This window comes from Roseobacter sp. GAI101 (assembly GCF_000156335.1).
In the GTDB taxonomy this organism is placed as follows: domain Bacteria; phylum Pseudomonadota; class Alphaproteobacteria; order Rhodobacterales; family Rhodobacteraceae; genus Sulfitobacter.
On sequence record NZ_DS999213.1, the window covers coordinates 94571 to 140230 of the forward strand.

Sequence of the window (45660 nt, forward strand, 5' to 3'; positions counted from 1 at the left end):
TTCGTCACAGTGACACAAGGCCGAAAGCGCGACTTCGGCCCCCATCGAATGGGCGATCAGATGGACAGGGCGGTGCGGTGCGGCCCTGTGCAAGGTCATGACAACCTGCGCCAATTGCCTGCCCACCTGCTGCGCCGTTTCAAACATCCGTGCCAGGGATCCACGCGCGGCCCAGCCAAAGCAGACGCCCAGCCCGGCCCCGGCGGTCATCCCCAAATGCGCAGGCCAGCCCGTATGCGCGTCAAAGATCGACCTGTGCGGGCAATGCCGTACTGAGCCGGGCTGGTACTTGTAGCCATGGATCATCAGGGTGATCGGGCCGCTGCCCCGCGCCGCCGATGCCAGCGCACGCTGGGGGCATTGCGGCGAAAGGAGTACGGCGATGCGGCCCGTTTCAGGGCTGACGTTCAACCGGATCAGGGGCATGAGGGGCCTTTATCTACATATTGTGGGACTTTGTTGGCATAAGGCTATGACCCGCTCATGAAAGCTTTGTTACACCACTGTGACGGTGTTGACGTCGCACGCGCACAGGCGTAGCAGACTGGCGTGGTGATTTGTTACCGGATTGCGGGCCACGGGCAGGGTGACCTGTCGAAATTCCGCTAAAAGGTCAGGATGAAAGCCCCCTTTCGCTTGACCGCGTCTGGGGTTTTTTTATGTCCGCGATCCTGCGGGCCGGAAGGAAGAAAAAGATGAGCAACGATTGGAAACCGCGCACCAAGGCCGTTCATATGGGCAGCCGCCGCAGCCAGTATAACGAAGTGTCTGAGGCGATGTTCCTGACCCAAGGGTTCATCTATGACAGTGCCGAGCAAGCCGAGGCAAGGTTTCAGTCCCTGACCGACGATGAATTCATCTATGCCCGCTACGGCAACCCGACCGTGCGCATGTTCGAAGACCGGATTGCCGGGATGTTGGGGTATGAGGATTGTTTTGCCTGCACGTCCGGCATGGCTGCGGTCAGCGGCGCGTTGACGGCGTTGCTGAAGGCGGGCGATCATGTGGTCGCGGCCCGCGCGCTGTTCGGGTCATGCCTTTACGTGCTCGAAGATATCCTTGGGCGGTTCGGTGTCGAGGTTACCTTGATCGACGGTACGGACAACGCCGCATGGGACGCTGCCATTCGTCCGGACACGCGGATGGTGTTCTTTGAGAGCATCTCGAACCCGACGCTTGAAGTCGTCGACATGCGCCATGTCGTCAATGCGGCCCATGCCGTTGGGGCGCTGGTGCTGGCGGATGACGCGATGGCCACGCCGGTGTTTTCCTATGCCCGCGAATGCGGTGCCGACATCGCGATCATATCCACGACCAAACATGTGGACGGGCAGGGCCGTCTGTTGGGGGGCGCGATCTGCGGGTCCAAGGAACTGGTCCGCGGCCCGATCGAGGCCTATATGAAACACACCGGCGGCGCGATGAACCCGTTTACCGCCTGGACGCACCTGAAGGCGCTGGAAACCATCGACCTGCGCGTGCGTGCACAGGCTGATGCAGCCCTGCAACTGGCCCAGGCCCTTGATGGCCACCCGATGCTAAGCGCCGTGCGCTATCCCACACATCCTTCGCATCCGCAGCATGAGCTTGCCCTGACGCAGGCACCGTCGGCCGGGACCGTGTTGGCAATCGAGGTGAAGGGCGGCAAGGAAGCCTGCTTTAAGTTCCTGAACGCGCTTGAGATTGTGAGCATTTCCAATAACTTCGCCGATGCAAAATCCATCGCAACCCATCCGGCGACCACCACGCATCAGCGTTTGCCGCAGGATCAAAAAGACACCCTAGGCATCTCGCCCGGCCTCGTGCGTCTGTCTGCGGGGCTCGAGGACGTAAGCGATCTGATCGCGGATCTGAAACAGGCGCTGGACCGCGCAGGATAAATTTTTCGGCATTCTGTCCGATATTTCGGACAGAATGTTGGAAACGGTCTGATCGGTGGCCTATATGTGATACAGCTTGCCAAGGGGGGCCTTATCATGAACGTCATCGCACCTGTGACCGTCGCGCCGGACCGCGACGCGGCCGTTGCCGCGCTGGATACGTTGCGCGCCTGGGCGTCCGACGCCAGCCAGACCGAGATTGACGCGCTGGACCCGTCTTTGGCGCGGCTTCTGAAAAACGTCGAGGATTACCCGGATTTCAGCCGGGTCTATCCCGATGATTTCGCGGTCGGTGACAATTACAAGGCGACGTTGCCCGACCTGCAAAACGGCCCCTCCAGCCTGATCAAAGGCGCGAAGCAGCAGATCCAACACGTGGGCATCTCCAATTTCCGCCTGCCTGTTCAGTTTCACACCCGCGACAACGGCGATCTGACGCTTGAGACTTCGGTGACCGGATCGGTCAGCCTTGAAGCGGATAAAAAGGGCATCAACATGTCCCGCATCATGCGCAGCTTCTACAAGCACGGCGATGCGACCTTCAGCTTTGAGGTGATGGAAGCCGCGCTGGACGATTACAAGGCTGATCTGGAAAGCTATGACGCGCGCATCCAAATGCGTTTTTCCTTTCCGATGAAGATCAAAAGCCTGCGGTCTGGGCTGTCCGGTTATCAATATTACGACATTGCGTTGGAATTGGTAGAAAGGGCCGGGGTGCGCAAGAAGATCATGCATCTTGACTATGTCTATTCCTCAACCTGTCCCTGTTCCCTCGAACTGTCCGAACACGCCCGCGCAACGCGGGGGCAGTTGGCGACCCCCCATTCGCAAAGGTCGGTCGCGCGAATTTCGGTCGATGTGAATTACGACGCGGATTGTCTTTGGTTCGAGGACCTGATCGAAGTCGCGCGGCGTGCTGTGCCGACAGAAACGCAAGTGATGGTCAAGCGCGAGGATGAACAGGCCTTTGCGGAATTGAATGCCGCGAACCCGATCTTTGTCGAAGACGCTGCGCGGCTGTTTTGCGAACAGTTGCAAGCCGATCCGCGCATCGGTGATTTCCGCGTGATCGCCAGCCATCAGGAAAGCCTGCACAGCCATGACGCGATCAGTATTCTGACCGAAGGCGATACATTCGCCGCGCAAAGTATCGACCCCAAGTTGTTCAGCACCTTATTTCACGTCGGCTGACCAGACATCCCGTTCGGTACCGGCCTTGGAGTGGAGTTTTAAAGCCGCACATGTTTTGTGCGGCTTTTTGCGTGGGTTGCCTGTTTTTTGAAATCAGTTGTGCTGCGGTGCAGCGCGATCGGGATGCTGCCATGCAGAAACGGCAATTCTCATTCCACCTGAATAGGTTATGTTGGGTGTCAAGGGAGCCACCGGCACCAAGAGCCAACATTATTTGAGGTAACACATGGCCTACATCAACACATACGCGCACAACAGCTTTGACGGCTTCAAATCCGTTCTGACATCCATCGGCGCATTCTTCGTTTCCATCGGCACCACCATCGGGACCGCAAGCACAATGAACGGCCGCGTTGAATATCTGCGCCGTTTGGAAGCAAAAACAGACGAGGAACTGGACGCGATGAACCTGAAGCGCGAAAACCTGGTCCACCACGTCTTTCGTGATCTGTACTACATGTAAGATGCGTCGCATCTACGTGAAACAACGGCCCGACTGATCACAGTCCGGGCCGTTTTTCGTTTCTTACCAGCCTGATCCTTGACAGCGACGCGCTGCCGCGCCAACCCTGCGCCCTATGTTGGACATGCGCCCCGTTGGATATGTAATCGGCCTGTTGGTTGCGGTGCTTGGCATTGCGATGGTTGCACCGATGTTGATGGACATTGCCGAAGGGCGCGGGCACTGGCCCGTCTTTGTCGAAGCAGGGCTGATCACATTCCTCGGCGGCAGTCTGATCGCGCTGGCTTGCGCCAATGGCATCAAAGAAGGGCTGACCATCCAGCAGACCTTTTTGCTGACGACAGGCGTTTGGGTGATGCTGCCCTTGTTCGGCGCGCTGCCCTTTATGCTGGGGGCCACCGAAGCGCGCTTTGTCGATGCGGTGTTCGAGGCCATGTCGGGCCTGACCACGACAGGATCGACGGTTTTTACCGGCCTTGATGACTTACCAAAGGGCCTGCTGCTGTGGCGCGGTATTCTGCAATGGCTTGGCGGGATCGGTATCATCGTTGTTGCGATGGTTTTCCTGCCCGAACTTCGCGTGGGCGGGATGCAGATTTTCAAGTCCGAGGCGTTCGACACCCTGGGTAAGATCCTGCCACGTGCGGGCCAGATTGCGACCCAGATTTCGGGGATCTACCTTTGGCTGACCTTCACCTGCGTGTTGACCTATCTGGCGTTGGGGATGAATTTGTTCGATGCGACGGTTCATGCCCTGACCACGGTGTCGACGGGCGGGTTTTCCAACTATGATGCTTCTTTCGGGCAGTTTTCCGGGAACGCCGAATATGCGGCGTCCTTTTTCATGTGCCTCGCCGCGTTGCCCTTTGTACGCTACGTGCAACTGCTGAACGGGCAACCGCTGGCGCTGCACCGCGACCCGCAGGTGCGTGGGTTCCTTTTGACGATCATCGTGCTTGTGGGCGTGGTCTTTGTGGCGATCCAAGGGGTTTTCCCGCATCATTGGGAACAATCCTTGCGCGAATCCCTGTTCAACATCACCTCGATCATTTCGGGCACGGGGTACGCGTCGGTCGATTACATGACCTGGGGGTCGTTCCCGGTGGCGCTGTTCTTCTTTACAGGTCTGATCGGCGGCTGCGCGGGGTCGACCGCCTGTTCGATCAAGATCTTCCGCTATCAGCTTTTGTTTGCATCGGTCCGCGCCCAGCTACAGCGGATCCGTTCGCCCCACGGTGTCTTTACGCCACGCTATGACGGCCGACCGATCAGCGGCGATGTCATGATCTCGGTCATGTCGTTCTTCATGTTCTTTACGCTTACATTCGGGCTGGTGGCCGTGGCGTTAAGCATGACGGGGCTGGATTTCGTCACATCGGTGTCAGGGGCAGGGGCGGCGCTGGCCAATATCGGGCCCGGTCTGGGGGATATCATCGGGCCTTCGGGAAACTTCAGCACACTCAACGATACAGCCAAATGGATTCTGACCGCAGCGATGCTGATCGGGCGGTTGGAACTTATGGCAGTTTACGTGATTTTCACTTTCAAGTTCTGGAGAGCTTAAATGTCAGATGCTCAAACCCGCCCCTTGGGCGCGCAGATTTCGCATATGTTGAAGGATCGCGGGGTCGAGGTGATTTTCGGCATTCCGGGGGTGCATAATCAAGAAATGTACCGCGGCATCGAAGAAGCCGGCCTGACCCATGTGCTGGCGCGCCACGAACAGGGGGCCGGCTTTATGGCGGATGGCTATGCGCGCGCGACGGGCAAGCCCGGCATGGCCTATGTGATCACGGGGCCGGGCCTGTGCAATATCATGACCCCGATGGGGCAGGCCTACAGCGATTCGGTGCCGGTTCTGGTGATCTCGAGCTGTCTGGACGAAACGGCGGCGCGCAAGGGCCAGCTGCATCAGATGAAAGACCAGCGCGCGGCAGCAGAAACAGTTTGCGACTGGTCTTTTGAAGCGCGCACGGCGGATGCGGCCTATCAGCTGATCGACCGCGCCCTGGTGGAATTCGACACGTCGCGCGCGCGGTCCAAGCATATTCAGGTGCCGATCGCCGTGCTGGGATCAGATGCCGCCGCAGCACCTGAAAAGGGAACGCTTGATCACACGCCCCAAGCCGCGCAGTTCGGCCAGATGGACAGGATCGAAGCTCTTTTGAACGCCGCAGAAAGACCCGTCTTCGTGCTGGGCGGTGGTGCAGGTCCGAACGCTGCTATTCCGGGGATTTTGCGGAAGGCCGGTGCGCTTGTCGTCACGACCTATGCCGGGAGAGGAGCCGTCGACGCTGCGGACGAACACTGTCTTGGCGCGTGCCTCGCGCGGCCCGGCAGCGCGCAGGTTTTCGCGCAGGCCGATCTGGTGCTGGCCATCGGCACGGAATTGGCCGAGGTGGACCTGTGGCGGCCCGAACTGGGGCACGACTGCCCCATGGTCCGCGTCGACATCGACGCAAGCGTGCTGGCGGAAACCCGCGCTGGCGATGTAGCCGTCCACGCCCGGGCGCAGATGTTTTTCGATGATCTGTCCCGCCGTCTTGAGGCGTGGCCACAGGACAAGCCGTTCCTTTGGGACACCGATACAGTCGCTGCGCAGGTAGCGTCGTTTCGGGGGCAGGTGCAGGCCGAACGGCCCGGACTGGTCGAGGTGTGCGATGCCCTGCGTGCAGCGGTTCCGGCAGATACGATGATTTATTCCGACATGACCCAGATTGCCTATGTCGCCCAAGAGGTGTGGGACATGGATCGGCCGGGCCATTGGCATCACCCGACCGGCTTTGGCACTTTGGGCTATGCGACGCCTGCAGCGATTGGCGGGGCGATCGGCAGGCCGGGTTTGCCGACGATGGCAATCATCGGCGACTACGGGTTCCACTACACAATGCAGGAACTGGGCGTCGCGGTCGAACTGGGTCTGCCGCTGCCGATCATCCTGTGGGACAACGGCAAATTGGGCGAGATCGAAGACAGCATGACCCGTGCGCAAATCGCGCCGAATGCGGTCATCGCGCATAACCCTGATTTTTGCAAACTGGCCGAAGCGTTCGGGGCGCTGTCCGCCGCACCCCAAAGTCTGGAGAGCCTGCGCGGGGCATTGGACAAAGCGTTCAAAGCGGATCGCCCCACGCTGATCTATCTGACGCCGAAGATCACGGGCTAATCGATTTTCTCGAATGTATCGGGGCCGGAGTTTTTGTAAGTTCCGGTCCCGATATCAAGCTTCACTCCCAGCAATTAACTAGGACGGTCATACCTTTCGCCTTTTCGCGCAGGTCCTGGGGCTTCAGTGACCCTGTCGTCGCCGCTGTCTGAACCGCGATGCCTGCCGATTGCGCGACAGCCGCAATTGCTGTTGATTCGACGGCAAAGTTGACGTCATCGGGCAATTGCTGCGCGCCACCGGCACGGGGCAGCAACATTCCCAGCACCCGGCCGTCGCTGTCGAACACCGGCCCACCTGCGTCGCCGGCCTGCGTTGCCAGTTCCAGCCGTGCAATGTTCTCTTCGCCTTGCAAGCCGCGTACATCCGCCAGGGCCCCGAAGGTGACTGTCGCCGCCCCAAGCACGCCTGCGTAGGGAAAACCGCCCACGGCGATTTCGGATTGCAGCCGCGGCGGGACGGTATTGAAGTTGGCCACTTCGATCGGTGCCAATGGGCTGCGCGGTTTGAGAAGCGCGATGCCGCTGGCCGTATCATTCACGATCATGTCCAGCTCTGTGTCGTCATCCAATGTGACCCGACTACAGCTTTGCAGCGCCTCAATGGTGGTGGCGACGGTGCCGTTGCCGTCGACGAAGAAACCGGAGCGCGAAATTTTCGGCAGCCGGATTTGCAGCCCTGACACAAGGTCAATCGCCTGATCGTCGCCCCCGCCCGCGGCTGCGTCAAGAACGCCCGGCAGCCGGGTAAAGCTTTTGGTCATTTCGGCAAACACGCGGCGGCGGCGGTCTTCGTCGCCCGCGGGCCAGATCAGCGTAAAGCCCTTGATCTGACCATCCTCAAGATAGGCTTGGGTCTGGCTGACGATCCGGCCATCTTCGCCGATCAGTTCGAACCGGTTGGACCTGCGTTCGCGCGGGCCTTCGGGCGGCACGATTGCAAGCGTTTGCATCACGTCATAAAGGCCGAACAGCGTGTCCTGATTGCCTTCCTGGCTGATCAGAAGAACCCGCGCGTTGATATCGCCGGTGGCGTTGTACTGCGCAAAAGGCGGCTCGTAGGTGGCAAAGCTAACCAGCTTTGTCGGCATGGTGATCTCAATACCTGCCCGTGCATCGCGGACAAGCTGCAATCCCAGCCCGTCAAGGACCGCATTGTATTTCTCGAGCAATGCAGCCCGCTGCAGGGTGGTCAAAACGCCCGTCACTTCATAGCCATTGGCGCTTTGCCAATCCGCCATGGACTGACGCGTGCCCCGGCCGAATGCCCCGTCAATGCTGCTGTTGTAGAAACCGGCCCATTGCAGGGCAACTTGCAAGGTTTCACGGTCGTCCTGTGTCAGGTTGCGTTCGTTGCGCCGTGCCTCTGCCTGGGTTTCATCGGCCGATGGTTCAGGCAATTGCGGCTGCTCGGTAATCTCTGCAGTTTGCGCTGGCTCTGCAGGCGCGACGGGGGCTGCAGTCCCGGATGGTTCGACCGGCGCAGTCTGTGGGATGTTCAGCACGTTCACGCCCACCGGCCAGAACTGCTGGCGAAACCGCTGCGACACCTGCACATAACTGTCGCGCGGGATCAGACCGTCACGCAGATAGCCGCGCAGCAATTGTTCCGCATCCGACCGAAGGTAGGGCCCGACGGCGATGGCGTACCAGCCGCCGCCCAGCGAAAATCCGTTCACATCCTCAAGCGTATTCCCGTAGGCACGGGCGCGTTGCGTGGCCGTGGCAAGGTTGGGCTGTGCTTCGATTTGAATCCACACGACGTCGTCTGCGGATTGGGCTTGCGCGATAAAAGGTACAAGGAAAAGGGCGGCAAAAAGGGCCACAAACAGTCGCGTCATAGGGATTGTGCTCTCACGGATTTAAAGTTGCGATAGATAAAACAGGATTGCATGTAAAATGCCATGCTTCTTGCGCGTCAATTCATCACAAAGCTGCCAATTGACCCTTGGCACCGCGCGCCGTAGGAAAGGCGCGCAGCAGCAAAGGCAAATATCCCATGTCCGACCCGGTCCAGCGCCCCCGTTCATTTCAGGAAATCATCCTCGCCCTCCAGACATACTGGGCGCGGCAGGGGTGTGCGATTCTGCAACCCTACGACATGGAAGTGGGCGCAGGCACCTTCCATCCGGCCACCACATTACGCGCGCTTGGCACCAACCCCTGGGCCGCGGCCTATGTGCAACCCTCCCGTCGTCCGACCGATGGGCGCTATGGCGAAAACCCCAACCGCTTGCAGCACTACTACCAATACCAGGTGTTGATCAAACCCAGCCCGTCCAATCTCCAGGAGCTTTACCTCGGCTCCCTTCAGGCCATCGGCATCGACATGGCCCTGCATGACATCCGTTTTGTCGAAGACGATTGGGAAAGCCCGACGCTGGGCGCATGGGGGCTGGGCTGGGAGGTCTGGTGCGACGGCATGGAAGTGTCCCAGTTCACCTATTTCCAGCAGGTCGGCGGCCATGACTGTCACCCGGTTTCGGGCGAACTGACCTATGGCCTTGAACGTCTTGCCATGTATGTCCTTGGCGTGGACCATGTGATGGACATGCCCTTCAACGATCCTGATGCGCCCATCCCGCTGTCCTATGGCGACGTCTTCAAACAGACCGAAGAAGAATACGCGCGCTGGAATTTCGACGTGGCCAACACCGAGGTGTTGCTTGACCACTTCGTCGAGGCGGAAAACGAATGCCAGTCGATCCTGTCGCAGGGCGCGACAGACCCCAAGACCGGCAAGCGCATCATCATGGCGCACCCCGCCTACGACCAATGCATCAAAGCCAGCCACATCTTCAACCTTCTCGACGCGCGCGGCGTGATCTCGGTCACCGAACGCCAGGCCTATATCGGACGCGTGCGCACATTGGCCAAAGCCTGCGCCGACGCCTTCGTCCAGACCCGCGCCGGTGGCTGGTCCGAGGATGCCGCATGAACGGTAAAATCGTAGGAGGCGTCATCTTGGTCGCAGCAGCCATTGCGGGCATCACGCTCTATTATCTTCAGGTCTACGGCTACTATCGCGAGGTTGCCATGCCCGCACAAGGCGTCGAACTGGTGTCACTTTCCACCAACGCGCCCGAGACGATCCCGTCGGAAAACTTCCGCGCCATCGACGCCGACAGCTCGCCGATCCGCTACCGTGCCTGCTTTGAAACGCCTCTCAGCCTTGCGATGCTGACCGAAACCTATGTGGTCAGCGACAAGGTCGACCCGCGCAACGCGCCGGGCTGGTTCGATTGCTTCGACGCAGGGGCCATCGGTGCCGAAATCGAGGCGGGCACGGCCCTCACATTCCTGAGCCAGAAGAACATCCACTTCGGTGTTGACCGGATCGTGGCGATCACGTCTGACGGGCGTGGCTACATCTGGCATGAACTCAACGACTGCGGTGACAAGGCCTATGACGGCACCGTCGTTGGCGAAGCATGCCCCGACCTGCCAGCGCAGTAATCCGCTCTTCTCTGGCTCTTAAATATCCTCGCGCGAAGCGCAAAAAATCCAAGGCCCCATTCCCTACGCGGCCCCCGAAAGGTACCACCCCATGCCCGACCTGCTGATTGAGCTTTTCTCCGAAGAAATCCCCGCACGCATGCAGGCGCGGGCCGCAGATGATCTGAAAAAGCTGGTCACCAACGGCTTGGTCGAGGCCGGTTTGACTTATGCTTCTGCCGCCGCGTTCTCAACCCCGCGCCGTTTGACGCTGACCGTGCAAGGCATGCTTGATGCCAGCCCGTCCATCACCGAAGAACGCAAAGGCCCCAAGGCCGACGCGCCAGAAAAAGCCATCGAAGGGTTCCTGCGCGGCGCGGGCCTGACCCGCGACCAGCTTGAGGAACGCGAGACGCCCAAGGGCAACATCCTGTTCGCGATGATCAGGAAACCCGGCCGCCCCGCAGCCGACATCGTGGCCGAGGTGCTTGAAACCACCATCCGCAATTTCCCATGGCCGAAATCCATGCGGTGGGGTACCGGCACTCTGCGGTGGGTCCGTCCGCTGCATTCGATCCTGTGCATCCTTTCTGCCGAAGACGGCGCGCAGGTCGTGCCGATGACTGTTGACGGGATCGACGCCGGGGCCACGACGCGCGGGCACCGTTTCCTTGCCCCGGGTGCGATCACTGTCAGCAGTTTCGACGACTACACTGCAAAGCTTAAACGCGCCTTCGTGGTGCTGGACCCTGCCGAACGCCGCGATGCGATCTGGCATGATGCGACCAACATGGCCTTTGCCAACGGGCTCGAAGTGGTCGAAGACGCAGGCCTTCTGGCCGAGGTCGCAGGTCTGGTGGAATGGCCCGTGGTTCTGATGGGCCGGATCGGCGATGATTTCCTTGATCTGCCGCCCGAGGTTTTGCAGACCTCGATGAAAGAACACCAAAAGTTCTTTTCCGTGCGCAACCCCAAGACCGGACGGATCGAACGCTTTGTCACTGTCGCCAACCGGACCACCGCCGACGATGGCGCGACGATCCTTGCGGGCAATGAAAAAGTGCTTTCCGCGCGCTTGTCGGATGCCAAATTCTTCTGGGAAAACGACCTGCGCATCGCACAGTCTGACGCAGGCATGCAGGTCTGGGTCGACCGTCTGTCCAATGTCACCTTCCACAACAAGCTGGGCACACAGGCCGAACTGATCTCGCGCATGGAAGCGCTGGCGGGCGAGTTGGCCCCCATGGTCGGTGCCGACGCTGACGAGGCCCGTCAGGCCGCGCGGTTCGCCAAGGCCGATCTGTCGTCCGAAATGGTCTATGAATTCCCCGAACTTCAGGGGCTTATGGGCAGCTATTACGCGAAAGCCGCTGGTAAATCCGGTGCCATCGCTGCCGCCGCGCAAGATCACTATGCGCCGCTTGGCCCGTCGGATGATGTGCCAACGGCACCGGTTTCCATTGCCGTGGCACTGGCCGAAAAGATCGACAAGCTGACAGGCTTCTGGGCGATTGATGAAAAGCCGACAGGGTCGAAGGACCCCTTTGCGCTGCGGCGTGCGGCCTTGGGTGTGATCCGGATTTTGGTTGAAAACGACCTGCATGTGCCTTTGGACCATCTGCATGCCGCGCAGTTGGTGCGTAACAAGCGCAAGGTCATGCCCGGCCTCGAAGACCACCACGTCGAAGACTTGCTGCATGAGATTGCAAAACACGGTGTTTTCGCTTCGGCCTTTCAGGCTTTCATTCACCGGAATGATAAAAAAGCGCCCACTGACGATATCGCGAAACTGGAGACAGCCGTTCCTGCCAAAAGTGGCGATCTCCTCTCCTTCCTCCATGACCGCCTCAAGGTCTACCTAAAGGACAAAGGCATCCGGCACGACATCATCGACGCCTGCATCGCGATGCCGGGAAATGATGACCTGACGTTGCTGGTCAAACGGGCCAAGGCGCTGAACGAGACGCTGAAAACCGATGACGGTGAAAACCTGATCCAGGGCTTCAAACGCGCCAACAACATCCTGTCGCAGGCAGAGACGGCGGATGGGGTCGAATACTCCTTCGGTGCGGATATCAAATTCGCCGAAACCGACGAGGAACGCGCGTTGTTCGCCGCCCTTGACGCTGCCGAAGCGCAGATCAATCCGGCGATGGATGCGCAGGATTTCACGGCCGCGATGTCCGCGATGGCATCCCTGCGCGCTCCGATTGACGCGTTCTTTGATGCGGTTCAGGTGAATTCTGACAACGGCACCGTGCGGCGCAACCGCTTGAACCTTCTCAGCCGTATCCGCACGATTTGTACCTCGGTCGCGGACCTGACCAAGATCGACGGCTGACGCAGGCCTCTTTGGTCTGGCAGGGCGCATGAAGCCTTGCCAGCCAATGTCGAAGGCTTATGCTGTGCGGATATGAAAAGGTGCCGCAGTGCAGGAACCCCCCATGACAACATTGGTGACCCAGACCGCCCCGATCGCCACGGATACCCACGGCGGGCGTGCGAAATGTCTGCAGCGGCTGGTGCGTCTGAATCTGCCGGTCCCGCGCACGGTTGCACTGCCCTTTGACGCGGTTCACGACATCGCGGGCGGCAAGATGCCCGACCTGCAGGAAGTGGCCGATGAATTCCCCCAAGACGCGCTTTTGTGCGTGCGTCCCTCCAGCCAGGACCCCGATTGGGGTGGCCCGGGCGCGGTGTTGAACATCGGCATGAACGACGATCGCTATGCGGAATATTGCGCACGCATGGGGGAAGGGCCGGCGTCGGCGCTCTATACGCGGTTCGTGCAATCCTATGCGGTGAACGTTGCCCGTCTGGACCCCGACATGTTCGACGATGTGATCGGCGACGGGCGCGATGCGCTTGAGCAATCGTTGCGCGCCTACGAGCTTGAGACCGAAGAGACTTTCCCCCAGGACCGCGTGACCCAGCTTACCGCTGTGCTTAGCTCTATGGCCCGCGCCTGGGAAGGCACGTCGGCACGGCTGTTGCGTCAGGCCAAGGGGGCCCCAGCGGATGCCGGGCTGGGTCTGATCGTGCAGCAGATGGCGTTTGGCGTCGGCACGGGGATGTGCGGGTCCGGCGTGTTGCAGCTGGTCGACAGCGACAGCGGTTTGCCGCAAATCACCGGGCGCTACCTCAGCCAGTCACAGGGGCGCGACGCGTTACAGGGGGATGCGGATGCGATGTATCTGACCCGCGATCCGCGCGGCCCATCGCTTGAGGATCATGCCCCCGAAGCCTTTGAGACATTGAAGCAGCATGCCGAATTGATGCGGGTCAAACTGCGCGCCGAAATGCAGCTTGAATTCGTGCTTTCGGACGGAGAGCTGTTCATCCTCGATGGTGTGCGTGTGTCGCGGTCTTCGCGGGCCGCCGTCCGGATCGCCGTGGCGCTGGCGGACGAGGGCATCATCTCTCGCGAGGAAGCATTGATGCGGGTGCAGCCGCGCACGCTGACCGAATTGCTGCACCGGCAGGTCGATCCGCGCACCAAGCGGGACGTGATCGGGCGGGGCATCGCCGCAAGTCCGGGTGCCGCGACGGGCAAGATCGTTTTCAACGCCAATGATGCCCAAGCCAGCGCTTCCCGGGGGGAGGCTTGTATTCTGGTGCGGCGCGAAACTTCGCCCGAGGATATTCGCGGGATGCATGCTGCGCAGGCCGTGTTGACGGAACGCGGCGGGATCACCAGCCACGCCGCTGTGATCGGGCGCGGCATGGGGCTGCCATGTGTGGTTGGGGCGTCTTCGATGCGGTTCGATCTGGCCAAGGGGCAGATCATCGCCCCCGATGGCCGCGTGTTCAAGGCGGGTGACGAAATCACGATTGACGGAACCAAGGGCGAAGTGTTGGCTGGGGCCGCAGAGATGCTGGAGGCGCTGTTGGACGCGACCTTCCAAAAGCTGATGGACTGGGCCGAGGAGACCGCTGATATCGGCATTCGCGCCAATGCGGACACGCCCGCCGATGCGCAGACCGCGCGGAATTTCAACGCCCACGGCATCGGCTTGTGCCGCACAGAACACATGTTCTTTGACCCCAGCCGCCTGACCGTGATGCGAGAGATGATCTTTGCCGACAGCGGGGACGAACGCCGCGCGGTGCTGGAACGGCTGCTGCCGATGCAGCGGGATGATTTCATTCAGCTTTTCCGTATCATGCAGGGGCAGCCGGTGTGCATCCGCCTGTTCGATCCGCCGTTGCACGAATTTTTGCCCGCCAGCCGGTCAGGTCAGCGCGATCTGGCCGAGGCGCTTGCCTTGCCGTTGTCTGTGGTGACCCGCCGCATCGAGGCGATGTCGGAATACAACCCCATGTTGGGGCTGCGCGGCGTGCGGCTTGGCGTGACGGTGCCCGAAATCTACGAAATGCAGGCCCGCGCGATTTTCGAAGCCACGATCGAGGCCAGCCGTGACGGCGATCCTGTCGTGCCCGAAATCATGATCCCGCTGGTATCCGCCAAACGCGAGGTCGAACTGGTCAAGACCAGTATCGACAGGATCGCCACGGCGGTGCGCAATGAACGGGGGGCCGATTTCACCTATCGTCTGGGTGTCATGGTCGAAACGCCCCGTGCAGCCCTGCGGGCGGGTGAAATTGCGCCGCATTGTTCGTTCCTCAGCTTTGGCACGAACGACCTGACGCAGATGACATACGGGCTTAGCCGCGATGATGCGGGCCGTTTCATGTCGACCTATGTGCAGCAGGGGGTGTTCCCCGAGGATCCGTTTCACATGCTGGATCAGGATGGCGTGGGAGAGCTGTTGCAACTGGGTGCGTCCCGCGGTCGGGCGGCGCGTCCTGGCATCACTTTGTCAATCTGTGGCGAACATGGGGGCAACCCCGAATCGATTGCATTTTGCCGTGCAGCTGGCTTTGATTATGTTTCCTGTTCGCCATTTCGCGTTCCGGTGGCACGTCTGGCAGCAGCGCAACTTGCCATTAGCCACAAGATATTGGGTTAAGCGACCTTTAGGTACAACATGTTGATTGACTGGGCGGGTTCCCGCCAGATTATGTTCATTAGGGTTTACGCAAGGTCTGTTGCTGGATAACTGGCCAAGACTGAAACAGACCTGCGAGGCGCTATATGCGTTCGATCACCAAGCTAGCCGTTAACGTATTTTTAGCCATCTCCCTGATGGCTCCGATGTCCGCATTTGCGAACTCCCAACAGGCAAAATCTTTGGCCGAGATTGAGACAAAAGGACTGCGCGCCGTCGGAAGCGAGCGTTTGGAACAGATGATCGCTGCCAACAACAAGGCCGGCAATGTCGAATTCACCCGCAGCTGGCTGGCCAGCCAGCCCGCCGCGTCGGGCGGCGAACAATGGCGCTGTTTGTCGGAAGCGCTTTATTTCGAAGCGCGCGGCGAAACCGTCAAAGGGCAATTCGCCGTTGCCGAAGTGATCATGAACCGGGTCAAGTCGGCGCGTTTTCCAGGGTCGCTGTGCAGTGTGATCAATCAGGGCACCGGCAAGAAATTCCGCTGCCAGTTCACCTATACCTGTGACGGCTATGCCGAAGTGATTGCAGAGCCGAAAGCCTTTGCGCAGGTGGCCAAGATTGCGCGTGCCACATTGGATGGTGCAGTTCCGTCGATTACGGATGGCGCAACTTACTACCACACGACTGCCGTAAAACCGCGCTGGTCGCGGGTCTTTACCCGCACTGCCAAGATTGGCGTGCACCTGTTTTACCGCGATGGCGTACAAACGGCCTCCAACTGAACGGCCTTCATGTCGCCTTTGGTGGCTGGCCAGCCGCCACCGGCTTTGGTAAACGCGCCCTGACGGTTTAGGACTGTCAAAAGCGTGACACAGCAAAGGCCGAAACCATGACCACTGATACCAGGCTTGCCTTCGCGCATCCCTCTGAACGTGCGGTCGCGACCGCCGGCCCTGAACCGCTGGACCGGATTTCACTGCGCGATCACATCGTCGAGGTCGAAATCGGTGCCTTTCAGGCCGAACGTGGTGTCACCCAGCGAATTTGCTTTAACGTCGTCGTCGAAGTCCAGCCACTGACCAGCCCCGCCGAGGATGATGTCGATCGTATTCTTTCCTATGACCGCGTCACCGAAGCCATCGCTTATGAGCTTGCGGCCGAACGGTTGAATCTGCTTGAAACCTTGGCCGAACGTGTCGCCGACCGGATCTTGCTGGAGCGTCAGGCGATACGAGTCTTCGTGAGGATTGAAAAGCTGGACCGTGGACCGGGTGCCTTGGGGGTCGAAATTGTACGCGCGCGCGACGATGTACCCGAACAGCGCGCTGCTGCCGCCGAAGTCCCGCATCCCGAATTGGTCTATCTGAGCAATGAAGCCATTGCGTCGCCCCATTTGACCGGCTGGCTGGACCAACTTGAACAGATGGGCCGGCCCTTGATCCTGTGTGTTGGTGCCTCTGACACCGCAGCCCCGCAAGTCGCGCATAAGATGGCGCAGCGGCGGATTGATCTTTTGGCGATTGAACAAAATGCTTGGGTTCTGGCGTCCAAGGACAACCGCTGCGTTGTCGTTGCCACCCGGACGGAGCTGGACTGGGCGATGAAGAACGGCCAGACATCGGTGTGGGCACCGTCGAAAATCGTGTTGGACAGTGTTGATACGCCGTCGGCGCAGCCGCGCGATGCGGTCGCCCTTGCCGCGTGGTTCGCAGCAACCTTTGATGCGACCGAGATGTTGGTGATTGGCGCTGATCTGCCCGCCGACGCATCGGTGCCCTTGCGGGCGCTGGCGGCGACGCAAGAAAAACTGTGATTTGATGATGCTTTACTACAGACCCCTCGTGCAAATCGGCCCTGCGCGCCCCGATGCAGCCCTGACCTTGGCAGGTGGCTGGGGGTGGTTTACCCATGTCGAAGTCCTGTCACGCAATGCGCCCGCACGGATCATCGACGCTGATCAGGTCCCTGCGCCCATTCTTGGCCGCCTGACGGCAGCCAGACCCGACATTGCGGGGCTTTCCATGGGGCGGCCGCAGATCATGGGGATTCTTAACACGACGCCGGATAGTTTTTCCGATGGTGGGCAGCATGCAGACATTGGCGATGCCGTTGCTGCCGGACAAGCCATGCAGGCGGCAGGGGCGGACATGCTGGACATCGGCGGTGAATCCACCCGCCCCGGTGCCGCTGACGTCGCGCCACAGGAAGAAATCAACCGCACCGCGCCGGTAATCGCGGCGTTGCGCGCGGCCGGAATGGACCTGCCGATTTCCATCGACACGCGCAAGGCCGCCGTGGCCGAAGCGGCAATCGGGATGGGGGCAAATCTGGTCAACGACGTGTCCGGCTTTACTTTTGATCCCGGCCTGGCCACGTTTTGCCAAAAGCATGGGCTGCCGGTCTGCGTGATGCATGCGCAGGGCGACCCTGCCACGATGCATCTGAATCCCAGCTATGACGACGTGCTACTGGACGTCTATGACGCCTTGGAGGGCCAGATCGCAGCGCTTGAAATGACGGGGATTCCGCGCGGGGCGATCCTTGCCGATCCGGGGATCGGTTTTGGCAAGACGCAGGAGCACAATCTGGCACTGCTTGCGCGGATCAGCCTTTACCATATGTTGGGAACACCCCTGTTGTTGGGGGTGTCGCGCAAGAAATTCATTGGAACGATCGGCGAGGCCCCCGAACCAAGGGACCGCACGGCAGGGTCTCTTGCCGTAGGGCTTGCAGGATTGTCTCAGGGGGTCCAGATGATCCGTGTGCATGATGTGCGCGAGACGCGCCAGGCGGTAGCCCTTTGGCATGCAGCATATTTTGGGAGTATTTTATGACAAAGCTTTTCGGGACGGACGGCGTCAGGGGCCAAGCCAATATCTATCCGATGACAGCCGAGAACGCTTTGCGCATTGGCGCGGCGGTCGGGCGTTATTTCGGACAAAGCCGGTCGGGCGTGCACCGTGTGGTGATCGGCAAGGACACCCGCCTGTCGGGCTACATGTTCGAAAGCGCGCTCACGGCGGGGCTTACCTCGACAGGCATGAATGTGCTTTTGCTGGGGCCAGTGCCGACCCCGGCGGTGGGTCTTCTGACACGGTCGATGCGGGCTGATCTGGGGGTGATGATTTCGGCCAGCCACAACCCTGCGACGGACAACGGCATCAAGTTTTTCGGGCCTGACGGATTCAAGCTGAGCGATCAGGTCGAGGCTGAGATTGAAGCGTTGGTCGACAACGGGGTTGATCTGAACGCTGCCGATCAGATCGGGCGGGCAAAGCGGATCGATGACGGGCGATTCCGCTATGTGGAGCGGGTGAAATCGTCGTTTCCGCGGCAGATGAGCCTTGATGGTCTGAAAGTCGTGGTGGATTGCGCCAATGGTGCGGCCTACCGCGTGGCCCCCGAAACCCTTTGGGAACTGGGGGCAGAGGTGGTCGAAGTGGGCGTGAAGCCCAACGGTCACAATATCAACCAGAATTGCGGTTCGACCCACCCCGAGATGGCTGCCGCCGCCGTTGTGAGCCACGGGGCGGATTTGGGCATCTGTCTGGACGGGGATGCGGATCGGGTGATCTTGATCGACGAAACCGGCAAGGTCGGCGATGGCGACCAGTTCATGGCGCTGATGGGGTCGCGGTGGGCCGCTGAGGGGCGGCTGGCGAACAATGCGCTTGTCGCCACGGTGATGAGCAATCTTGGGCTAGAGCACTTTCTGCAAGGCCACGGCGTCAATCTGGAGCGCACGGCTGTGGGAGATCGCTATGTGGTCGAACGTATGCGCGAGGGCGGATTCAATCTGGGCGGTGAGCAGTCGGGCCATATCGTAATGACGGACCATGCCACCACGGGCGATGGTTTGATGGCAGGGTTGCAATTTCTGGCCGAAGTTGTGCGATCAGGCAAAAAAGCGTCAGAGCTGCTGAACAACTTTGATCCCGTGCCGCAACTTTTGATGAATGTCCGTTTTTCAGCGGGCCAGGTGCCGTTGGAGGATGCACATGTGCAGGCCGCGATTGCCCAGGCCGAGGCTGATTTGGCAGGCAAGGGGCGTTTGCTGATCCGCAAGTCGGGCACAGAGCCCTTGGTGCGCGTCATGGCCGAGCATGAGGATGCAGCGTTGATGGCGCAGGCGGTCAATTCGGTCGTAGATGCCGTGACGCAGGCCGTCGAGATCTGAAGGTGCGCTGACGCGCATTCGATTTATTCGGGCATGACTTGGCGCGGCGTAAAGGTGCCGCGCCAAGAGGTCTGATCAGGACGCACTGCCGGAGCCTTCGGCGAGGATTTTAATCCATTTGGAATCAAGAGGCGGTTTGCATGAAGAGCCGTTTCAGCGCGCCGAACTGGCTGACGGCGACACCGCAGAGGATCAGGGCGAGGGACCAGATCAGGGAAGGGGGCAGGGGTTCGCTGAGGATCAATGCGCCAAGGCAGATGGACCAGACCGGTACCTGATAGTTGACCAGTGACATGAAGACCGGCCCGGCGCTGCGCACCACGAGCACGCGTAGGAAATTAGCAGCGGCGGTGGGCACCAGTCCGAGGAAGGCGAGGACGCCGAGGACTGTGGCGGAGGGGACGGGCGGCAGGCCTTCGACGGTGAGTGCGAGGGGGATCGTGATGCAACTGGCGATGATCAGCAGGATGGTGGCCAGCCCGATTGCGTCAATTGCAGGCAAGCGGCGCATCAGGATCGAGCTGATCGCATAACAGCTGGCGGCCCCAAGGCACGCAAGGCGGCCCGGAGTTTCAAGCGAGGCCCCGGTGCTTTCAAAAGCCTGACCGCCGATGAGGATGACGACCCCTGCAAACCCCACGACAAAGCCAAGCGTCTTGCGCAGGCTCATGCGTTCGCCTGTGACGAAAAAATGGGCGAGTGGCAGAATGATCAGCGCTGTTGCAGCCATAGAAACGCCTGCAAAGCCCGAGGTGACGTATTGCTGGCCCCAGGCCAGCAGGGTGAAAGGAACTGCCGAGCTGGCGGCCCCGACGAGGATCAGGGCCGTGATGTCCTTGCCCTGCGGTGTACTGGAGAACAGCCGGAAGCCGCGGGCACCCCAGATCAAGACCATGACAAGGGCAGCAAGACTGACACGGCTGGCAGCGATCCAGAACGGAGGCATTTCTGTGAGGGCGACTTTGGTCACCATGAATGTGCCACCCCAGATAAAGGCGAGGAGGACGATCATCAGCCAGCTTGCCGGGGTGATCACGGGCGTATCTTGCATGGGCTGGTCTTTCACGTGGGGGTGGGACGGCATCAGGCCGACGGTCGGGCCGTGGCAGGGGCGCGGCGTCTGCATGTTTTGGTCTGAAACGTAGGGTGGAGCTGTAGCGTCATGGGGCAGACATGACCCAGGGGAAAATTTTACGCAGGTCGTTTTGGGCCGGGACCATGATGCCTCTCGGGGGTGCCGCGGTTGCGTCGTGAGGCGGACACCAGATCAATGAGTGCATGGGTGATTTGAAGTAGCTGCAGTCACCATATGCGAAAGCTGGAGACGGGAAAGCCGGCGATGGGGTATCTGAAAGATGAGACATCGAAAGGAAGAGGCCCGGGAACATGCCCCGGGCCTTTCGTTGTTTAGTTCTTGGCTTTGTCGACCATCTTGCCTGCGGAAATCCACGGCATCATGCCGCGCAGCTTCTCGCCGACCTGTTCGATCTGGTGTTCGTCGTTGATGCGACGGGTTGCTTTGAACGAAGGCTGACCGACTGCGTTTTCCAGCATGAAGTCACGCACGAATTTACCGTTCTGGATGTCCGTGAGGACGTCCTTCATGCGGGCTTTGGTTTCGGCGTAGGGCAGGATGCGCGGGCCGGAAACATATTCGCCATATTCGGCAGTGTTCGAGATCGAGTAGTTCATGTTGGCGATGCCGCCTTCATAGATCAGGTCCACGATCAGCTTGGTTTCGTGCAGGCATTCGAAATAGGCCATTTCAGGCTCGTAGCCTGCTTCAACCAATGTTTCAAAACCCATGCGGATCAGTTCGACGATACCGCCACACAGAACGGCCTGTTCGCCGAACAGATCGGTTTCGCATTCTTCACGGAAGTTGGTTTCGATGATGCCGGAGCGACCGCCACCGATGGCCGAGCAGTAGGACAGGCCGATTTCCAGCGCTTTGCCGGAGGCGTCCTTGTCAACGGCCACGAGGCAAGGCACGCCGCCGCCTTTGAGGTATTCGCCGCGGACGGTGTGACCGGGGCCTTTGGGGGCCATCATGATCACGTCAACGCCGGGCTTGGGTTCAATCAGGCCGAAGTGCACGTTCAGGCCGTGCGCGAAAGCGATGGCAGCACCTTCACGGATGTTGTCGTGGACGTATTTCTTGTAGGTGTCGGCCTGCAGTTCGTCGGGCATGGTGAACATGATCAGGTCAGCCCATGCGGCGGCTTCGGCGATGCCCATGGTCTTGAGGCCTTCGCCTTCGGCCTTGGCGATCGAAGGAGAGCCTTCGCGCAGCGCGACGACGAGGTTCTTCGCACCGGAGTCACGCAGGTTCAGGGCGTGGGCGTGGCCTTGGGAGCCGTAGCCGAGGATGGCGACTTTTTTGTCCTTGATCAGGTTCACGTCGCAGTCACGGTCATAGTAAACGCGCATTGGGGCGTCCTTTCGGGTTCGTTGAAATCTATGTGCGTTATAACCGATGCGGTGGCCGATGCCATTGTCGGAATTTGAGTTTATTTGGCAAAATGAAGATGATAATGCGTCGATTGTCAAAAATATGGAAAAATCATGCTTGATGATATGGATCGGCGCATTTTGCGCCATTGGCAGGCGGATGCTGGGCTGAGCCCCGGCGACCTGGCTGAGTTGACCGGGAGCAGTCCCGGCAAGGTCGCGCGGCGCATCGTGCGGATGCAGGAGGCGGGGATTGTCGAGGGCGTTGGCATGGTCGTGGATTGGGCCGCGCTTGGCTATACGGTCGAGGTGTCGCTGCGGATCACGTTGGACAAGACCCAAGGAAATGCTTTCGACAGGTTTCTGGAGGCTGCGCGCAAAGTCGAGGAAGTGATTGAAGTACAGACGTTTTTAGGGCGCGTCGATGTGCGCTTGTCGATCATTGCGCGTGACATGGGCCATTATCAGGCGATCTATCGCGGCAAGATTCTGACCCTGCCGCATATCGCCGACATCGAGGCGTTGATGCATGTGGCGCGGATCAAGTCGGACGAGGCGTTGCCGCTATGATTGCCTTGGACGAGATCGACCATCATCTGATCCGGTCGCTTGCGCGGGATGCGACGCAAAGTGCCGGCGCTTTGGGGCGGCATCTGGGCTTGTCGCAACCCGCGACCTGGCGGCGGATCCGGAGGCTGGAGGAAGCGGGCATCTTGCGGGGCAAACGGTTGCGGCTGAACCGCGAGGCGTTGGGGTTTGGCGTGACCGTGTTTCTGGGCGTCAAGCTGGCCACCAAGGGGCGCGTCAGCCTTGAGGATTTTGAGCGTGCGGTCAGCGCCATCCCCGAAGTGCAGACGGTCGAGCATGTGTTGGGCCTTTATGATTATCGCTTGCGGGTCGTGGCGCGGGATCTGGCGGATTTTGAACGGGTGTTGCGGCGGCGGATCATGACGCTTCCGGGGGCCGGTGCTGTGGAGGCCAATGTCCTGTTGAGCGAGGAGCGGTTGCCCGGTCCATTGGGCCTATGACTTTGTACGGTGGGGCGCTATGTTCGCCCCAAAGAAAAAGGATATCCCCATGCCAGCATTGCTAGACACAGTAGACCCGCAAGGGCTCGAGGAATTTTCGGTGGTGTTCACCGACCGGTCGCTGAACCACATGTCCGCCGCGTTCCAAGGCGTGATGAAGGACATCAGCGCCCTGCTTAAAGAGGTGTATCACGCCGACGCGGTGGCGATCGTGCCGGGGGGCGGTACCTTCGGGATGGAGGCTGTGGCCCGTCAATTCGCCCGCAACGCGGATGTGCTGGTTGTGCGCAACGGCTGGTTTTCTTACCGCTGGAGCCAGATCATCGAGAGCGGCGATCTGACCGGCAGCGCGACGGTGCTCAAGGCGCGCACGACGGGCAACAGTACGCCAGCCCCCTTTGCGCCTTGCCCGATCGAAGAGGTCGTCGACACCATCCGCAGCCAGAAACCGCAGGTTGTTTTCGCGCCTCATGTGGAGACAAGCGCCGGGGTGATCCTGCCCGATGATTACATCAAGCTGATGGCCGAAGCCGCCCACGAGGTTGGCGCGCTGATGGTGCTGGATTGCATTGCATCGGGGTGTGCCTGGGTCGACATGCGCGCGCTTGGTGTCGATGTGCTGATCTCGGCACCGCAAAAGGGCTGGAGCGCGTCGCCGTCTGCGGGCCTTGTGATGATGTCTGAGCGCGCCGTGGCGCAGTTGGCTGAAACGACGTCGGACAGCTTTTCTCTTGATCTGGGCAAGTGGTACAGCATCATGCAGGCCTATGAAAACGGTGGTCATGCCTATCATTCGACCATGCCCACGGATGCGCTGCGCGGGTTCCGTGACGCGATGAAGGAAACCAAGGCCTATGGTTTTGCCCGGCTGAAAGAGGCGCAGTGGCGTCTGGGTGACGGGGTGCGCAAGATGCTGGCGGATCAGGGCGTGGTGTCGGTTGCTGCCGAAGGTTACGGCGCGCCCGGTGTCGTCGTCAGCTATACGTCTGATCCGTTGGTGCAAAACGGTAAGGCGTTCGCTGCCGAGGGGATGCAGATTGCCGCCGGCGTGCCGCTGATGTGCGATGAGCCGGATGATTTCAAGACATTCCGTTTGGGTCTGTTCGGCTTGGACAAGCTGTACGACGTCGACGGAACGCTGGCGCGCTTGGCGCGTGTGGTTGATAAGGTCCTGTAGTTTCAGGATGTTGCGGCAGGGTTTTAACCTTGCCGCATACCCAGACCCATCCCCATCAACATCTTGCGCACGGGTGCCAACGCGTAAAGCGCGTTCAGACCTGACGCACGGGCATCGCGGGCGATTGGCGTGGTCGCCTGGCTGGCACGGTTGAGCAGATCAATCCCGCGCACCCGCAGCATGATGTCGCCGTAGCGCGCCTTGTGATAGGCATCCAGCATCTTCTGGCTGCCAATCTCGTCAGGATTGCGTTGCGCCAGCTCAAGCAGGGTGGCCACGTCTTGCAACGACATGTTCAGACCCTGCGCGCCGATAGGGGGTATCACATGGGCGGCCTCGGCGATCAGGGCGATCCGTTCACCGGACAGCCGCGCGGCGTGCTGGGTGATGATCGGCCAGACATTGCGCGCGGTGACCAAGGTTAGCGGGCCGAACAGATGGCAACTGCGGGTCGATGCTTCGTCGGAAAACGACTTTGCGTCCAGTGCCATGCGGCGCGTACAGGCGGCTGCGTCATCCATCCAGACAACGGCAGAGCAAGGCATGCCATCGCGGTCGGGCAGGGGCACCAGCGTGAACGGCCCCCCGGTCCGGTGGATTTCAGTCGATACGTTCTCGTGGGGCACGGGATGGGTGGCGGCAAAGACGATGGCCTTTTGCCCATAACCCGATTTGGTCACGCCAATGCCCGCCGCCTTGCGCATCGGGCTCTCGCGGCCATCGGCGGCAATGACCAGGGGCGTCGTGATCCGGCTGCCGTCGCTCAGGGTCACGCGGGCCTGTGCTGTGCGGGTGAACAAGGATGTGGTGCCGGTGCCGGGGCGAAAATCGACCGTCGGCAGATCGGCCAGTCGGTCGATCAATGCGCGGCGCAGCAGCCAGTTTGGAAAATTCCAGCCAAACGGCTGGTCCGAAATTTCGGCTGCATTGAATTCCCGGGTCACGCGGGGGGCAGGCTCGGCACCGCCCGCATCTACGATTCTCATGACTTGCAGGGGGGCGGCGTGGTCTTGAAGGTGGCTCCAGATGCCTGCGGCCTCAAGCACGCGGCGCGCGGGTTGCAACATCGCGGTCGACCGCAAGTCGGCACCTGCTGCTTCGCCATCGGTGATGGGCGGGGTGGGGTCAACGCAGATCACCTTGAACCCCGCGCTGCCAAAGGCGGCCGCTGCAGTCAGTCCGGCAATCCCGCCGCCCGAGATGAGAATATCGCAATCCATGGTCATACCCGTCAATTAGCCCGTGATCCGCCCAAGGAAATGGCTCAGGTCATCGGTGTGGAAATGTATGTGATCGGCGGCCTTAGGTTCGGGGGCGACATGCACCGTTCCCATCCCCATCGCGTGCGGGGCGGCAAGGTTGCGGGGGTCATCCTCGAACATCACGGCCTTCGTGGTGTCCAGCCGGTCCGTGGCAAAGACCTGTTCAAAGGCGCGACGTTCGGGCTTGGGCAGAAAACCGGCATGTTCGACGCCGTAGATCGCATCGAAAAGCCCGTCCAACCCGCGCGCCTTGGCCACGCGTTCGGCATAGGGTGCGGTGCCGTTGGTATAGATGATCCGCCTGCCGGGCAGCGCCTTGATCCGTGCGGCCAGAACGGGGTCGGGGGTCAGCACATCCATGGATATGTCATGCACATCATGCAGGTATGGTCCGGGATCCAGATCATGTTCGCGCATCAGCCCCGCAAGGGTCGTGCCATAGGTGTGCCAATAGTGTTTGCGCAGGTAATCGGCGCGGGCCCGGTCGACCTTGAGCGCGTCCATCACCCAACGGATCATGCGGACCTCGATCTGGTCGAACAGCCGTGCAGAGGGCGGGTAAAGCGTGTGATCAAGGTCGAAGACCCAGGTGTTCACATGTGAGAAAGCGATATGAGGCATGGACCAAAGCTAAGCCCCTGCTGCCATTTGCGCAAGATCACGGGCTTGCGCAAATGGCCGCGGGGTCTAAGGTGTGCGAACCCTGACGAAAGTGACCTGATGACTGCGCCCCGCCCCGGACCGACCGATGCCTATTCGATGATTCTGGATGCCATTGACGTGGGCATCTACCGTCCGGGAAGCCGTCTGGTGGAAAGTGAGCTTGCCGAACGCTTTGGGGTTTCGCGCACGCCCATCCGCGAGGCGTTGCAACGCCTCGAGACGCAATCCTTGCTGGCGCGCGACGGGCGCAGCCTGATCGTGGCGTCGCTGGATCACAACCAGATGGCCGAACTTTACGTGGTGCGCGGAGAGTTGGAGGGTCTGGCCGCACGGTTGGCCGCCCGCCACGCCACCGCCGAAGAGGTCCGCGTGCTGCGCGAGATGGTCGAGGATGACAATGCCCTGCGCGATAACCCGGGCGCTTTGGCACGGGCGAACCGGCGGTTTCACAAGCAAATCCATCTGGCATCGCATAACCGTTATCTGGTGCAGCAGCTGGATCTGGTACACCGGTCGATGGCGTTGATGGCGACATCATCCTTGGCGGTCGAAGGACGCGGGGCCATCGCGCAGCTAGAGCATGACAAGATCGTCCAGATGATCGAACAGCGCAACGAGGATGGCGCGGACGAGGCGCTGCGAACCCACATCTCGGTCGCGTTCATGACCCGCCTCAAGCAAGAAGCCGCGCGGCGCGAAGAAGAAGGCTGATGCCGTCAGCCTGGTGTCGCCGGTTTGCGCGATTGTGTCGTGACGCCATGTTGGGTCTTGTCCCAGTAAAACGGTGAGACGACGAATTCATACAAGGCTTTGTAGGCTGCGAATGTCCCCAGAATGAAATACAGTGGCAGAGTCACCACCCAAGGCAACAGATGCCGGTGCTCCGCCCTTGAGGCGGCCTTGATCGCGATTGAGATGTTGAGAACTTCGGCGAAGACGAAAAAGTAGAAAAGCCAGCCAAGGACCGTTGTGCCCAAGGTAATCTCGACCGGGTGGGAAAACCCGAAAAGCGTCAGGCAAAAAGACCAAAGCAGCGGCGCGCAGATGAATTGGTTGAAGGTCGCGAGAAACAGCGTCTGGATGCCCAAAAAACGCGCGAGCCCGACCTCCCTCAGCAGCTGGGCCGGCTTGCGCATGTGGACGCACCACGTGATCAGGAACCCCTTGAGCCAGCGCGAGCGTTGCTTGACCCAAGGCCAGGGCCGGAAATTGGCTTCTTCATAGGTAACGGTCGGCAACAGATCGGTCTTGAAGCCGTGACGCGCGAGGCGCACGCCCAGATCCGCGTCTTCGGTTACGTTATGGGCGTCCCAGCCGCACAAATCCTCAAGCACATCGCGGCGGAAAAAGAGGGTCGTACCGCCAAGCGGAATGATCAGCCCCAACCGAGCGATGCCGGGCAGTAAAACCCGCCACCACGCGGCGTATTCGATGGTAAAGCAGCGCGAAATCCAGTTGGTGCGGGCGTTGTAATAATCCAGAACCCCTTGCACACAGGCGACATTCCGGGGCGCATGGGCAAAATGCTGAACGATGCGGTCAATCTGGTCCACTTCGGGTGCGTCTTCGGCATCCCACACGGCGATTATGCTGCCGTTGCAAAAATCGAGCGCATAATTCAACGCGCGCGGCTTGGTGCGCAACCGGTTGGCCTGCGGCACTTCGATCACGTCAAACCACGATGGCAGTGTGGTGCGCGCAATGGTTTCACGGGTCATGTCGTCGCCTTCCTCGAGCACCAAGACGATCTGAAGCAAGGATTTGGGGTAGGTCAGCCGGGTCAGGCGGGCAATCAGGGCGGTTGCGATCTCCTTCTCGTGCAGCAGCGGCACCAGAACCGACACGCGAGGCAATTGGAACTTTTCCTTGGTCGCCAGTGCCGAAGGGGCTGGATCGTCGCATAGAAACAGCCGCGCAAAGAAGGCAAGACTCCGCAGGGACACGGTCAGCAGGCTGGTGCAAAGCGCCCACAGAATAATGAGCGTAAAAGTCCAGGCAGGTTGCAGGATGATCAGCGTCGACAAGAGCGAACATACCCCAAGGGCCCAGGCCCGCCGGTCGGGGCGATCCACCCGCCATGTGCGACAGCTTTCGATGGGAGGGACGCGGGTGGCGGCGCGTTGCGCCAACTCTGCGCCATAAACCTCTGATATGCTTTGCTTTATCTGTCGTTCGTCGGCGATGACGGGCAGAAAGCTCATCCCGCTGGCGGCAAGGTCCTGATTGATCTGGATAAACTGGTCCGGCGCGCTGGTCGCAACCAGAACGATGTTGCCCAGTGACCGCCAAGGGACGATTCCATAGCGCAAACAATCCAGCGCCGAGATGTGTTTTGCCATCGTGGGGTTGGGGGGATCTGCAGCCAGATCAACCAGTTGCAGGTGGTGCTGGGTGGCCAGCGCCTGCGAGACCTGCACCGGCGTGATCAGCCCCTGCGAGACGAGAATTTCGCCCAAGGGCACTTTGATCGACTGCTGGTGTTCCAGCGCGAGTACCAGATCAGCCTGATCAATTAGCTGCGCATTTACCAGGATCCGGCCCAATGGAACACGCGCGCCAGCTGGTTCTGCCAGCTCGGGCGACGTGTAATTTAGGCCTAGATCGTTCATCCCTCGAATCCTCACCGCATGGATCGCGATGAGGATGGGGGCCGGACGTTAAGCGTCGGTTAACAGATTATAAACAGGCGGGGCGGCTTGGTCTTCAGGCCGCCCGTTCCGCCATCGCTGCGGCGAAACGTTCAAACAGGTAAAAGCTGTCTTGCGGACCCGGGCTAGCTTCGGGGTGGTGCTGCACAGACCAAACGGGCCGTCCTTCCATGCGGATGCCGCAGTTGGACCCGTCAAACAAGGATTGGTGGGTTTCAACCACACCTTTCGGCAGCGTCTGCGCATCAACAGCAAACCCGTGGTTCATCGACGTGATCTCGACCTTGCCGGTGTCCATATCCTTGACGGGGTGGTTTGCACCGTGGTGGCCGTGGCTCATCTTGACAGTATTGCCGCCAAGGGCGCGGGCCAGCATCTGGTGGCCAAGGCAGATACCGAAGATCGGCAATTGCGTGTTTTCGATGATGCTCTTGATCATCGGCACGGCATATACGCCCGTCGCCGCCGGATCTCCGGGGCCGTTGGACAAAAACACGCCGTCAGGTTCATGCGCCATCACATCCTCATATGTGGCCGAGGCGGGCAGCACTGTCACATCGCAACCTACCGACGCCAAGCAGCGCAGGATATTGCGTTTCGCGCCGTAATCGATGGCCACAACTTTGTGCGGTGCATTTTCCTGGGTGGCATAGCCTTCAGGCCAGGCCCACCGCATTTCATTCCAGCGATAGGATTGGGCGCAGGTGACCTCCTTGGCCAGATCCATGCCCTCAAGCCCGGCAAACCCGCGTGCGGCGGCGACCAGTGCTTCGATATCAAAGTTGCCATCGGGGTCATGGGCAAGGGCCGCATGGGGTGCGCCCTGGTGACGGATCGCGCGGGTCAGGCGGCGCGTGTCGATACCACCAATGGCGATGCGCCCGCGGGCGGCCAGCCACTCCGACAGATGTTGCGTCGACCGCCAGTTGCTGGGGTCCGTCGGCATCCATTTGACCACCATGCCCGCGGCGACGGGATCACCGGTTTCATCATCTTCGGGGTTAGTGCCGGTGTTGCCGATATGGGGGAAGGTAAAGGTCACGATCTGGCCCGCATAGGATGGATCGGTCATGATTTCCTGATAGCCGGTCATCGCTGTGTTAAAGCACAATTCGGCGACGGTCTGCCCCGTGGCACCGAACCCCATGCCGTAAAAAAGCGATCCGTCCGCAAGTGCAAGGCAGGCGGTCGGGCGGGAATGTGCTGGCGCAGTCATGGGGGGCCTCCGGGCGGCAGATGTATGGGGCTAAACGGGGGCAACCTAAAGCCGGCGCAGCACGGGGTCAAGAGTGTGTGGAAAATGATATTTCCATTGAATTCAGTGCCTTAGCTGCGCGTGTAGCCATTGCCTGTCGGCGTGAAAGTGGTTATGTTCGCCCGCTTAACAGCTGATGGTTCAAAGGACGATGGCAATGGACTTGCGTACACGCATCACGGACGCCCTGAAACAGGCAATGAAAGACAAGGCCGCGCAGCGTCTGTCGACCTTGCGCCTGATCAATGCGGCGATCAAAGACAAGGACATCGCCGTGCGCATGGACGACGGGGATACCGGCGTGGGTGATCCGGAAGTCCTGGCGATTCTGGGCAAGATGGCAAAGCAGCGGATGGAATCAGTGCGCGCCTACGAAGAGGGCGGGCGCATTGATCTGGCCGATCGTGAACGAGAAGAAATCCAGGTCATCGAAGAATTCCTGCCGCGTCAACTGTCCGACGCAGAAGCCGCCAAGGCCGTTGATGATGCCATCGCAGAAGTCGGGGCGACGTCGATCCGGGACATGGGCAAGGTGATCGGTCTGCTGAAAGGCAAATATACTGGTCAGATGGATTTCGGTGCCGTCGGTCCCAAGGTCAAAGACCGCCTGAGCTAAGCCTTATCGCAAAAGCGACCGGTTGAGCTCGTCAAAAAGCGCGATGCGTTCCTCTTCGCTGAGGAATTTGCCGATCTCGACCTCGCGGCCCTTGCCGCGCAATGTGACGTAATGCGGCACGGGCCCGTCCTTTTCGTATTTCGTCACGACCGTCCAGTAGCGGTTGCAATCCCATTCCATGACATCGCCCTTGGGGGTGGTGTGGATCAGGTGCACCGTGTCGTCGGTAAGGGTGAACACCTCTTCGATCTGGCGGGCCTTGTGGTTGCCTTGCAGGGCGAAATACACGCCCCCCACGGCGGCAAGCATGAATGGCAGCAGCCCCCAAAGCAGCGGCGTGCCCAACAAGGGCAACGTGGGGATCAGGATCAGCGTGAAGGTGGTCAGGATAAACGCGGCAAATCCCTTTGGCGGCAAGGATTGATGCGGCCAAAGGTGCAGTTCCTGCGTCGCCGCAGTGGGGGCGGTTTTCCATTCATAGGGCATTGGTCTGGGCGTCCGATTGGAATCTAGTCACCCCTCCAAGATAGCGTGTGCGTCGGGCCAGACAATGCGACAGATCGCGTCCGGCCCTGATATCTTTATTCCAGCTCTACCAGCAAATCCTTGGCGTCAATCTGGCCGCCGGGGCTGACATGCACCGCTTTGACGACTGCGTCACGCTCCGCATGGATGCCGGTTTCCATCTTCATCGCCTCGATGGTCAGCAGCAGATCGCCCGCCTTGACATGTTGGCCCACGACAGCCCCGACCGATGCGACGACCCCCGGCATCGGCGCGCCGATGTGGTTGGCATTGCCGTTTTCGGCCTTGGGACGCTTGGCCGATGTTGCTTTGACCAGACGGTTGGGGACCCGCACGACACGGGGCTGGCCGTTCAGTTCAAAGAACACTTTGACATCGCCGTCTTCGTTGGTTTCGCTTAGCGCTTGCAAACGGATTTCGAGAGTCTTGCCGGGGTCGATTTCACCGGTGATTTCCTCGCCCGGTTCCATGCCGTAAAAGAACGTGCGCGTCGGCAGCACACGAACGGGGCCATAGATGCGATGCCGCCCTTTGTAATCAAGGAAAACCTTGGGGTACATCAGGTAGCCTGACAGATCGTCGTCCTCGACTTCGGCCCCCTCAAGCTGGGCTTTCAGCTCGGCGCGGGTTGCCTCGAGATCCGTGGGCGGCAGATGTGCACCGGGGCGTTCCGTATTGGGTTGTTCCCCCTTGAGCACCTTCTTGACGATGCCCGCAGGGAACCCGCCCGGAGGTTGGCCCAGATTGCCGCGCATCATGTCGATGACAGAGTCAGGAAAGGACATTTCCGCCTCGGGGTCTTCGACCTGCGCGCGGGTCAAGCCCTGAGACACCATCATCAGCGCCATATCCCCGACGACTTTTGACGAAGGCGTGACCTTGACGATATCGCCGAACATCTGGTTGACGTCGGCATAGGTCTTGGCAACCTCGGGCCAGCGGTCGTCCAGCCCCATTGACGCGGCCTGCGCCTTGAGGTTGGTGAACTGGCCGCCGGGCATTTCGTGCAGATATACCTCCGAGGAGGGGGCCTGCATGCCGGTCTCGAAGGCGGCGTATTCGCCGCGGACTTCTTCCCAGTAGTTTGATATTTCGCGCACGGCGTCCATCGACAGGCCGGTGTCGCGGTCAGTGTGTTTCAGCGCCTCGACGACGGACCCCAATGTGGCTTGCGAGGTGTTGCCCGACAGGGCGTCCATCGCGCAATCCACGGCATCGACGCCGGCCTCGGAAGCGGCCATGATGGTGGCAATCGCAACACCGGCGGTGTCATGGGTGTGGAAGTGGATCGGCAACCCGACCTCGGATTTCAGCGCCTTGATCAACACCTTGGCCGCGTTGGGTTTCAGAAGTCCGGCCATATCCTTCAGACCAAGGACATGCGCGCCAGCCGCTTTCAGCTCCTTACCCATCGCCACATAATATTTAAGATCATATTTCGCGCGATCCGGGTCAAAGATATCGCCGGTGTAGCAAATGGTGCCTTCACAAATCTTGCCGTTATCAATCACGGCGTCCATCGCCACGCGCATGTTTTCAACCCAGTTCAGGCTGTCGAACACGCGGAACACGTCCACGCCTTCGGTGGCGGCGACGCGCACGAATTCCTGCACCACGTTGTCGGGGTAATTGGTATAGCCAACCCCGTTCGACCCGCGCAGCAACATCTGCGTCATCACGTTCGGGATCGCGGCGCGCAGGTCACGCAGGCGTTGCCACGGGCATTCCTGCAAGAAACGGTATGCCACATCAAAGGTCGCGCCGCCCCAGCATTCCATCGAGAAAAGCGTGGGCAGGTTGGCGGCATAGGCCGGGGCGACCTTGATCATGTCATGGCTGCGCATCCGCGTGGCGAGCAGGGATTGGTGCCCGTCGCGCATGGTGGTGTCGGTGATCAGAAGCTGGCGTTGCTGGCCCATCCAGTCGGCGACCGCTTGCGGGCCCTTTTGTTCCAGCAGGTTGCGGGTGCCCATCTGCGGCTCGGCCCGTGCCGCGGGGGGCATGGGGGCACGCACGGTGACGGCAGGACGTTCAAACCCCTTGGTTTCGGGATGCCCGTTCACGGTGATGTCGGCGATGTAGGTCAGCACCTTGGTGGCGCGGTCGCGGCGTTTCTTGAAGGTGAACAGTTCGGGCGTCTGGTCTATGAATTTGGTATGGTAGGTGTTGTTCAGGAACGTCGGGTGCTTGAGCAGGTTTTCCACAAAGGCGATGTTGGTCGATACGCCGCGAATGCGGAATTCGCGCAACGCGCGGTCCATCCGGGCAATCGCGGCCTGCGGGGTCTGCGCCTTGGCGGTGACCTTGACCAGCAGGCTGTCGTAATAGCGCGTGATCACGCCGCCGGAATAGGCGGTGCCGCCGTCCAGACGGATGCCCATGCCGGTCGCTTCGCGGAAGGCGGTGATGCGGCCGTAATCGGGGATGAAGTTGTTTTGCGGGTCTTCGGTCGTGATCCGGGTTTGGAGCGCGTGACCGTTCAACTGCACATCTGCCTGGCTGGCCTTGCCGGTTGCTTCGGCAATCGACTTTCCCTCGGCAATCAGGATTTGCGCCTGCACGATGTCGATGCCGGTGACTTCTTCGGTAACGGTATGTTCGACCTGTACGCGGGGGTTCACTTCGATGAAGTAGAACTTGTCGTCAGCCATATCCATCAGGAATTCGACAGTGCCCGCGCATTCATAGTTCACGTGGGCGCAGATCTTGCGGCCCAGTTCGCAGATCTCGGCCCGTTGTGCTTCGGTCAGATAGGGGGCGGGGGCGCGTTCAACGACCTTCTGGTTGCGGCGCTGGACCGAACAGTCACGTTCGAACAGATGGTAGATTTCGCCGTGCTTGTCGCCCAAAATCTGGACCTCGACATGGCGCGCCTTGAGGATCATCTTTTCCAGATAGCCTTCGCCGTTGCCAAAGGCGGCTTCGGCCTCGCGGCGGCCCTCGAGTACCTTTTCCTCAAGCTCTTTTTCCGATTCAATCGGCCGCATCCCGCGACCGCCGCCGCCCCAGGACGCCTTGAGCATCAGGGGATAGCCGACCTCGGCCGCCTGTTTGCGCACCAGATCCATGTCGTCGCCCAGGACTTCGGTGGCGGGGATCACGGGGACGCCCGCCTCGACCGCGACGCGGCGCGCGCTGGCCTTGTCACCCAAGGCGCGCATGGTCTCGGCGCGGGGGCCGATGAAAGTGATGCCGTTTTGTTCGCATGCGTCCACGAAATCGGGGTTTTCGGACAGCAGGCCGTAGCCGGGGTGGATCGCGTCGGCCCCGCTTGCCTTTGCGACGCGGATGATTTCATCAATGCTCAGATAGGCTGCGACCGGGCCCAGACCCGCGCCGATGCGGTACGCCTCATCCGCCTTGAAGCGGTGCAGGCCGAGTTTGTCTTCCTCGGCAAAGACGGCGACTGTTTTCTTTCCCATCTCGTTGGCCGCGCGCATGATGCGGATGGCGATTTCACCGCGGTTGGCGATCAGGATTTTTTTGAAGTCGGTCATTTTCGGTCTCACTGTCTGTCAGAGTGGTCGCGTATTTCAGGCGTTAACCATGTCGCTGCGTCGCAGCATGGTGGGGATGTTCTTGCGGTGATGCAAGTAGAACTTTTATCCCTCCGGGGGGGATTTTTTTCCATTTGGAAAGGCAGGGAACGCGTTCAGAGGCAGCGTGGGCGGCAGGTCGCGCAGGGTTCTTGCGCCCAGTTGGCCCATGTTGGCGGTCAGGTCCTTGGCAAGAATATCGATCAGGTGGTCGATGCCTTTCGGGCCAAGTGCTGCGAGGGCGAGGTGGAACGCCTGGCCCAGCATGACAAAATCCGCACCAAGGGCCAAGGCGCGCAGGATATCGATCCCGTTTTCAATGCCGCTGTCGAAAATGACCGGCAGGCCGGTGGCGGCGCGGATGCCGGGCAGCATGTCTATGGTGGCAGGGGCCGCATCGAATTGCCGGCCCGCGTGGTTCGAAACCCAGATCGCATCTGCCCCGATCTGTTCCAGCTGCGTTGCGTCATCTGGGCGCAGCACCCCTTTGATCAGGAAAGGGCCATCCCATGCGTCGCGCAACCATTTTACATAGTCCCAATCCGGCGATGTGCGCAAAAGATACCCGACATGGGCGGTGGACGACAGCCCCTTGGCGGTGGTGTCCTTGTACTTGTCCAGCATGCGCATGTTGGGCATGCCCCGGCGCGCCATGCCCATTGCCCACGCGGGCCTGCGCGCCACCTGCGCCATCAGGCGCGGGGTCAGGCGTGGCGGGTTGGTCAGCCCCGAGCGTGTCAGACGCTCGCGGCGGCTGGCGACTGGCACATCTACGGTGAGGATCAGCCCCTTGAACCCTGCACCCCTGGCGCGGTTAAGCATATCGGTGCGGATTTCAGGGTCGCGGGGCGGGTAAAGCTGAAACCATGCGTTTTCGCCCAAGTGGGGGGAGAGGTCCTCGGGGTTTTGGCTGGCGACGGTGGACAAGCTGTAGGGCAGGCCGACGCGCGCGGCCGTGCGGGCCAGATGAGCCTCGGCGTCAGGCCAGATCAGGCCCGACATGCCGACGGGGGCGATGCCGAAGGGCAGAGGAAACCGATGGCCGAACAGTTCGGTCGAGAGATCAGGCACGAATTCACCGTGCAGGATCGACGGCATGAAGCCGATCCGGTCCAGGGCCGCACGGTTCAGGCGTTTGGTCGCGGCCCCTCCGGTTGCGCTGTCCAGATAATCCCAGACGAATTTCGGCAAGCGCTGTTTCGCGCGCTGGCGAAGATCTGAGAGGGCGGGGTAGCGTGCGTGCAAATCCATATGCGCATTTGGTCAGGCACCCTTGGCATTGTCCAGCATCAGCTTGTCCGATTTGAGCAAAAGCGCGTCGTAACCCGGCACATTCTTGCCCGAACCGTGTCCCTTTCAAGGGTGGCACCAGAATTCAGGGGATTCGACCGTATTTTTGCGCCTTGGGGCTTGGAACATTTTAAGAACGTCCCTTTCATTCGGGGCTTGTGCGGGCTAGATTGTGTTCCATGAATGATTTTGACGAAATGGACGCCTTTGAGGGCGCATCTTTATCGGCACGTGCGATGGCTGCGCGGCCTCAGCCATATCTGGACGGGTTGAACCCTGCGCAGCGCGCCGCGGTTGAGCAGATGGACGGGCCCGTGCTGATGCTCGCCGGGGCCGGCACCGGCAAGACCAAGGCGCTGACTGCGCGCATTGTGCACTTGATGAACACAGGCCGCGCGCGTCCGAACGAGATTCTGGCGGTGACCTTTACCAACAAGGCCGCGCGCGAGATGAAAAACCGTGTCGGCGGAATGCTGGGGCAAAGCATCGAAGGCATGCCGTGGCTGGGCACATTCCACGCGATCTGCGTCAAGCTGTTGCGTCGGCACGCAGAACTGGTCGGGCTGAAATCGAACTTTACGATTCTTGATACGGACGACCAGCTCCGCCTGCTTAAACAGTTGATCAAGGCCGAGGGGATTGACGACAAACGCTGGCCCGCTCGGATGTTGGCGGGCATCATCGACGGCTGGAAAAACCGAGCGCTGACACCGGACAAGCTGCCAAGCGCTGATGCGGGTCATTATAACCACCGTGGACCCGAGATTTACAAACAGTACCAAGCGCGCCTGAAAGAGCTGAACGCCTGCGATTTCGGCGATCTGCTGTTGCATATGGTCACGATTTTCCAAACCCACGATGATCTGCTGAAACAGTATCAGCGCTGGTTCAAGTTCATCCTTGTGGATGAATACCAGGACACCAACGTCGCACAATATTTGTGGCTTCGGTTGCTGGCGTCAGGGCACAAGAACATCTGTTGCGTGGGCGATGACGACCAGTCGATCTATGGCTGGCGTGGGGCCGAAGTGGGCAATATCCTGCGTTTTGAAACAGATTTTCCCGGATCCCATGTGGTGCGCCTGGAACAGAATTACCGGTCCACGCCGCATATTCTGGCCGCCGCATCGGGCGTGATTGCAGGCAACCAGGGACGTTTGGGCAAGACGCTCTGGACTGAAGCGCGAGAGGGCGAGAAGGTCCGGCTGATCGGCCATTGGGATGGCGAGGAAGAAGCCCGCTGGATCGGGGACGAGATCGAATCGATGCAGCGCGGCACCCGCGATCTGCCGAAATTTTCCTTGGATGACATGGCGATCCTTGTCCGTGCCTCGCACCAGATGCGCGCGTTCGAGGACCGGTTTCTGACTATCGGTCTGCCCTACCGCGTGATTGGCGGGCCGCGATTCTACGAGCGGCTCGAGATCAGGGATGCGATGGCCTATTTCCGGGTCGTGACATCGCCCGACGATGATCTAGCCTTTGAGCGGATCGTGAACACGCCCAAACGCGGGTTGGGCGACAAGGCGCAGCAGAATATACAGAAAACCGCCCGAGAGAATGGCGTGAACCTTGTCGAGGGCGCGCGGATTTTGCTGGCCAATGGCGGGATCGGTGGCAAGGGCGCGGCGCAACTGCGGCTGTTGATCGACGGGATCGAACGCTGGGGGCAGATGATGCGCGGGCCACGTCTGAGGGTCGAGATTGATGATGACAGCGTGATTGACGACAGTGCGCCAACCACGCGCTATGAATATGGCCCGCCCGAGCTTTCGCATGTGGAACTCGCACAGATCATTCTGGATGAAAGCGGCTATACGGGCCACTGGCAGAATGACAAGACGCCCGAGGCTCCGGGGCGGCTCGAGAACCTCAAGGAATTGGTCAAGGCCTTGGAACAGTTCGAGAATCTGCAAGGGTTTCTGGAACATGTCAGCCTGATCATGGACAATGAAAGCGATGAGGGCGGGGCAAAAGTGTCAATCATGACGCTGCACGCCGCCAAAGGTCTGGAATTTCCGACCGTGTTCCTGCCGGGCTGGGAAGATGGGCTGTTTCCGTCGCAACGTAGCATGGACGAATCGGGGCTAAAGGGCCTCGAGGAAGAGCGCCGTCTGGCATATGTGGGAATCACCCGCGCCGAGCAGATTTGCACCATTTCATTCGCTGCGAACAGGCGGGTGTTCGGGCAATGGCAAAACGCGATGCCGTCGCGGTTTATCGATGAATTGCCCGAGGGTCATGTGGACGTACTGACCCCGCCCGGCCTTTTCGGCGGAAGTTTTGGCGCTGCGATGCCGAAATCAAACCTGCACGAGAAAGCCGCCGAGGCAAATGTCTACAATTCTCCCGGTTGGCGGCGTCTGCAATCGCGCAGCAATGATCGGGGCATGGGGCAACCGTCCGAGGCCCGCAATATGACCATCGACATGACTGCCGTCAGCAGCTTTACGATGGGCGAAAGGGTGTTTCATCAGAAATTTGGCTACGGCGACGTGATCGGAATCGAAGGTGACAAGCTTGAGGTCGCCTTTGAGAAGGCCGGTACCAAAAAGGTGGTTTCCCGATTCTTGACGGGGTCGGACGACGTCCCGTTCTAGGTCAGGGGGGCCGCATTTTACCGCGCAGCCCTTAACCCAGCACGCACTTCGATGTCGCCTGATCTCGGGAAAAACACGGCAGCCAAACATCACTACAGCAAATTAAGAGGCGTAGTGGTCTGCGGATGGTGTGGAGCACCTAAATCGTCAATCAATGACTCCCGCGCCGGTGAACCCGCATTCCTCGGCCATCTTCAGGTATGCCGCTGTGAAACCATCAAGGAATACATACATAAACACCTCGCCGTTAACGACCACATCAAACTGACCGTTCTTGCGCATTGCCCGAAGAACCCATTGGCTTTGGGGATGGTCAAAGGCGATTTCAGCATTGGCGAAACCTTCATCATCGACAAAGCCCTCGACCACGCCGTCCATCACATCCTCGTCGTCGAAACGGATGTAAACGGGTTGCCCGTCTTGCAGCACGGTTTGGTGATGGCGGATAGCCTGTTCGCGGATCAAAACGACGGGAAAGTAATCTGGCGGTCCAGCATCGCCATTGCTCATGGAACTCACCGCGCTTGGCGCTCCGTCGCCCCCGGTCACAGCGCTGCAGGTGCGGCGCAGATCCTCGCCGGTATCAATTTCCTGCACGGTGACGCGCCAAGATCCGTATTCCCAGTATCCATCGGCCCACGCCGACCCCGCTGACAAAGCCAGCAGGCAAAATATGATCAGCCGCAAACAAAATACTCCTCAGACATGGTACGTTCAATCTGACCGTAACATGTTGACATAACCTTGAGGCGCTGTGGAGTTTTTATGATGCCGGTCATTAGAAATACCAATGATGCCAGCCCCCGAACAAAAGAACGGCGGTGCTTTGGGAGGAAAGCACCGCCGTCTTTTTCGACGTCTCCAATCCAATCGGGAGGAAAGGGGAAGGAGACGTTTATGAAAGCCGCAGGTTTCAGGGAGGAGGAGGAAACCTATGGCCTTCTACAGACACACAACAGGGAGGGTGCGTGTGCCCGATCTCAATTCATTTAGGCAGCGTTGCGGCCTGTTTCCAGTGCAATGCCGCGGATTTGTGACCGGCCGATGCCAAGGTCGTTCAATTCGCGTGTGGACAGTGCGCTGAGCTCGTTGAAGGTGGCGCGGTAAACGCGGCGCTGTGTGCGGCGTGTCGCGATGGCCGACAGCAAAGCGTTGAAGCGGTCTGCGATCGAAGGGGCGTTGGTTACGTTTACATATGCCATTTCAGCACCTCGTTTAATTTCGTCTGCGTTCTTGTTGTGATCAATATGTAGGAAAATGCTGCGCCTGCACAATAGACATGTCAGCAATGCTGCTATGCAGCAAATGCATGGGCCAAGTTGACGTAACGTCTTAAATATATTGGACAAAAAAATGGCGATGACACCAGGGAGGAGGAGGGTGCCATCGCCTAAAACAGAAACATCCGGGAGGAGGATGGATGCGCCTGGTCTTTCTGTTGGAAGCGACTTGCGCTTTCCTGAAACCTTTCTGACCTATTTGCTGCATGTGCACAATTCCCTAGTTTTGCATTGCTGCCATGCAGCGCAAACATATGGGATTTGGCTAATAATTAGGCGGAAAATCTGCGCCTTGACCGATCTGTGGGCGAAGTTTTGACCTCCACTTGTGGTTTTCGCGAAAACTGCCATGTCAAAGCGCATATCAAGAAGGAATAGAGTATGCCGATCACCAAAGCCGACGTCCAAGCCGCCCTTGATCGGGTGCTGTTGCCGGATGGGAAATCCATCCTTGCCCATGATTTGATTCGAGCGCTAACAATTGACGGTGAAACAGTGCGCTTCGTGATCGAAGCCCCAAACGCGCAGGTGGCGGCACAGATGGCCCCGCTGCGAGACGCGGCCGAGCAGGTGGTCAAGGCATTGGAAGGTGTCACAACGGTGACTGTCGCGCTGACTGCGCATGGCCCCGCCCCGAAACCTGCGGCCCCCAGCCTCAAGATCGGCGGCCACCCCAAGCCCCAGGACGGGCCGACCAAGCCCAAAGGTGTGCAGCGCATCCTTGCCATCGGATCGGGCAAGGGTGGCGTGGGCAAATCAACGGTCAGCTCGAACCTTGCGGTGGCGCTGGCGCGCGCAGGGCGCAAGGTCGGTCTGCTGGATGCCGATATCTACGGCCCCAGTCAGCCGCGCATGATGGGGGTCAACAAACGCCCTGCATCCCCTGACGGCAAGACGATCATTCCGCTGAAGGCCCATGGCGTCACGATGATGTCGATCGGCTTCATGATGGAGGAAGGCAAGGCCGTTGTCTGGCGCGGTCCGATGTTGATGGGCGCGCTGCAACAGATGTTGGGGCAGGTGGAGTGGGGGGAACTGGACGTGCTGCTGGTCGATCTGCCGCCGGGCACGGGCGACGTGCAATTGACGCTTTGTACCAAGTCCGAACTGTCGGGGGCCATTGTCGTGTCCACACCGCAGGACGTTGCGTTGATTGATGCGCGCAAGGCGCTGGATATGTTCAACACGCTTAAAACGCCCGTGCTGGGCTTGATCGAAAACATGTCCATGTTCGTTTGCCCCGACTGCGGGTCGGAGCATCAGATATTCGGCCACGGCGGGGTTGCCGCCGAGGCGGAGAAAATCGGTGTGCCATTGTTGGGCAGCCTGCCGATTGATCTGGACACCCGGCTGGCCGGCGATGGCGGCACGCCGATCGCGGCGGGCGATGGGCCGATGGCGCAGGCCTATGCGCGCATCGCCGAAGGGTTGATCAAAGGTGGCATGGCATAAGCGCCAGCCGCCTGCAGTACCGCCACCATGATCTGCGATAACTTAGGTCTCTAAACGCAATGCGCCCCGCGGAAGAAAACCCGCGGGGCGCATTTTTAGTTAGGCCGTGTCAGGCGCTTCAGGTGTTTGCCCGCTCCGCAAGCAACCCCTTGAAGACGGCATAACACATCACCAAAAGCACGATGGTGAAGGGCAATCCGGTCGAGATGACCATCGATTGCAGCGATTTAAGCCCACCTGCGGACAGCAGGAGAACGATCGCCACGGCACCTTCGAAGACGCACCAGAACACGCGCTGCGGGGCAGGCGCATCGACCTTGCCGCCCGCCGTGATCGTGTCGATGACCAGCGAACCGGAATCCGACGAGGTCACGAAGAACACGATGACCAGCACGATGCCGATCAGCGACGTGATGCCAGCCAAAGGCAAGCCGTTCAGCATTGCGAACAGCTGACGCGGCAATTCGGCTTCTTGCGCTGCGGTATAGCCGTCTTGCACGACTTGCTGGATCGCCACGCCACCAAAGACGCTCATCCACAGGACGCAGACAAGGCTGGGGATCAGCAGAACGCAGGTGATGAACTCACGCACGGTGCGGCCCCGGCTGACGCGGGCAATGAACATACCGACGAAAGGTGACCAGCTGATCCACCACGCCCAGTAAAACGACGTCCAGCCCTGGCTGAAGTTAACGTCTTCGCGTCCGACCGGATTTGAAAGCGCGGGCAGGTATTCAAGATAGGCCAGCAGCGATGATCCGAATGTCGTCAGGATAATCAACGTCGGGCCGACCAGAAGCACAAAGATCAACAGCAGGAACGCCAGACCCATGTTGAGTTCCGACAAGATCTTAACGCCGCCATCAAGGCCGCGCAGCACGGATACCAAGGCGACTGCCGTGATCCCTGTGATCAGCAAGACCTGCGTTGTCTCGCTTAGCGGTACGCCGAACAGTTCGTTCAGACCCGCATTTGCCTGACTGGCACCAAAGCCGAGCGATGTCGCCAGGCCGAAAAGTGTCGCAAACACCGCAAGAATGTCGATGACGTGACCGGGCCAGCCCCAGACGCGTTCCCCGAGGATCGGGTAGAATGCGGACCGGATCGTAAGTGGCAGGCCTTTGTTATAGCTGAACAGTGCCAGCGACAGGCCGACGACAGCGTAGATCGCCCAAGGGTGCAGGCCCCAGTGAAAGATCGTTGCCGCCATGCCCAGCCGGATCGCCTCGGCCTGATCGCCCGCTGCTGCACCCAAAGGTGCCCAATCGGTGCGCAACCCGTCTTCGCCAACCGCAGCACCACCAAGGGAGCTTGAGAAATGCGAAAGCGGTTCCGAGACGCCATAGAACATCAGGCCGATGCCCATACCGGCGGCAAACAGCATCGAAAACCAGCCAAGGTAATTGTAGTCGGCCTTTGCTTCAGCCCCGCCCAGCCGGACATTCCCGAGCGGCGTGACGATCAGCAACAGGCAAAAGATGACAAAGATATTGGCGGCCCCGATGAAGAACCAGTCAAACCCCGTGGTGACGGAGGAAAACAGCCAGCTGAAAATTGCGCCGGATTGTTCAGGCAGCGCCAGCGTGTAGAAAACGAACGCAACGATGCTGATCCCTGAAATCTGGAAGACCGGATTGTGGATATCGAAACCGAACGGTCCAAGCTGGCCTTCTTTATTGTCTTGTCCGATGGTGTAATCGGTATCGATCACATCAGACGCGCCATCCGGGGTCGGTACCCCAGGCGCCGAAACATCTGTCATAAACTGTCCTCTTCTTTTTATATGTAGGCACAAGTGTAGTCCCATTGGCCCAAGAAGCAAACCAACCTGTCTGATTGCGCTCGCCTTTTGGTGGCTTGAAAGGTGTCAGCGGTGCTTTGGGTTGTGCGCGGCCAGAACCTGCCGATGCGGACAGAAGGGGCAGGTGGCCGGTTTGCATGTATTTGGCCGGCGCGATGGCACCAGTTGCCCCGTTTACGGGATTTCGTGGGACGCGGCATGGGAAACCATGGGCCGGGCCGGGCCGGGTTGAGCCAAAATTCGCCAAATCCGAATCACTTTTTGATCGTTCCCCTTGATTTTTGTTGAACATGGCAGCGGATTTGTGGAACAAGGCGCGAACATGGGTTGTGGATAAGTCGGTGGGCAGAATTTTATGGGAAATCGTGGGAAAAATGCGACGCCAAATTCGACCACTATATGTTGTGCTGAGGGGCGTAATTTTTCCACGATAGGCTAAAAATGGCCTAGAAATTAACTCAACATCTGGGTCTGTGTCCCTGTGTAAAACAATATACAGTATTATTTCGCAAAGAAATTTGTGGACGCCCATGAATTCCCGTGGCATCCCTAGTGCATCGGATGAGAACGAGACACGGGGCACCAAACGACCCCAACGACCAAATAAAACTCTAGCAGGTTCATACAGGCACCTCGCTTTCATCAGACCAAGAGATCCGGCGCGCGAGCGAGCAGACATCCCCCCAGGTGGCGCGTGCAGTCGGACTTCCCCGCAAAGCGGGACAAGCGGCGGGTTGATCAGTGGCAGCAGATCAACCCGCCGTTTTTACATCAAACGTCGGGCACCACCGGGGACATGAATTTCAGGCGCGATATGCGTCACAGGCAGGGACAGACACGTGAGCCGCAGGTTCAGAGGCGAAAGCCAACACAAGGTCGATGCGAAGGGGCGGGTGTCTATCCCAGCCTCTTTTCGTCGTGTGTTGGAAGCCGGTGATCCGAATTGGCAGAACGGCGGCACGCCCGAACTGGTCATCGTCTATGGCGACAGCCGCCGCAGCTTTCTTGAATGCTATACCATGCAGGCGATCGAAGAGGTCGACGACAAGATCGACGCGCTGCCGCGTGGGTCAATGGAACGCAAGATGCTGCAACGGTTGTTCCACGGTCAGTCCTTTCCCACATCCGTCGATGAAACAGGCCGTCTTGTGCTGCCCGCCAAGCTGCGCAACAAGATTGATCTGGAAGGCGAGGCATTCTTTATCGCTGCCGGTGATACGTTCCAGATCTGGAAGCCCGAAACCTATGAGACCGAGGAAAAAGCCCGCGAAGAGGAATGGCTGGATGACTTGCCAGAAGACTTCGATCCGATGGCATTCCTGGACGGCAAGCCGGGGGCATAAGCGAAATGACCGCTGCCTCTGACACCCCCTCAGCCCCTCATACACCGGTCCTGTTGCGCCCCCTGTTGGCGGCCGTCGCACCGGTTTACGGGCGCTGGCTGGACGGGACATTTGGCGCGGGCGGCTATACCCGCGGGCTGCTGGACGCCGGGGCCGATCAGGTGATCGCCGTCGACCGCGACCCGCTGGCCTTCGAGATGGCAGCAAGCTGGGCGGGTGAATACGGTGACAGGCTCATCATGCAGCAAGGCGTATTCTCCAGGATGGACGAATATGCGCAGAACCTTGACGGGGTCGTCCTTGATCTGGGCGTATCGTCGATGCAGCTTGATCTGGCCGAACGCGGATTTTCCTTCATGCGCGACGGGCCTTTGGACATGCGGATGAGCCAGGAAGGCCCGTCAGCCGCCGATATCGTCAACGAGGCCGAAGAAGAAATCATCGCCAACATTTTGTTCCAATTCGGGGAAGAACGCGCCAGCCGGCGCATCGCCAAGGCAATCGTGCGTCAGCGCGAAGAGGCCCCGATCACAACCACGTTGGAGCTTGCGCGGCTTGTGGAAAGCTGCTTGCCCCGTTCCAAGCCCGGACAGTCGCATCCTGCCACCCGCAGCTTTCAGGCGCTGCGCATCGCGGTGAACAACGAATATGGCGAACTGTTCGAGGGGCTGATGGCCGCTGAACGCGCGCTGAAACCGGGCGGGCAACTGGCCGTCGTGACCTTTCATTCGGTCGAGGATCGCATGGTCAAACGGTTCCTTACCGCGCGGGCGGGTGCCGGGGGCAATGCCAACCGCTTTGCGCCCGAAATGGAAAGCGAACCACCGCAATTCATCGTCAAGAAGCGCAAGGCCATCGGGCCCGACGCGCAGGAACTCGAAGAAAACCCGCGCAGCCGGTCCGCCAAGCTGCGCGTTGCAATCCGCACCGATGCCCCCGCAGGCGCAGTGGACGCGAAATCCATCGGAATGCCGATGGTCAAAGGATTCATCTCATGAGAGCCGTGCTTTACATCCTTACAACCCTGTCGGTCATCGGTCTGGCCTTTTGGGCCTACCGCGAAAATTACGCCACCCAGCAAGCGCTTAGCGATACCGACGACCTGCGCGCGGAAATCCGCATTGCCCACAGCCGTCTGGCCGTCTTGCGCGCCGAATGGGCTTATCTGAATCGTCCTGACCGCCTGCGGGATCTGGCCGAGCTGAACTTTGAACGCCTTGGCCTGCTGCCCTTGCTGCCCGATCAGTTCGGACAGATCGATCAGGTCACCTTTCCACCGCTGCCCGATCTGCCGCTGTTCGAAATCACCGACGGCGTAGACGTATCCACGATGGAGGCCCCGGAATGATCCGCACCCCGCTGCGCCCGCTGGCCCGTATCCTCGAAGCCCGCCAGAAAGGCGAAAACCCCGACGCGATTGAACGCGAGAACACCCGTATCCCGGCACGAACAGATGCGCGATTCCGCACG

At 60.0% G+C, this 45660-nt stretch carries 37 protein-coding genes (1 of these 37 running past the window's edge); 23 read left to right on the forward strand and 14 right to left on the reverse strand.

Annotated elements, in window-relative coordinates; all coding sequences use genetic code 11:
- A protein-coding gene (locus RGAI101_RS00430; RefSeq protein ID WP_008229336.1) for a DUF726 domain-containing protein crosses the window boundary here: on the reverse strand, nt 1–426 show its 5' portion. 480 nt of this gene lie to the left of the window's left edge; the window shows 426 of its 906 coding nt (coding positions 1–426); its start codon is at nt 424–426; the stop codon falls past the left edge of the window.
- A gap of 269 nt (nt 427–695) precedes the next feature.
- Here RGAI101_RS00430 and RGAI101_RS00435 point away from each other — a divergent pair, with 269 nt between their 5' ends.
- The 5 genes from RGAI101_RS00435 (at nt 696) to RGAI101_RS00455 (ending at nt 6700) form a co-directional block, all read left to right on the forward strand.
- Nucleotides 696–1880, forward strand: coding sequence for an aminotransferase class V-fold PLP-dependent enzyme (locus RGAI101_RS00435; protein ID WP_037226961.1), 1185 nt, complete (start codon nt 696–698; stop codon nt 1878–1880).
- Between the two features lie 96 nt (nt 1881–1976).
- Entirely contained in the window at nt 1977–3071 is a 1095-nt protein-coding gene (gene folE2 / locus RGAI101_RS00440) for a GTP cyclohydrolase FolE2 (protein ID WP_037226964.1), read from the forward strand.
- A gap of 226 nt (nt 3072–3297) precedes the next feature.
- A complete protein-coding gene (locus RGAI101_RS00445) occupies nt 3298–3534 on the forward strand; it encodes a hypothetical protein (protein ID WP_008228462.1) in 237 nt (78 codons plus the stop codon).
- A 115-nt stretch (nt 3535–3649) separates the two neighbouring features.
- On the forward strand, nt 3650–5098 hold the full coding sequence (locus tag RGAI101_RS00450) for a TrkH family potassium uptake protein (RefSeq protein ID WP_050763167.1): 1449 nt from the start codon (nt 3650–3652) through the stop codon (nt 5096–5098).
- Nucleotides 5099–6700: a thiamine pyrophosphate-binding protein gene (locus RGAI101_RS00455; protein ID WP_008227994.1), complete on the forward strand. Its 1602-nt coding sequence runs from the start codon at nt 5099–5101 to the stop codon at nt 6698–6700.
- Between the two features lie 61 nt (nt 6701–6761).
- On the opposite strand, the gene RGAI101_RS00460 is transcribed toward RGAI101_RS00455, so the two are convergent.
- Nucleotides 6762–8540 carry a serine protease gene (locus RGAI101_RS00460; RefSeq protein ID WP_008225019.1) on the reverse strand — a complete coding sequence of 593 codons (1779 nt, stop codon included), beginning with the start codon at nt 8538–8540 and terminating at the stop codon, nt 6762–6764.
- 158 nt (nt 8541–8698) lie between these two features.
- Between RGAI101_RS00460 and RGAI101_RS00465 the strand changes: the two genes are divergently transcribed.
- The 8 genes from RGAI101_RS00465 (at nt 8699) to glmM (ending at nt 19263) form a co-directional block, all read left to right on the forward strand.
- On the forward strand, nt 8699–9637 hold the full coding sequence (locus RGAI101_RS00465) for a glycine--tRNA ligase subunit alpha (RefSeq protein WP_008226521.1): 939 nt from the start codon (nt 8699–8701) through the stop codon (nt 9635–9637).
- Nucleotides 9634–10155: a DUF6446 family protein gene (locus tag RGAI101_RS00470; RefSeq protein ID WP_008227640.1), complete on the forward strand. Its 522-nt coding sequence runs from the start codon at nt 9634–9636 to the stop codon at nt 10153–10155. The genes RGAI101_RS00465 and RGAI101_RS00470 overlap by 4 nt, the downstream gene beginning before the upstream one ends.
- A 91-nt stretch (nt 10156–10246) precedes the next feature.
- Entirely contained in the window at nt 10247–12475 is a 2229-nt protein-coding gene (glyS, locus tag RGAI101_RS00475; protein WP_008229188.1) for a glycine--tRNA ligase subunit beta, read from the forward strand.
- Between the two features lie 103 nt (nt 12476–12578).
- Nucleotides 12579–15104 (forward strand): putative PEP-binding protein, encoded by a 2526-nt coding sequence (locus RGAI101_RS00480; RefSeq protein WP_008225267.1) that lies wholly within the window; start codon nt 12579–12581, stop codon nt 15102–15104.
- Between the two features lie 125 nt (nt 15105–15229).
- On the forward strand, nt 15230–15868 hold the full coding sequence (locus RGAI101_RS00485) for a cell wall hydrolase (protein ID WP_037226969.1): 639 nt from the start codon (nt 15230–15232) through the stop codon (nt 15866–15868).
- A 107-nt stretch (nt 15869–15975) separates the two neighbouring features.
- On the forward strand, nt 15976–16899 hold the full coding sequence (locus RGAI101_RS00490; RefSeq protein ID WP_008227456.1) for a dihydroneopterin aldolase: 924 nt from the start codon (nt 15976–15978) through the stop codon (nt 16897–16899).
- Between the two features lie 4 nt (nt 16900–16903).
- A complete protein-coding gene (gene folP / locus RGAI101_RS00495; protein ID WP_008226065.1) occupies nt 16904–17920 on the forward strand; it encodes a dihydropteroate synthase in 1017 nt (338 codons plus the stop codon).
- Entirely contained in the window at nt 17917–19263 is a 1347-nt protein-coding gene (gene glmM / locus RGAI101_RS00500) for a phosphoglucosamine mutase (protein WP_008227205.1), read from the forward strand. The genes folP and glmM overlap by 4 nt, the downstream gene beginning before the upstream one ends.
- 124 nt (nt 19264–19387) lie before the next feature.
- Here glmM and RGAI101_RS00505 read toward each other — a convergent pair whose 3' ends face one another.
- Together RGAI101_RS00505 and ilvC are read right to left on the reverse strand one after the other, a co-directional pair.
- Nucleotides 19388–20314, reverse strand: a complete 927-nt coding sequence (locus tag RGAI101_RS00505) for a DMT family transporter (protein ID WP_037226972.1) — start codon at nt 20312–20314, stop codon at nt 19388–19390.
- A gap of 356 nt (nt 20315–20670) precedes the next feature.
- Nucleotides 20671–21693, reverse strand: coding sequence for a ketol-acid reductoisomerase (ilvC, locus tag RGAI101_RS00510; RefSeq protein ID WP_037226976.1), 1023 nt, complete (start codon nt 21691–21693; stop codon nt 20671–20673).
- Between the two features lie 135 nt (nt 21694–21828).
- Between ilvC and RGAI101_RS00515 the strand changes: the two genes are divergently transcribed.
- Genes RGAI101_RS00515 through RGAI101_RS00525 form a run of 3 tightly spaced genes read left to right on the forward strand, consistent with a single transcriptional unit; the run spans nt 21829 to nt 23919 of the window.
- On the forward strand, nt 21829–22284 hold the full coding sequence (locus RGAI101_RS00515; RefSeq protein WP_037226978.1) for an Lrp/AsnC family transcriptional regulator: 456 nt from the start codon (nt 21829–21831) through the stop codon (nt 22282–22284).
- Nucleotides 22281–22742 (forward strand): Lrp/AsnC family transcriptional regulator, encoded by a 462-nt coding sequence (locus tag RGAI101_RS00520; RefSeq protein WP_008229417.1) that lies wholly within the window; start codon nt 22281–22283, stop codon nt 22740–22742. Before RGAI101_RS00515 ends, RGAI101_RS00520 begins: the two co-directional genes overlap by 4 nt.
- Nucleotides 22743–22791: 49 nt before the next feature.
- Nucleotides 22792–23919 carry an aminotransferase class V-fold PLP-dependent enzyme gene (locus RGAI101_RS00525; protein WP_037226980.1) on the forward strand — a complete coding sequence of 376 codons (1128 nt, stop codon included), beginning with the start codon at nt 22792–22794 and terminating at the stop codon, nt 23917–23919.
- A gap of 23 nt (nt 23920–23942) precedes the next feature.
- Here the strand turns inward: RGAI101_RS00525 and RGAI101_RS00530 are convergent, their stop codons facing one another.
- Nucleotides 23943–25145 carry a UbiH/UbiF family hydroxylase gene (locus RGAI101_RS00530; protein WP_008226251.1) on the reverse strand — a complete coding sequence of 401 codons (1203 nt, stop codon included), beginning with the start codon at nt 25143–25145 and terminating at the stop codon, nt 23943–23945.
- Between the two features lie 9 nt (nt 25146–25154).
- On the reverse strand, nt 25155–25802 hold the full coding sequence (locus RGAI101_RS00535; protein WP_037226986.1) for a pyrimidine 5'-nucleotidase: 648 nt from the start codon (nt 25800–25802) through the stop codon (nt 25155–25157).
- 99 nt (nt 25803–25901) lie between these two features.
- On the opposite strand from RGAI101_RS00535, the gene RGAI101_RS00540 reads away from it, so the two are divergent.
- Nucleotides 25902–26555: a GntR family transcriptional regulator gene (locus tag RGAI101_RS00540; RefSeq protein WP_037228826.1), complete on the forward strand. Its 654-nt coding sequence runs from the start codon at nt 25902–25904 to the stop codon at nt 26553–26555.
- Between the two features lie 5 nt (nt 26556–26560).
- On the opposite strand, the gene RGAI101_RS00545 is transcribed toward RGAI101_RS00540, so the two are convergent.
- Together RGAI101_RS00545 and carA are read right to left on the reverse strand one after the other, a co-directional pair.
- Nucleotides 26561–28453 (reverse strand): glycosyltransferase family 2 protein, encoded by a 1893-nt coding sequence (locus RGAI101_RS00545; RefSeq protein ID WP_037226989.1) that lies wholly within the window; start codon nt 28451–28453, stop codon nt 26561–26563.
- A gap of 94 nt (nt 28454–28547) precedes the next feature.
- Nucleotides 28548–29708 carry a glutamine-hydrolyzing carbamoyl-phosphate synthase small subunit gene (carA, locus tag RGAI101_RS00550; protein ID WP_008228551.1) on the reverse strand — a complete coding sequence of 387 codons (1161 nt, stop codon included), beginning with the start codon at nt 29706–29708 and terminating at the stop codon, nt 28548–28550.
- Between the two features lie 196 nt (nt 29709–29904).
- Here carA and RGAI101_RS00555 point away from each other — a divergent pair, with 196 nt between their 5' ends.
- Nucleotides 29905–30363 (forward strand): GatB/YqeY domain-containing protein, encoded by a 459-nt coding sequence (locus RGAI101_RS00555; protein ID WP_008228203.1) that lies wholly within the window; start codon nt 29905–29907, stop codon nt 30361–30363.
- A 3-nt stretch (nt 30364–30366) separates the two neighbouring features.
- Here the strand turns inward: RGAI101_RS00555 and RGAI101_RS00560 are convergent, their stop codons facing one another.
- The 3 genes from RGAI101_RS00560 to RGAI101_RS00570 all read right to left on the reverse strand — a co-directional run bounded on the left by RGAI101_RS00560 (nt 30367) and on the right by RGAI101_RS00570 (nt 35675).
- The gene (locus RGAI101_RS00560) at nt 30367–30849 is read right to left on the reverse strand and encodes a DUF2244 domain-containing protein (protein WP_008226999.1); all 483 of its coding nucleotides are present in this window, start codon (nt 30847–30849) and stop codon (nt 30367–30369) included.
- Nucleotides 30850–30944: 95 nt separating this feature from the next.
- Nucleotides 30945–34385 (reverse strand): pyruvate carboxylase, encoded by a 3441-nt coding sequence (locus RGAI101_RS00565; RefSeq protein ID WP_008227983.1) that lies wholly within the window; start codon nt 34383–34385, stop codon nt 30945–30947.
- Between the two features lie 105 nt (nt 34386–34490).
- On the reverse strand, nt 34491–35675 hold the full coding sequence (locus RGAI101_RS00570; RefSeq protein WP_008228677.1) for an alpha-hydroxy acid oxidase: 1185 nt from the start codon (nt 35673–35675) through the stop codon (nt 34491–34493).
- 218 nt (nt 35676–35893) lie between these two features.
- Here RGAI101_RS00570 and RGAI101_RS00575 point away from each other — a divergent pair, with 218 nt between their 5' ends.
- Complete coding sequence (locus RGAI101_RS00575) at nt 35894–38314, forward strand: ATP-dependent helicase (protein WP_008229439.1); 2421 nt, start codon at nt 35894–35896, stop codon at nt 38312–38314.
- A gap of 147 nt (nt 38315–38461) precedes the next feature.
- Here RGAI101_RS00575 and RGAI101_RS00580 read toward each other — a convergent pair whose 3' ends face one another.
- Entirely contained in the window at nt 38462–39001 is a 540-nt protein-coding gene (locus RGAI101_RS00580) for a hypothetical protein (RefSeq protein ID WP_008227225.1), read from the reverse strand.
- A 302-nt stretch (nt 39002–39303) separates the two neighbouring features.
- Nucleotides 39304–39516 (reverse strand): DUF1127 domain-containing protein, encoded by a 213-nt coding sequence (locus tag RGAI101_RS00585; RefSeq protein WP_008228148.1) that lies wholly within the window; start codon nt 39514–39516, stop codon nt 39304–39306.
- A gap of 459 nt (nt 39517–39975) precedes the next feature.
- Here RGAI101_RS00585 and RGAI101_RS00590 point away from each other — a divergent pair, with 459 nt between their 5' ends.
- On the forward strand, nt 39976–41046 hold the full coding sequence (locus RGAI101_RS00590) for an Mrp/NBP35 family ATP-binding protein (RefSeq protein WP_008226491.1): 1071 nt from the start codon (nt 39976–39978) through the stop codon (nt 41044–41046).
- A gap of 118 nt (nt 41047–41164) precedes the next feature.
- On the opposite strand, the gene RGAI101_RS00595 is transcribed toward RGAI101_RS00590, so the two are convergent.
- Nucleotides 41165–42808, reverse strand: coding sequence for a BCCT family transporter (locus tag RGAI101_RS00595; protein ID WP_037226993.1), 1644 nt, complete (start codon nt 42806–42808; stop codon nt 41165–41167).
- 878 nt (nt 42809–43686) lie between these two features.
- On the opposite strand from RGAI101_RS00595, the gene mraZ reads away from it, so the two are divergent.
- The 3 genes from mraZ to ftsL are packed head-to-tail and all read left to right on the forward strand — an operon-like array spanning nt 43687 to nt 45538.
- The gene (gene mraZ, locus RGAI101_RS00600) at nt 43687–44190 is read left to right on the forward strand and encodes a division/cell wall cluster transcriptional repressor MraZ (RefSeq protein ID WP_083791986.1); all 504 of its coding nucleotides are present in this window, start codon (nt 43687–43689) and stop codon (nt 44188–44190) included.
- A gap of 5 nt (nt 44191–44195) precedes the next feature.
- Nucleotides 44196–45188, forward strand: a complete 993-nt coding sequence (rsmH, locus tag RGAI101_RS00605) for a 16S rRNA (cytosine(1402)-N(4))-methyltransferase RsmH (RefSeq protein WP_008226791.1) — start codon at nt 44196–44198, stop codon at nt 45186–45188.
- Nucleotides 45185–45538 (forward strand): cell division protein FtsL, encoded by a 354-nt coding sequence (gene ftsL, locus RGAI101_RS00610; RefSeq protein ID WP_037226996.1) that lies wholly within the window; start codon nt 45185–45187, stop codon nt 45536–45538. Before rsmH ends, ftsL begins: the two co-directional genes overlap by 4 nt.
- Nucleotides 45539–45660: the final 122 nt, after the last annotated feature.

Excerpts from the sequence above, each read along its gene's own strand:
- RGAI101_RS00435 (WP_037226961.1), top strand. The coding sequence starts at position 696 with ATGAGCAACGATTGGAAACCGCGCACCAAGGCCGTTCATATGGGCAGC.
- folE2 (WP_037226964.1), top strand. The coding sequence starts at position 1,977 with ATGAACGTCATCGCACCTGTGACCGTCGCGCCGGACCGCGACGCGGCC.
- RGAI101_RS00445 (WP_008228462.1), top strand. The coding sequence starts at position 3,298 with ATGGCCTACATCAACACATACGCGCACAACAGCTTTGACGGCTTCAAA.
- RGAI101_RS00450 (WP_050763167.1), top strand. The coding sequence starts at position 3,650 with ATGTTGGACATGCGCCCCGTTGGATATGTAATCGGCCTGTTGGTTGCG.
- RGAI101_RS00455 (WP_008227994.1), top strand. The coding sequence starts at position 5,099 with ATGTCAGATGCTCAAACCCGCCCCTTGGGCGCGCAGATTTCGCATATG.
- RGAI101_RS00460 (WP_008225019.1), bottom strand. The coding sequence starts at position 8,540 with ATGACGCGACTGTTTGTGGCCCTTTTTGCCGCCCTTTTCCTTGTACCT.
- RGAI101_RS00465 (WP_008226521.1), top strand. The coding sequence starts at position 8,699 with ATGTCCGACCCGGTCCAGCGCCCCCGTTCATTTCAGGAAATCATCCTC.
- RGAI101_RS00470 (WP_008227640.1), top strand. The coding sequence starts at position 9,634 with ATGAACGGTAAAATCGTAGGAGGCGTCATCTTGGTCGCAGCAGCCATT.
- glyS (WP_008229188.1), top strand. The coding sequence starts at position 10,247 with ATGCCCGACCTGCTGATTGAGCTTTTCTCCGAAGAAATCCCCGCACGC.
- RGAI101_RS00480 (WP_008225267.1), top strand. The coding sequence starts at position 12,579 with ATGACAACATTGGTGACCCAGACCGCCCCGATCGCCACGGATACCCAC.
- RGAI101_RS00485 (WP_037226969.1), top strand. The coding sequence starts at position 15,230 with ATGCGTTCGATCACCAAGCTAGCCGTTAACGTATTTTTAGCCATCTCC.
- RGAI101_RS00490 (WP_008227456.1), top strand. The coding sequence starts at position 15,976 with ATGACCACTGATACCAGGCTTGCCTTCGCGCATCCCTCTGAACGTGCG.
- folP (WP_008226065.1), top strand. The coding sequence starts at position 16,904 with ATGATGCTTTACTACAGACCCCTCGTGCAAATCGGCCCTGCGCGCCCC.
- glmM (WP_008227205.1), top strand. The coding sequence starts at position 17,917 with ATGACAAAGCTTTTCGGGACGGACGGCGTCAGGGGCCAAGCCAATATC.
- RGAI101_RS00505 (WP_037226972.1), bottom strand. The coding sequence starts at position 20,314 with ATGCAAGATACGCCCGTGATCACCCCGGCAAGCTGGCTGATGATCGTC.
- ilvC (WP_037226976.1), bottom strand. The coding sequence starts at position 21,693 with ATGCGCGTTTACTATGACCGTGACTGCGACGTGAACCTGATCAAGGAC.
- RGAI101_RS00515 (WP_037226978.1), top strand. The coding sequence starts at position 21,829 with ATGCTTGATGATATGGATCGGCGCATTTTGCGCCATTGGCAGGCGGAT.
- RGAI101_RS00520 (WP_008229417.1), top strand. The coding sequence starts at position 22,281 with ATGATTGCCTTGGACGAGATCGACCATCATCTGATCCGGTCGCTTGCG.
- RGAI101_RS00525 (WP_037226980.1), top strand. The coding sequence starts at position 22,792 with ATGCCAGCATTGCTAGACACAGTAGACCCGCAAGGGCTCGAGGAATTT.
- RGAI101_RS00530 (WP_008226251.1), bottom strand. The coding sequence starts at position 25,145 with ATGACCATGGATTGCGATATTCTCATCTCGGGCGGCGGGATTGCCGGA.
- RGAI101_RS00535 (WP_037226986.1), bottom strand. The coding sequence starts at position 25,802 with ATGCCTCATATCGCTTTCTCACATGTGAACACCTGGGTCTTCGACCTT.
- RGAI101_RS00540 (WP_037228826.1), top strand. The coding sequence starts at position 25,902 with ATGACTGCGCCCCGCCCCGGACCGACCGATGCCTATTCGATGATTCTG.
- RGAI101_RS00545 (WP_037226989.1), bottom strand. The coding sequence starts at position 28,453 with ATGAACGATCTAGGCCTAAATTACACGTCGCCCGAGCTGGCAGAACCA.
- carA (WP_008228551.1), bottom strand. The coding sequence starts at position 29,708 with ATGACTGCGCCAGCACATTCCCGCCCGACCGCCTGCCTTGCACTTGCG.
- RGAI101_RS00555 (WP_008228203.1), top strand. The coding sequence starts at position 29,905 with ATGGACTTGCGTACACGCATCACGGACGCCCTGAAACAGGCAATGAAA.
- RGAI101_RS00560 (WP_008226999.1), bottom strand. The coding sequence starts at position 30,849 with ATGCCCTATGAATGGAAAACCGCCCCCACTGCGGCGACGCAGGAACTG.
- RGAI101_RS00565 (WP_008227983.1), bottom strand. The coding sequence starts at position 34,385 with ATGACCGACTTCAAAAAAATCCTGATCGCCAACCGCGGTGAAATCGCC.
- RGAI101_RS00570 (WP_008228677.1), bottom strand. The coding sequence starts at position 35,675 with ATGGATTTGCACGCACGCTACCCCGCCCTCTCAGATCTTCGCCAGCGC.
- RGAI101_RS00575 (WP_008229439.1), top strand. The coding sequence starts at position 35,894 with ATGAATGATTTTGACGAAATGGACGCCTTTGAGGGCGCATCTTTATCG.
- RGAI101_RS00585 (WP_008228148.1), bottom strand. The coding sequence starts at position 39,516 with ATGGCATATGTAAACGTAACCAACGCCCCTTCGATCGCAGACCGCTTC.
- RGAI101_RS00590 (WP_008226491.1), top strand. The coding sequence starts at position 39,976 with ATGCCGATCACCAAAGCCGACGTCCAAGCCGCCCTTGATCGGGTGCTG.
- RGAI101_RS00595 (WP_037226993.1), bottom strand. The coding sequence starts at position 42,808 with ATGACAGATGTTTCGGCGCCTGGGGTACCGACCCCGGATGGCGCGTCT.
- rsmH (WP_008226791.1), top strand. The coding sequence starts at position 44,196 with ATGACCGCTGCCTCTGACACCCCCTCAGCCCCTCATACACCGGTCCTG.
- ftsL (WP_037226996.1), top strand. The coding sequence starts at position 45,185 with ATGAGAGCCGTGCTTTACATCCTTACAACCCTGTCGGTCATCGGTCTG.